Below are 57671 nucleotides of genomic sequence, written 5' to 3'. Positions count from 1 at the left end.
GGGACCAGGAGGTACGCGGCGGGCAGGCCGCCCAGATGAAGCAGCTCAACGCCGCGTTCGAGGCGAAGTACCCCAACATCAAGCTCAAGCGGGTGTCGCGCTCCTTCGACGACCTCAACACCACCCTGCGCCTGGCGCTGAGCGGCAACGAACCGCCGGACGTGGTGGAGGCCAACAACGGCCGGTCCTCGATGGGCGCGTTCGTGAAGGCCGGCCAGCTCCGCCCGCTGAACGTCTACGCCGAGGCGTACGGCTGGAAGAAGCGCTATCCGGACTCGGTGCTGCGCTACTCCAGTTACAGCGCGGACGGCAAGCTGTTCGGCGAGGGCAACCTGTACGGCCTGCCCCAGGTCGGCGAGGTCGTCGGCATCTACTACAACGCCGCCAAGCTGACCGGCCTCGGCCTGCAACCGCCGAAGACCTGGGCGGAGTTCCAGGCCGCGCTGGCCAAGGCCAAGGGCGCCGGCGAGGTGCCGATGCAGCTCGGCAACCTCGACAAGTGGCCGGCCATCCACGTGTTCGGCACCGTGCAGGGCCGGAACGTCCCCGCCGCGCAGATCAGCACACTGGCCTTCGGCCGCAAGGGCGCCTCGTGGAACACGCCCGAGAACACCCAGGCCGCCCAGCAGCTCGTCGACTGGGTCGACAAGGGCTACTTCAACAAGGGCTTCAACGGGCAGGGCTATGACCCGGCGTGGCAGGCGTTCAGCAAGGGCCAGGGCGTCTTCATGATCGCCGGCACCTGGCTGATGGCCGACATGGAGAAGGTCCTGGGCAAGAACCTGGGCTTCATGCTGCCGCCCGGCGTCACGGCCGACGCGCCGCCCGTCGCGACCGGTGGCACGGGCCTGCCGTTCGCCATCACCGCCAAGAGCCCCAACCCCGACGCGGCGGCGGCGTACATCGACTTCATCACGAACGCCGACGCCATGAAGGTGCTCACCACCACCGGCAACCTGCCGGTCGCCGACACCGACCAGCAGAGCGTGAAGGCCGGCGCGCAGCAGGACGTCTTCAAGGCGTTCGGCACCGCGACCAAGAACGACGGCCTGGTGCCCTACCTCGACTACGCGACCCCGACCTTCGCCGACACGCTGGGCGCGGCGCTGCAGGACCTGCTGGCCGAGAAGGCGAGCCCGCAGGAGTTCCTGGCCACGCTGGAGAAGGACTACAAGACCTTCGCGGAGACGAACGGGTGAGCGTGGCCCGACCTCCCGGGGAGCCCAGACGGGTCGCCTACCTCTACTTACTGCCGGCGTTCGTCGTCTACGCGGCGTTCCTGCTCTATCCGATCGGCCGCGCGGTGCAGCTCTCGCTGTACGACTGGGACGGGCTGTCCGTCGGCCGGTGGGCGGGGCTGTCCAACTACGCGGCGATCGTCGCGGACGAGGGGCTGCGTGACGCCTTCGTCCACGCGCTGGTGCTCGTCGGGTTCTACGCGCTGGCGCCGCTGGCCATCGGGCTGATGCTGGCCGCGATACTCAACCACGCCAAGGTGCGAGGGCTCGGGTTCTTCCGGACGGTGGTGTTCCTGCCGCAGGTGGTCGCCATGGTCGTGGTGGCCGTCGCCTGGCGGCGCGTGTACGCCCCGGACGGCACGCTCAACGGCCTGCTCGACGCGCTCGGGCTCGACTCGCTCACCAGGGGCTGGCTGGGCGACTACACGTTCGCGCTGCCGGCCGTCGGCGTGGTCGGCACCTGGTTCGAGACCGGCCTGGTGACCGTGCTGCTGCTGGCCGGGATGAGCCGCATCCCGCCGGAGCTGTACGAGGCGGCGCGGCTCGACGGGGCGGGGGCGGTCAAGGAGTTCTTCGCGGTCACGCTGCCCTCGGTGCGCGGGGAGATCGCGGTCGCGCTGACGCTGACCGTCATCGCCGCGCTGCGGACGTTCGACCTGGTGTACATCACCACGCGCGGCGGTCCCGGCAACTCGACGTCGGTGCCGTCGTACGAGGTCTACCACCGGGCCTTCGGGCTCAGCCAGATCGGTTCGGCGGCGGCGATCGGGGTAACCCTGACGGTGATCATCTTCGCGATCTCGTTCGCGATCAACCGCTTCGCGGACAGGGGGGCCTCGTGATCTCGCGTGGGGAGCGGCTGGCCAACTACGTCATCCTGTCGGCGTTCGCCGCGTTCGCGCTCTTCCCGATCCTGTCGATCCTGTTCGCCGCGCTCGGCCCCGACGACAGCACCGACGCCACCGGGCAGGGGCTCAGCGTGGCGGGGCTGCATTTGGGCAACTTCGCGGCGGCGTGGGAGATCGGGCATTTCGGCACCTACCTGCGCACCAGCCTGGCGGTGTCGGCGTTCGTCGTGGTGGTCAGCGTGGTGCTGTCGATCATGAGCGGGTACGCGTTCGGCACCATGCGCTTCCGCGGCCAGTCGGTGCTGTTCTACCTGTTCATGCTCGGGATCATGATGCCGAGCGAGGCCATCGCGGTGCCGCTCTACTTCGACCTGCGCTCCCTCGGCCTGATCGACACGTTCTGGTCGGTCGCGCTGCCGCAGGTCGCGCTGTCGGTGGCGTTCGGCACGTTCTGGATGCGGGCCTACTTCCGGGCCAGCAGCCGGGCGATCGTCGAGGCCGCCCGCATCGACGGCGCCTCGACCTGGCGCATCCTGTGGCAGGTGCTGGTGCCCCCGGCCCGGCCCGCCGTGGTCACCCTGACCGTCCTGGTCTTCATGTGGACGTGGAACGAGTTCCTCATCCCACTGATCATGGTGACCAGCGAGTCGCTGCGGACCGCGCCGCTGGGTCTGGCCTTCTTCCAGGGCCAGTACACCTCCGGCTTCACCCTGCTCGCCGCCGGATCGGTCATCGTCGCGACCCCGGTGGTGATCTTCTACCTGTTCCTCCAGCGTCACTTCGTCCGCGGGCTGCTCCAGGGAGCCGTCCGCGAATAACCCTCCGGAGGTTCCCTTGAAGATAGTGGCGCTGGTCGCCGCGGCTCTGCTCGCCTTTTCGCCGGCCACCCCGGCGCTGGCCGAGCAGGCCCCCGCTCCCCCCGTCGACCTCGACGCGCTGTTCGTCGGCGCCCATCCCGACGACGAGGCGTTCAGCCTGTCCACGCTCGGCCAGTGGAACGAGGACCACGACGTCCGCACCGGCGTCGTCACCGTCACCCGGGGCGAGGGCGGCGGCAACGCCGTCGGGCCGGAGGAAGGCCCGGCGCTCGGCCTGCTGCGGGAGGCCGAGGAGCGTACCGCGGTCGGCAAGGCCGGGGTGCGGGAGGTGTTCAACCTCGACGACGTCGACTTCTACTACACGGTCAGCGCCCCGCTGACCGACCAGATCTGGGGGGCGGACACCCTGGAGAAGGTCGTGCGGATCGTCCGCCAGACCCGCCCCGAGGTCCTGCTCACCATGGACCCGGCCCCCTCCCCCGGCAACCACGGCAACCACCAGCAGGCCGCGCGCCTGGCCGTCGAGGCGTTCTACGCGGCGGCCGACCCGAAGGCGTTCCCCGAGCAGATCACCCGTGAGGGGCTGCGGCCCTTCGCGCCCGCCCGCCTGTTCCTCGGCGGGGGCCGTGGCACCTCCCAGGTCGGCCCCACCTGCGCCGCGACGTTCCGCCCCGCGAACGCGGCGCAGAACGTGTACGGCGTGTGGAGCGGACGCGCCTCCCAGAGCCAGGGCAAGACGTGGGCCGCCATCGAGCGCGAGGCCCAGCGCTCGTACGCCTCCCAGGGCTGGGCCGTCTTCCCCGACGTGCCGTCCGACCCGGCCCAGCTCGGCTGCGACTTCTTCACCCAGGTGGACTCGCGGGTGCCCTTCCCCGAGCCGGGCACCGCGGCGGCGGCCGCGCCCACGGCGATCCTCGACGGCGCGCTGACCCGCCCGACCGGTACCGTCCCGCTCGGCACCCTGCTCGACCTGCGTCCCAGTACGTTCGACGTCCGCCCGGGTACGGCGTTCACCGTCAAGGTCACCGCGACCGCCCCGTCCCGCGAATCGCTGGGCCGCTCGGCCGTGGCGCTGAAGGCCCCCGAGGGCTGGCAGGTCAGCGGCTCCGGCGAGCTCGGCAGGATCGCCCAGGGGCGTACGGGATCCGCGACGTTCACGGTGACACCACCTCAGGGCGCCAGTGGCCGGGCTCGCCTCGCAGCCACGCTGACCACCGAACACGGACGCGGCTACACCGACCGGCAGGTCGAGATCAGCCCCGCCGTACGAGGGGGGCAGCAGTCGCTCCCCCAGGTCGCCCAGTACGAGAAGTGGACCGCCGAACTCGGTGTGCCGCAGCTCCGCGGCCTGGTCACGCCGGTGCTCACCCTCCCGTCCGGCGGCTCTCGTCCGGTGGGCGTCGTGGTCACCAACGTGAGCGGCACCACCCAGTCCGGCACCGTACGCCTGGACCTGCCCGCCGGCTTCACCGCCGACCGCGCCGAGGCGCCCTACAGCGGCCTGGCGGCCGGGGCTTCGACGACGGTGACGTTCACCGTCACCAACTCAGACCCCTCGCTGAAGACCTCGAACCAGGGCGGCGACTACGCCTACACCATCACCACTACCAGCGCGGACGGCTCCAGCGTGAGCAAGCCCGCGCTCGAACTGGTCCCGGCGGCGACCATCCCGCAGGCCGCGGCGGCGCCCGCGATCGACGGTGTGGAGGGCGACGGCGAGTACTCCGGCCCCGCCCTGGACATCTCCCGTCTGTGGGAGGGCACCGCGTGCTCGTCGGCGGCGGACTGCTCCGGCACGGCCAAGGTCACCTGGCGGGACGACACGCTGTTCCTGGTGGTCCACGTGAAGGACGACGTGGTCGGCACCCGCCTGCCCGCCTCCGACTGCAAGCGGCACTGGCGTACGGACTCGGTGGAGGTGACCCTCGACCCGCGCGGCACGTCGGAGAACACCTCCACCACGTTCAAGGCCGCGGTGCTGCCGGTGACGGCCGAGGGGCCGCCCTGCGCGCTGCGTGACGCCGACAACCACCAGGGTCCCGCCACCGGTGTGCGGGTGGCGTCGAAGGTCTCCGCCGGCGGGTATGACGTCGAGCTGGCCATCCCGATGGAGACCCTGCCGGGCGCGGTCGATCCCGCGCACCTCGGGCTCGACATCCTGGTGTACGACTCCGACACCCAGGACAAGACCGGCCAGACCCGGATCGGCTGGTCGACATGGGGTGGCGTACAGGGTGACCCGTACCGGTGGGGCGTCGCGACGCTGCCGGGCTACCAGCCTCCGGCGGGACGGCCGACCACCCCGCCCGACCCGGTGATCCCCGACAACGCGCTGTCCAGCCTGGACTCGCCGCAGTCGCTGGAGCAGGCGGTCCGTGTCCACCTCCCGCTGGCCGGCGGTCCCGCGGCGAAGGAGTCCGAGAGCGGCTGGGTGACCTCCGCGGCCAGCGGCCAGAACGCGGTGAAGGTGACGTTGCGTGCCAACGCCGCCGGCAAGGCGCACCTGTTCGTCCGCGACGACCAGGGCACGGCCGGCAACCGCGTCGTCACCGTCTCCGGCCGGGGCACCACGACGGTGACCGTCCCCCTGACCCGTGCCGCGGGCGCCCACCCGACGGTGGTCGCCGGATGGCAGGCGACCGGCGGAGGCACGCTGGCCACCCAGGCCCGCGTGCGCTGACGAACGCACCGCGTCTCGATGGAGGTGGCGGCCATAGCCGGCCGTCACCTCCTGGGGTCGCGTCCTCAGATGTCGTCGGCCTTCCAGCGGGTCAGGTCGTAGGTCTCCGCGAGGGGGCGCCACGCCTCGACGAATCGGGCTTTCGCCGCCTGCGCGGTCCCGGATCTGTCCAGGCCGCGCTGGTAGTCGGGATCCTGCGCGATGGCCGCGGTGCAGCCCTTGCCCAGGTGGCGCCGGGCCCAGGAGAGGAAGGCGGCGTCGGCCTCGTATGAGGCGTCGAGCGCTTCGACGAGTGCCTCCTTGAGGGCGGGCCCTCCCGGCAGTGCGGTCACGTCGAGTGCTCGGGCCAGGCTGAGCTGGTCGCGGCGGTTCGTGGTGATGCTCTGGATGGTGTCCCTGCCGTCCGACTCGCACTTGCTCGCGCGGGCGATCGCCTCGGAGAGGCTGGAACGGGCCGAGTGGCTGTTGGTCAGCAGATCATCGAGCTTCGCGGCCTGCCGGGCGGCCTCGCCGGTGGACGGGTCCTCCTCCGGCACCGGCGTCAGCTCTTCGACCTCGGCGAGGATGGGGGTCTCGTCCTGCCGTACCTGAGCGTCTCCGTCGGCGAAGGGCCACGGGCGACCGGCGAGGATCCACCAGGCCAGAGCGAGACCCGACAGGGCCAGGCCGACGAAGATCAGCGGCGTCCGGCGGCGCGGCCCGAGGGAGCCCCAGTCGTCATGGCCCGCCGGCGGCCGCGGCTCCACGAGCGCCGCTCCGCATCTCGGGCATCGGGTGAGGTTTCCGGCGTCGGCCCCACATCGCCCACACAGCTGACCGGACCCCGATTCATCCACCAATGCACCTCTCCCGGAATAATCCGAAAAAATAGGACAAATGATTAATTCGCGTTATTCTCCGGCCGCCGGAATCCCGAAAGAGACTATTTGATAACGAGGCGTTCCACAGACATTCGCCCACTATAGGCTCGCCCCCTCGCACGAATAACGGGAGGCGGCCACGATGCTCGACAGCCCCGGAGCGGATTCCCTGCATGCGCGAACCCGGAATATGAATTCTTCTCGCATGAGTAATGTGACGCGTTACCTCTGTGCCGCCGCCTACCTGGACAGCGGTTTCCGGGACAAAGTGCTGGCCGAGCTGCTGTTCGACCAGTTCCGGGCGGTCCCTCCCTCGTACGGGGGGTTCGACCTCATGCCGGTGATCTACCACTGCCGGCGCTCTCGTACGATGCTCGTGGTCCGCGACGCCCTGATTACCGGATTTTTCGCCATCGGTTGTTTCATGGCGCCTTTGAGCACTTTCGGATGGTTGTGGACCCTTGTCCCCTTCGCCCTTCTCACGGTGGACGGGATCCGGCGCGGGCCGCTGCTCGTGCGGGCACTGATCTGGTTCTGGGCCTGCTATTCGGCCTTCTCGCTGATCCTTCTGGCGATCCTCACCGCGCTCATCCCGGCGGCGGCGTACCTGTTCGCATCAGGACTGCCCCTTTCCGGCCTGTACGGAAGCGGGAGCACCGGCTCTCTCCTGCAGCAGTTCCTCGTTCCGGTCGTCACGCTCGGCATCGCGCTGGTGTACCGGATCGCGATCTACCTGACGCTCGTCGGCGGCCTCAAGCCGGGCGCGCCCGACCCGATCATCGGGACCACGCACCCCAGGCTGGCCCGCCGCCTCGACTACATCCGCAGAGCCCAGTGGGGCAACGTCACCATGTACGCGAACGAGGACGCCTTCATGGGCGCCGGCCGGATCCAGCGGAGCTGGTCCATCGCCGTCGAACTCGACCGCGTACGCGAGAACCACAAGCCGTCGCGGCGGGCGGACCCCGTCGACATCGACCCGGTAGAGCTGCACGCCTTCGTCCGCAACCGCCTCATCGAGATGCGCGACCGCGTACTCCGGCCCAACGAGGGCATCCAGCGGCTCGACATCGGAGACCACGTGGTGACGCGCGGGATCTTCACGGTGGCCGACGGGCAGCGCGACCGGGCGGCCGGGGCGCACCCGATGATCGACCGGAACGGCCTGCCCCGATTCCAGGCCACCCCCGAGGAGATCGCGGCGATCGCCCGCCATCCGCAGGGCGGCGTCCGTTACTACCAGCGCGTGACGATCAACAACGCCGGCCAGGAGATCCGCGACCTCGACGGCAACCTGGTCGCGCCCGCCGAGGACCAGGAGGCGCTGACCTCCGCGTTCATCTACCTGGCCGTCGAAGGCCGGATGCTCTACACGCAGTTCGTGGTCACCGTGCTCCCTCCGGCCCACGACCACTATCACGTGGTCGACAGCCTCCCCACCATGACCAGCGGGCGGATCACCTGGGAAGCGCTCAAGGTGCTGAAGCTCCAGTTGCTGCGTGACGTGCTGGCCGCTCCCGTACGGGTCGTCCGCACGGCCGTGGAGTCCGTACGCCAGAGCGCGATGACGCCGAACCCGCGCGACCACATCGTCTATCCGTACGGCGCCCGCGTCAGCGTCCGCGAACTGGGCGCGAGCGAGAGCCTCCAGACCCACATCCAGGTGCTCGACGTCGCGAAGTACATCAAGATGATCGAGCAGCGGCTCACCGAGGCGGTCCTCGACTTCCTGGAGGAACGGAAGGTGGAGACCGGCGCCTACCGGCTGCAGGCGGCCGGCGTGACCATGAACACGGTGTCGGTCGGCGCCGGCGGCACGGTGAACGGCCCGATCGCCTTCGGGGAGCACGCGTCGGCGACGGTCAACGGCTTCCGGCCCGGCACCTGACAAGCAGGGAGATCCCCCATGGGCACCGAATACGGCGTGCACATCACCGGCGGCCAGGTCAACGGCCCCATCGCGATGGGCGCACACGCCCGCGCCACGGTGAACAACCTCGGCTCCCCGGCGACGGAGCAGCTCCTGGACCAGTTGGACAGGCTGCTCGGCGAGCACGGGACGACCGTGGCCGAGCCGGCGAAGGCACGCAGGGACGCGGCCGACATCCGGCGGGAGCTGGCGGAGCCCGAGCCGGACAAGTCCCGCATCCTCGACGCCCTGAAACGCCTCTCGCTGAGGGCGGCCGAGGTCACGGCCATCGTCGAGGTCATCGGCAAGATCCGCGACCTCTGGACGTAGCTGCTTTGAGTACGGGGCTACTCAAGCCAGGAACCCCTTTTCCCGGTCACCATCAAGGACATCTAACTCAGAACGGGAGGCCTCGATGAGCGCCATTTTCGGAGAGACCCTGAGTTTCGCGCAGGCGGACGGCGACGAGGTGCGGCTCGTCGTCTTCGGGGACGAGCACTACGCCCGCTACGAGACCGTCGACGGCTACACGGCCGTCTACGACACCTCGGCCGGCGTCTATTGCTACGCGAACGTCGAGGACGGGCGGTTCCGGTCCACCGGGATCCGGGTCGACTCCAACGACGCGCCCGACGGGGTGCCCCGGCACCTGCGCGAGCGGGGCACGGTCATGGCGGCGGCGCGGGACATCGCGATGACGCAGGGACCGGCGGGCGGGCTGCTGGAGGGCCGCCGGCTCAGCGTGGGGGCGGTACGCGGGCTCACCATCCTCGTGGACTTCCCCGACCAGCCGACCACGGTCACCAAAGCGCAGGTGGACGCGCTGCTGAACGCGCCCGGCTACCGGGAGAACGGCAACGCGTGCTCGGTCAACGAGTACTTCGCGACCATGTCGAACGGGCTCCTGCAGTACACCAACGACGTCGTCGGCCCGTTCCGGATGACCCGCGACATCACGGTGTACGCCGACCCGCGCAACCACGACCTGCTCGTCCCCGAAGCGCTCCAGGCGGCCGTGGACTCGGGCATCGACCTCAGCCGCTACGACTCGCTCGGCCAGAGCATCGTCGACGCGGTGATCATCATGTACGCCGGGAAGACCCAGTACATCCGCGACAGCATCCTGTGGCCGCACAACAGCGTCCACGAGCAGGTCTTCGGCGAGATGCGCACCCATTTCTACATGGTGACGAGCATGGGGGAAGGGCCGGAGCAGCTCACCATCGGCACGTTCTGCCACGAATCCGGGCACATGCTGTGCCGCTTCCCCGACCTGTACGACTACGGCCGCCGCGACGGCGACGACTTCACCAGCGCGGGCCTGGGCCGCTACTGCCTGATGAGCTCCGGCAACCATCTGAACGGCGGCAAGACCCCCGCCGCGGTCAACGCCTACCTGCGCGAGCTGGCCGGCTGGTGTCCGGACAAGATCGACCTCAACGCGGGCGGCGCCTTCGAGGCCAGGCACGCGGACTACGCCAAAGTGCTCCGCTACTCCACACCGCAGCCGGAGGAGTACTTCCTGGTGGAGAACCGGTCCAAGCTCGGCCTGGACCTGCACCTGCCGGCGAGCGGACTGGCCGTGTACCACTGCGACACCCGGGGCTCCAACGAGTTGCAGGACGGCACCCCGCTGCGTCACTTCCAGATCGGGCTGCTCCAGGCCGACGGCCACCTCGACCTGGAGAACAACCTCAACGCGGGCGACAGCCGCGACCTGTACAGCGCGGTCGACGGCACGGCCCTGTCACACTCCACGGTCCCCGCGAGCCTGCTGTGGAGCGGCGCGGAGTCGGGGCTGACAATCTCGGCGATCGGCGACCCCGGCCCGGCCATCCGCTTCAAGGCCGGGCCGGTGGGGATCAACGGCGCGACCGTCAGCGGGATCTCCAAGCCGGGCCTGCGCATCCCCGACAGCGACCCGCACGGCGTCGCCGACACGATCACGGTCGAGGCCGAGGGCACCGTGCGCACTCTGAAAGTCCTCATCGACCTCGACCACACCCACCCCGAGGACCTGCGGCTCGTCCTGCACTCCCCGACCGGGCGGCGGGTCGTCCTGTCGCACCGGGCGGAACTGGACACCTCGAAGCTGCTGGAGTACAAGACCGAACCACCGTCCGTGGTCACGCCCCTCGTGGGGCAGCCCGCGGGAGGCGGCTGGACCCTGCGGGTCAGCGACCTCTCTCCCTCGCACGCCACGGCCGGCATCCTCAGCGCGTGGCGGCTGGACATCGTCACCGGGACCTGAGACAGGCATGAGGTCTGGTACGGCGAGCCGTACCAGACCTCGAAAGCCGGTCAGAAGTCGTCGGCGGTGCGGACTCTGTCGCGGACCCAGACGCCGGCCGCCTTGAGGCGGGACGTGCCGGTGAAGGGGCCGTTCGGGCAGGTGCCTTCGGTGAAGACGGCGCCGGAGCGCTCGTCGTCGGAGTAGTTCCAGTTCGTCCAGCTGATCTTCTTCTGGGCCATCAGGTCGAGGTACTGCTGCGACCTGGTGAAGTTGTTCGACCCGTCACCGGAGGAGGTCTGGGTGCCGAACTCGGTGACGAACATCGGGATCTTGTCGGCGGCCCTCGACAGCGTGTTGAGGTACTCGGTGCCGTGGGAGGCCGCGTAGAAGTGGAACGTGTACATGATGTTGGTCGCGTTGACCGGGTTGTTGACGACCTCGGTCTCGCTCGCGCCGTCGGAGACGCCGAGGGAGGACCACGCGCGGGTGCCGACCAGGATCGGGGTCTCGGGGTCGTACTGCCTGATGACCGGGATTAGCTGGTGGGCGTAGTTCCTGATGGTGGACCAGGAGACGCCGCTGGGCTCGTTGGCGATCTCGTACAGCAGGTTGTTCTTGCCGTTGTGCCGCTGGGCGATCTCGGTGAAGAACGTCTTGGCCCTGGCCAGGTTGTAGGTGGGGTCGCCGGGGGTGAGCATGTGCCAGTCGACGATCGCGTACATTCCTCTGGCGGTGGCCTGCTCGATCAGGTTGTGCACCCGGTCGGTGAACAGCCGGGGGTTGGTCTCGTAGCCGTCCTCCTGGATGTACATGGAGATGCGGAGCACGTCGGCCTTCCAGTCGTCGGCCAGCGCGTTCAGTGACGCGGTGTTGAGGCACTGGTAGTACCACTGCAGGCCGTGCGTGCTCATGCCGCGGAGCTGGATCTCCTTGCCGTGCTCGTTGCAGAGCCGGACGCCGCAGACGTGCAGTTGGCCGTTGGCCGCGACGGGGGTGCCGGTGCCGGCCGGCTGGGTGGTGGCCGTGACGGTGGCGCTGCGGTCCGACTCGTTGTCCGACGGGTCGCGGGCGGTGACCGTGTAGGTGTGCGTGCTGCTGGCCGCCAGGCCGGTGATCTGGGCGGTGGCGCCCGTCACGGTGGCCACGACGGTGTCGCCCTCGCGTACCCGGTAGTCCTTGATGGTGCCGCTGTTGTCCGTGGCGGCGTCCCAGGCCAGGGCGATGGAGCCGGACGTGGTGCCCGTGGCGCGCGGGTTGCCCGGCACGGACGGCTTCTCGGTGTCAGGTGGTCCGATGACTGAGGCGCTCAGCCTGTCGAGGTTGGGTCCGCCGTTCGCCGTGGCAGAGGTGGCGCGGACGGTGTTGGCGCCCGCGTTAAGCGCCGCCGGGACCGTGACCTCCTGCCAGGTCGTCCAGGCTCCGGTGCCCGGGAAGTCGCGGTTCACGGTCGTTCCGTTGACCGCGATGGCCATCGGGCGGTTGACGGTGGTGCCGTTGGCGAAGCGGACGGCGAGCGTGGCGTTGCCCGCCGTGGCCGCGTTCACGGTGAACTCGACGTACGAGCCGACGACGTTGTCGAGGTTGACGAAGCCCGTGCCGGTGAACCCGGCGTGGTTCGACTCGACCACGCCCTGCGAGATCGTGGCGTCCTCCGCCTGGTAGTCGTTCGACGGCGCGGCGACGTCGGCCTCGATGTAGTCGAGGTTGGGCCCGCCGTTGGCGGTCGTCGCCGTGGCCCGGACCGTGTTGGCGCCCGCGTTGACCGGCGCGGTGATCGTGACGTCCTGCCAGGTCGTCCAGGCGCCGGTGCCCGGGAAGTCGCGGTTGACCGTGGTGCCATTGACCGCGATGGCCATCGGGCGGTTGACGGTGGTGCCGTTGGCGAAGCGCAGCGTGATCGAGGCGGTGCCCGCGCTCGCGGCGTTGATCGTGGTCTCGACGTAGCTGCCGGTCAGATTGTCGTAGTTGACGAATCCGGTGCCGCTGTATCCGGCGTGGTTGGACTCGACCACACCCTGGGAGATCGTGGCGCTCTCGGCCTCATACCTGGTGGGGGCGGCCTGGGCGGGAGCGGCGGGTAAGAAGGCGACGACGATCGCGGCCAGTGCGACGAGCCGTAGGGATCGGTGCATCGGGGGGTGCTCCTACTCGTTTATTAGGAAAGTTAACTAACGAGTATGTTCGAGCATAGATAGGATGTCTGCCCGCGAGCAAGACCCAAATCTGACCGGCCTGGTCAATAGGCGATGCCGTCCGATGACACGCGCCCTGGCCGGTGTCATGGGTGACCGAATTAAGGATGGCCATGAAGCTGCCCTCCGGGCGGGATGTATTTCCATACCCGCGGAAACGGTCCTCCTTTGTTGCAGGGTGGAGAGTGCGAACGGGGTGATCGCGTCATTGGGGATGGCGCGTCATGCCGCCGGGAGATCGCGGAGAGGTCCACGGATGGAAACGGGTACGGGGATCCGGTTCAGTGTGCTGGGACCATTGGAGCTGACACGGGCCGGCCGGCCGGTGCGGCTCTCCGCGGCCAAGCAGCGCATCGCGCTGGCGACGTTGCTGATGAACGCCAACCACCACGTATCGCTGGACAAGCTCATCGAGTACATGTGGAGCGACAAGGCGCCCAAGCAGGCGCGCGGAGCGCTGCACACCCACATGACCAGGCTGCGCCGGGTGCTGGAGGACGGCGCCGACGGCCGGGCGCTGATCGAGACCGTGGGGGCGGGCTACGTGCTGCGGGCCGGCGCCGACATTCTCGACATGGAGCGGTTCCGCGAGCTCGCCGTACAGGCGGCGCGGGCGGCCGACGCGGGCGACCGGCCCGGAGAGTCCGGCCTGCTGCGCGAGGCGCTCGGGCTGTGGCGGGGCTCGGCGCTGGTCGACGTCCTGTCCGAATCGCTGCACCGCGACGAGGTGTCCAGGCTGGGGCAGGAGCGGATGCGGCTGCTGGAGCGCTGGTTCGATCTCGGGCTGCGCACGGGCCGCCACGAGGAGATCATCGCGGACCTCAAGGCCGCCACGGCCGAGCACCCGCTGCGCGAGCGGCTGTGGGAGCAGCTCATGCTGGCCCTGCATCTCGCCGAACGCCGGGCCGAAGCGCTCGAGGTCTACCGCCACGTCGCCGACCTGCTGCGCCACGAGCTCGGTATCGACCCCGGCCACGAGCTGCGCCGTCTCCACCAGGCCGTGCTGAACGGCGAGCCCACGCGGGCGACGACGGAGCCGCCCGCGCCCGAGGTTCCTCCCCCGCCGTCGGTGCCGCGCCAGTTGCCGTCCGACATCGCCCGGTTCACCGGCCGCTGCACGGACCTGGCGAAGTTGTCCGACCTGCTTCCGGAAGAGGGACAGAACCGGCCCATCGTCATCGCGGCGATCGGTGGCACCGGCGGCGTGGGCAAGACCGCGCTGGCCGTGCACTGGGCCCACCGGGTGCGGGACCGGTTCCCCGACGGGCAGCTCCATATCGACCTGCGCGGGTTCGGGCCCGGCGAGCCGATGGCGCCCGCCACCGCCCTGGAGATGATGCTGCGGTCCCTGCACGTACCCGCCGACCAGATCCCCGCGGAGGTCGAGGCCCGCTCGGCGCTGCTGCGCAGCACGCTGGCCGGGCGGCGCGTGCTGGTGCTGCTGGACAACGCCCGGGACACCGCCCAGGTGCGACCGCTGCTTCCCGGCTCGGACTGTCTGGTGCTGGTGACCAGCCGTACCCGCCTGGCCGGGCTGGCCGTACACGATGACGCGCGGCATGTGTTCCTGCGCAGGCTGCGCGAGGCGGAGTCGCACACGCTCCTGGGCAAGATCCTCGGTGCCGGGCGCGTGTCCGCCGAGGCCGAGGCCGCGGCCGAGCTGGCCCGGCTGTGCGCCCACCTCCCGCTGGCGCTGGCGATCAGCGCCGAGCACGTCACCCGGCGGCCCGGCGCGCAGCTGGCGGACCTGGTCGCCCAGTTGCGGGACGAGCGGTCCCGGCTCGACCTGCTCGGGGTGGACGAGGATCCGCAGCTGAGCCTGCGGGCCGTCTTCTCGTGGTCGTACCAGGCGCTCGACCCGCGGGCGGCGCGGGCGTTCCGGCTGCTCGGCCTGCACCGCGGGCTCGCGTTCGGGGTGGGCGCCGCCGCCGCGCTGATCGGGGTGCCGCCCGCCGAGGCTCAGCGGCTGCTCGAGATCCTGACCGATCGGTGCCTGCTGGAGACCGGCGGCCGCGACCGGTATCGCATGCACGACCTGATGCGGGTCTACGCCGGCGAACGGGTCGAGGCCGAGGAGTCCGACGCCGACCGGCTGGCCGCGGCCCAGCGCCTGCTGTCCTGGTACCTGCACACCGTCGACCGGGCCGATCAGGTGCTCAACCCGCAGCATCAGCAACTCCCGCTGCCCTCGCTCGCACCGTCGTGCGAGCCGTACACCTTCTCCGGCCACGAGGACGCGCTGCTCTGGCTCGAGACCGAGCACGCCAATCTCATGGCCGCCGTACGGCAGGCGTTCACGCTCGGCCAGTACACCGTGGCCTGGCGGCTGCCGTGCGCGCTGTGGAGCTTCTTCAACCTGCGCAAGCACTGGGACTCGTGGGTGTCCAGCCACGAGATAGCGCTGGAGGCCGCGCTGCTGCTGGGCGACGGGCACGCCGAGGCCCCGGTCCGCACCAGCCTGGCGCTGGCCTATTGGGACCGGCGGCAGTTCAAGAACGCGCTCCCGCACGCCGAGAGCGCGCTGGCGCTCCAGCGCGAGCTCGGCGACCGCTGGGGCGAGGGCAACGCGCTGAACACCCTCGGCCTGGTGCATCGCGACCTGGACGCTCCGGAGCAGGCCGTCGCGTGCCACCGGCAGGCGCTGGCCATCTTCACCGACCTCGGCTACCCCTGGGGGCAGGGCATCGCCTCGGCCGGCATCGGCCGGGCCCTGCTCGCTCTCCACCAGCCGCGGACGGCTCTCCAACACCATCTATCGGCACTCGCCGCCTTCCGCGCGATCGGCAACCTCTGGGGCGAGGGCATCGCGCTGACCGACATGTGCATCACGTACGCCGCGCTGGGCGACCACGAGGAGACGATCCGCTGGTGCAACCGCTCGCTCGACCGCTGCCGTGAGATCGGCGACCGCAACACCGAGGCCCGCACCCTGCACATCCTCGGCCAGGCGCTGGCGGCGACCGGCTGCCCGGTGTCGGCGATCGAGACCTGGCAGCAGGCCCTGACCATCTTCGACCACCTGGCCGACAGCCAGGCGGCGCAGGTACGCGCCGGCATCGCCGAACTGGAGGCGGGCCTCATACTCGGCGCGGACACCGCCCCCTCAGCCTGTTGACCGCCGCCCAGGTCAGGTGGCCGGGCGGAAGGAGCTGTCGGCGCGGAACAGGGTCGTGTCCTCCGCCTTGTCCAGGCGCAGGACGTTGTCACGATGACGGATGAACCGTCCCGGGTAGTTGGCCGACTCCAGCCGTACCGACCCGTCCGCCGTGCCCTGGCGGGCGTGGAAGGTCGCGTCCCGCTTGAACAGCGCGGTGCCGTCGTTGGCGTCGAACCGGACCAGGAAGTCCTTGTGCCGCAGGTAGCGGCCCTCGGAGTCGACGAAGGAGTAGCCCTTGGCGTCGGACAGGCCGGGCACGATCCGCAGGGTGAGCGCGGTCGCCCCGATGCGGCCCGCGGCTTGGATGTACGTCTTCGGGTAGTTGACCGACTCGAAGGTCCGCGAAACGCCCGTCGGTAGCAGCCCGCCCCCGCCTGCGGCCGTGGCCCGGGTGAAGGTCAGCGTGCCGAAGCCGAGGTGGTCGTACTTGGCGCCGCCGTAGTCGCCGCCTCCCCCTTCGGGGGCGAGCCGCTTGCTGTACGCCTCGAGGTAGGGAACCGCCAGCCCGCGACGGACCCCGTAGTGGTTGTGGAGCACCGCCCAGATCGGGTCGTTCGCGCCGCGCCCCGCCGCGGCGACCTCGGTCTGCTCGCGGGGTGCGCAGTTCTGCCCGGTCCCCCACTTGTACGTGGTGAACGGCACGGTCTCGCCAAGGTTGTACTTGGCGACGTACTGGGCGCCCTTCATGAACCGGTTGTCGGCGTAGCCGTACAGGTCGATGCCCTGGTTCCAGGCCATCTCGCACAGCACGCCCATCAGCCCGATGCCAAGACTGGCGTGGCCCTGGTCGCGGCCGCTCTCCTGCCACTGGCCGAGGCCGCCGGGGTGCAGGAACGGCACCGCGTTCATGATGGCGCCGTTGCCCTTGCCCTGCTTGAAGTACACCACGGCCTGGTCGACCTTGGCCTGGTCGTCGCAGAGGATGCCGATGGCCAGGATGGAGGCCATGGCGCACAGGTCCCAGTTGGCCCAGTAGTTGGTGATGCAGGCGTCGTTGTGCCCCTTCAGGAACTGGTCGTTGAGCGGGTAGAAGACCGTGAGCATCATCTTCTTGAAGCGGTCGAGGTCGAATCCGGGGTAGCCGCGCATGATCTCGCCGACGTTGGCCAGTTGCCAGCCCTGGATTCCGGCCGCGAGGAAGCGGTCGGCGTTGCCCGTCACCGCCTTCAGCGCGGCCGACCAGGCGTTGAGGATGTCGCGGGCGGCGTCGCCGTGGGCCTTCTCGCCGCTGACCTTCCAGCGCAGCGCGTTCTGGTAGGCGGCGGCCACATCGATGGCGAGCTGCACATGGTTCGCGCCCGTACCGCCTCTGACGACCGTCTCGAGCGGGCGCGGCTTCCAGGTGCTCTTGGAGCGGCCGTTGGCCACCAGCTTGTCCCAGCCCGCCTTCCACGGCTGGGCTCCGGCGTTCACCTGGGCCCGCATCCGGTCGAAGTCCGCCTGCGTGTGCAGCAGACCGGGGTGCTTGAGCGCCGCGGCCGAGGAGGCGGCGGCGGGCAGCGCGGGCAGTACGGCGGCGCCCGCGCCCACGGTCACGGCCGCCTTCAGCAGGCTCCGGCGGGAGGGCTGCGTGGTCATGGAGGTCCTTTCTCAGGGGTCACTCTTGTCACAGGAGACGCACGCGGCCGCCGGAGATAACAGAAATCCTCAGACCCGGCTGCGCTGGGGCACCTTGGCGGGGTCGGCGGGCCGCGCTCTGGTGACGTACTGCGGGACGGGGGCGCGGTCGTCGCCGGTGTCGCGGGTCAGGCCGTAGCGGACGATCCCCTTGGCGGGGTCGACGCCGGTGGAGATGTCCTTCCAGACCTCGTCCCAGGTCCTGGGCGCCACGCTGAGGTCGAGGTCCGTGCCGCTCTCGTTGTTGTGGATGGTGACCCGGCCGTCCAGGTAGTAGAACTCGTTCTGCCACATCTGCTGCTGACCGCGGGGCAGCCGGACGAAGCCGACCTCCGGAGCGCCCATCCAGGTGACGCCCGGCGCCTGTTCGTCGTCCATCCGCCGCCCGCCGCCGGAGGCGACGTGGAACAGCTTGCCCTTCAGCCCGGTCCAGGTGGCGGGCCGGAAGTCGCCGATCCGGCTGCGGTAGAGGATGCCCCACCGGACTTCGAGGTAGCCCTTGCCGGTGATGGTGATGTAGTCGCCCCGGTGCGTCATCTGCGGGGCGCCGCCGTACCTGGAGTAGCCGTGCTTCCCGCCGATGGCCAGCGTGCCCGCGGCGCGCCGGGGCAGCGGGGCGGGGCGCCGGTTCCTGGGTGGCGCCTGGTCCGCCGTGTCGATGGTGCGGCCGTACAGGCTGACCGGACGGCGCTTCGTCGGTGTCGGTGTCGGTGTCGGCGTCGGCTTCGGTTTCGGCGACGGGCGGGTCGGGCGCGGGGAGGACGCGGGCGCGGAGGTGGCGATCAACGGCGCGGCCCGCGTGGGAGGTGGCTCGGGCCGCAGGTTCTGGACGACCACCGCGCCACCGGCGATCAGCGCGGTGCTGACGGCGGCGATCGCGATGGGCTTGACGGCCAGCGAGGAACCCGCCGCACCGGCCGCCACCTTGCCCTTGGCGATCAGGCCGCCCTTCAGCGCCGGTACGGCGGCCGTCCGCGCCAGCTCCAGCAGCCCCGCCGCGACACCCGCCGGAATGGCCACCAGGCCCAGGCCCGCCAGCAGCCGGTCGGCCGGGATCAGGTCCGAGAGCTGATCCGTGCAGGTCTGGCACTCCCGTACGTGCCGCGACAGCCGCTTGCGCCAGAGGGGCGACGGCGTACCGTTCCAGCCGTCGGCCACGTACGCCAGGCCGGCGCAGCGGGACTGGGCCGAGAGCGCGCGCACCACCGCGCGGGCCGACTCCAGCCGCTGCTTGACCCGCTGCACGCGGACGGCGGCGTGTTTCTCGTTCAGGTCCAGCCCGGCGGCCAGCTCCGGCCGGGTGAGCTCGTCCGCGACCTCCAGCCACCACAGCGCGAGCACCTCGCGGTCGTCGTCGTCGAGCCAGCGACCGGCCTCCGCGGTCTCCTTGCGCTGCCCGGACAGGCCGAGCCGGGTCACGGTGAGACCCGCGAAGTCGGCACCGGCGTCGGCCATGCCCAGCGCCTCGTCGAGGGCGGCGGGAGTGGTGGCGGTCGCCCGCCGCCAGTCCCGCACCTGGTTCATGGTGATGGCGACCAGCCAGGATCGGAAGCTCCTGGGGTCGCGCAGCCCGGACACCCCGGTCACGACCCTGGCCATCGTCTCCTGCACGACGTCGTCCACGTCCGGGTGACCGTTCATGGCCCGCCCGGCGATGTTGTACACGAGCTGCAGATGGCTCCTGACCAGCTCGTCGACCGCTCCGTGATCGCCCGCCCCGGCCGCCAGCACCGTTTCGACCTCGTACGTCGACCGCGCGTACATCCATCACCCCGATCCGGAGCCTCCGATGCTCCGACCAGGAGACGGGAACATCACCACTGAAATAACACAAAACAGTGATTGTTCCAGTTTGTCGCTTATGTGGCGCTGAAGACCGTCACATACCTTCCGGATGTGGGCCCCACACGGGTACGGCCTGCGCCAGGATCGCGTCGATCGTGCGCAGGTCGGCCTCGGAGAGCCGGATGCCGGCCGCCGGGGTGGTGCCGTCCAGTTGGGCGGGCCGGCGCGCGCCCACGATGGCGACGTGGACGGCCGGATCGGCCAGCGTCCAGGCGACCGAGAGCTGCGGCAGGCCGATGCCCCACTCCCGCGCCGCCTGCTCCAGCCGCCGCACCACGGCGAGGTTCTTGCCGAAGGCCTCGCCGGTGAAGTCGGGGCTCTTGCTGCGCCAGTCGTCGGCGTCGAAGGTGGTGAACTCGGTCAACCGGCCGGAAAGCAGTCCGTGGGCCAGCGGCCCGTACACCAGCACGCCGATGTCGTGCGCGGCGGCATAGGGCAGGACGGTTTCCTCGATGTCTCTGCGGAACAGGTGGTACGGCGGCTGCAACGCCTCCACCCGCCCGAACCGCGCCAGCGCCGCCAGCTGCTCGGCGTCGTGGTTCGACACCCCGATGTGGCGGATCTTGCCTTCCCCGACCAGTTCCTCCAGCACCCCGGCGGTCTCCTCCGGTGGGGTGTGCGGGTCGGGCCAGTGCACCTGGTAGAGGTCGATGTAGTCGGTCCCGAGGTTGCGCAGGCTCTCCTCGACACCCTCGCGCAGCCTCTGTCCGCCGGCGTCGCGCAGCAGGCGGTCGCCCTCCAGGCGGAGCCCGCCCTTGGTGGCGATGACCACGTCCTCGCGGCGTGAGCGCTCCCGCAGGGCCTTGCCCAGCAGGCGCTCGGCGAGGCCGAAGCCGTACCCATGCGCGGTGTCGAAGAGGTTGATGCCCAGGTCCAGGGCGTGATGGATGGCGTGTTCGCTTTCCCGCAGGTCGACGGCGCCCCAGTCGCCGCCGAAGGCCCAGGTCCCGAACCCGATCACGGAGACCCGCAGATCGGTCTGTCCCAGTCGAACCTGTCGCATGCTGCTGCCCTTTCTGTCGTCTGTTCGGCGAGCTCGCCGTCGGCGGTCAGGAAAGAGAGGTCCGGTCCTTCACCGCCGTGGAGCGGTCATACCGTCAAGCCTCGCGCTCAGACGGCCGCCGGGCATTGCGGGTGGCGCCCGGATCGGCTTCCAGGTGGCTGCAATCGCGGGCTACCTGCTGGCCGCAGGGTGCCGGCCCGTGTTCGTACGCGTAGCGCAAGACGGGACAGAACCCGCTACCCTGCTGCCGCGTGTCATCAGGACCAAGCGTTGGAGCAGGGAGGGCGATGACACACCGAACCCCGCTGGATTGGCCCGGGACAGAGGATCAGCTACCACCGGACACGTGGGGGCGCAAGCCCGGCCGCGAGTCGTGGCTGCCGTGGTCGTTCGTCTTCCTGATCGCGCTCCTCGTGGCCGGCCGAGTTCTGCTCGCGCCATATCTGACGGCGCCGGCGCTGCAGACGTGGGCCACCATCTTCGTGGCGGTGTGCGTGCAGGCCCTGCCGTTCCTGGTGTTCGGGGTGGCGTTGTCGGCGGCGATCACCGCTTTCGTGCCCGCCTCGTTCTGGGTCAAGGCCCTGCCGCGCAAGACCTACGCGGCGGTGCCGGTGGCCGGGGTGGCGGGCGCGGTGCTGCCCGGGTGTGAGTGCGCCTCGGTGCCGGTGGCCTCCGGGTTGATGGCGCGGGGTGTGGAGCCGGCCGCGGCGCTGGCGTTTCTGCTCGCCTCGCCGGCGATCAATCCGGTCGTGCTGGTGGCCACCGCGGTGGCCTTCCCTGGTGATCCCGCGATGGTGGTCGCGCGGTTCGGCGCCTCGCTGGCTGTGGCGGTGCTGGCCGGTTGGATCTGGGCGCGGTGCGGGCGCAGCGAGTGGCTGCCGGTGCCTCGCCGTACGGCGGCGCCCGGGCAGGGCAAGGGGGGCGCCTTTCTGGACGCGATGTGCCATGACCTGCTGCATACCGGCGGGTTCCTGGTCATCGGCGGGCTGACCGCGGCGACGCTGAACGTGGTGGTCCCCCGCTCATGGCTCACCTCCGTGGCCGGCGTTCCGGTGGTGTCGGTGCTGGTGCTGGCGCTGCTGGCGGTGCTGCTGTCGATCTGCTCGGAGGCCGACGCGTTCGTGGCCGCCTCGCTGACCGCCTTCTCCCCCACGGCCAAGCTCGCCTTCCTGGTGGTGGGGCCGATGGTCGACCTGAAACTGATCGCGTTGCAGGCGGGGACGTTCGGGCGGGCCTTCGCCTGGCGCTTCGTGCCGCTGACGCTGACGCTGGCGATCGGCGTCAGCTTCGTCACGGGATGGGTGCTGCTGTGAAACGCCAGACGCAGAGCCTGATGCTGCTGATCCTCGGCGGCGCGCTGCTGAACATCTCCGTCTTCTCCGGAACGTACGTCAACTACGTCAAACCGGGCTTCCGGCCCTTGCTCATCGGAGCCGGCGCGGTGCTGGTGGGCCTCGCCCTGGTGACTCTCGTCCTCCAGTGGCGCAATCACAACGAGCACGCGCAGGACCAGGGACACGGCCACGACCACGGGCATGGGCCGCGAGTGGCGTGGCTGCTGGCCGTGCCCGTGTTCGCCATCGTGCTGGTCGCGCCGCCCGCGCTGGGCTCGTTCGCGGCAGGGAGCGAGGACGACGCGCCCGCGCCGCGCCCGCCCACCCCGGTGGCCTACCGGCAGCTCTCCGTCGGCGTGCCCGAGCTGACGCTCGGTGAGTTCATCGGGCGGGCCTACGATCCGGCCGGTACGTCGCTCGCGGGGCGGCAGGTCAAGCTGACCGGCTTCGTGGTGCCGTCGAAGAAGAAGAACCGCTGGTACGTCACCAGGATGCAGATCAGTTGCTGCGCCGCCGACGCACTCGCCCTGAAGGTCGCGGTTCAGGGCGTGCCCACGCCAAGGGAGAACTCCTGGGTCCAGGTCACCGGCACCTGGATCCCTTGGAAGGGCAAGATCCCCAACGGCTACGTGATCCCTGACATGTCCGCCACCGACGTCACGAAAATCGACCAGCCCGCGGAGCCGTACGAGTAGTACATCGTGAAATGTGCTGGATTGTCGGCAGGATTCTGGCAACTCGATAGGGTTCTCGGCCGCGTGATCGCTGGTTACACTCCGGTCGGAAACCGAGCCGCCCCACAAGGGCGGCCCGTCAGCTCGTCACCCACCGGGGAGGGTTCAGTGATCTCTCCGGTGTGCCTCGACGCAGGGTGACCTGATGCCTCCTGGGCGGCGTGGTGAGTCCGTGCAGCCCCTCGACGAGGAGGATCTTGTGTTATCCAGTCCCCGCTTATCCCGCGCGCGGCGGCTCGCCTCGGTGGCCATTGGATTGAGCATGGTGGTGGTCATGAGCCCTGCCGCAGCGCGGGCCACGCCCACGCCGGCTCCCTCGAGCACGAAGTGGCAGGCCACTCCCGTCACCGGCGCCCAGCTCGTCGAGGGCGCCAAGTCCCCGACGGGCAAGCTGGCCAAGAGCGACCAGGCGCTGCTGCGGGTCACCTCGCCCGCGCTGATCAACATCATGGTCAAACTGGACTACGACTCGCTCGCCGCCTACCGGGGCGGACTGCCCGGCCTGCCGGGCACCAGTCCCGCCGTCACCGGCAAGGCTCTTGACACCAGAAGCGCCGAGGCCAAGAAGTACGGCCAGCACATCGAGAGCGTTGAGAAGGAGTTCCTGGGCGAGCTGGCGAGCAAGGTCCCCGGAGCCGTCGTGGGCCAGCGGGTCCGGACGGTCTATGGCGGCATCGCGCTCAGGATTCCGGGCAACAAGGCGGCCGAGGTGTTGAAGCTGCCCGGCGTGGTCGCCGTACAGGAGGACAAGCCGCAGCAACTCCTCACCGACTCCAGCCCTCAGTTCATCGGCGCCAACACCATCTACAACCAGCTCGGCGGCAGCAACTCCTCCGGCAAGGGTGTGATCGTGGGCGTGCTGGACTCCGGCGCCTGGCCCGAGCACCCCTCCTTCGCCTCCCCCAGCGGCCTGCCGGCCCCCGCTCCGACCAAGGACGGCACGGCCCGGGTCTGCAACTTCGGCGACAACCCGCTGACCCCGGCCAGCGATCCCTTCACCTGCAACAACAAGCTGATCGGCGGCCAGCCGTTCCTGGAGACCTACAACGCGGTCTTCGGTGGCGAGGTCTATCCCGACAGCGCTCGTGACTCCAACGGCCACGGCACCCACACCGCCACCACGTCGGCCGGCGGCCCGGTGGCCGACGCGAACCCGCTGGGGATCAGCCGCGGCCCGATCCACGGCATAGCGCCCGCCGCCGAGGTCTCGGTCTACAAGGTGTGCGGCGCGGAGGGCTGCTTCCCCTCCGACGCGGCACAGGCAGTGGCACGTGCCATCCTGGACGGCGTCCGCGTCGTCAACTTCTCGATCTCCGGTGGCAGCGACCCGTACAGCGACCCGGTCGAGCTGGCCTTCCTCGACGCCTACGCGGCGGGTGTGCTGGTCTCGGCGTCGGCGGGCAACTCGGGGCCGGGTGCCAACACCACCGACCACCGCAGCCCGTGGGTGACCACGGTGGCCGCGTCCACGCAGACCAGAACGTTCCAGTCCACGGTCACGCTGTCCGGTGGCGGCGCGACGGCGACGATCAAGGGCTCGTCCGTCACCTCGGGGGTCGCCTCGCCGCTGCCCGTGGTGCTGGCGTCCGCTCCCCCGTACTCCAACGCGCTGTGCGACACCCCGGCACCGCCCGGCATCTTCACCGGGAAGATCGTCGCCTGTGAGCGCGGCCCGAACCGGGTGTTGAAGAGCTTCAACATCAGGCAGGGCGGCGCCGCCGGGATGATCCTCTACAACGCCTTCCCGTTCGACGTCTTCACCGACGCGCACTGGATCCCGTCGGTGCACGTCGACAAGCCCGACACCGACATCCTGATGAGCTTCCTGACCGCGCATCCGGGCGCGACCGCGTCGTTCACCCAGGGGGTCAAGGCGAGCTGGCAGGGCGACGTGATGACGTACTTCTCCTCGCGCGGCCCCGGCGGCGACTTCCTCAAGCCGGACGTCACCGCGCCCGGCCTGCACATCCTGGCGGGCATGACCCCGACTCCCGAGGGGCCGCTCGAAGGGCCGCCCGGCAACCTCTACCAGGTCATCCAGGGCACCTCCATGTCGGCGCCGCACGTGACCGGCGCGGCCGCGCTGGTGTTCGCCCTGCACCCGACCTGGACCCCGGGACAGGTGAAGTCGGCTCTGGAGACCACGGCCAAGACCGGGGTCACCAAGCCGGACCGCACCACCGCCGCCGACGCGTTCGACATGGGCGGCGGACGGATCGACCTGACCAAGGCCGGTGACCCCGGACTGACCCTGGACGAGAGCGCGGCCAACTTCGTCGCCTCGGCCGCCGACCCGCTCAACCGGATCGACCTCAACCTGCCCTCGGTGAACGCGCCGACCATGCCCGGCATCATCAACGCCAAGCGCACGGTCACGAACACCACCAACAAGACGCTCACGTTCACCGCCTCGGGCACGACAGTCAACGGCGCCAACATCACGGTGCTGCCGGCACGCTTCACCGTCGCGCCGGGCAAGAGCGCCAAGCTGAACGTGATCATCACCGCGCCGGATCTGCCCGACGGGCAGTACTTCGGCCAGGTGGACCTCAGGCAGGTCGGCGGCTCGCGTGCGCTGCACCTGCCGGTGGCGTTCTTCCGCCAGGAAGGCATCGTGCCGGTCGACCAGACCTGCGCGCCGTCCACCATCCCGAAGAACACCGGCGAGTCCACCTGTACGGTCACTGTGCAGAACAACAGCCTGGCCAGTGCCGAGGTGACCGCGCTCAGCACGCTCGACGCCCGTCTGCGGCTGAACAGCGTGACCGGGGCCACCAAGATCGGCACCCAGATCGCGACGACCAAGGTGACGCTGGCCGGCCAGCAACCCGCCAAGCCGACCATCGCGCCGGGCGTGGGGCCGGCCGGATATCTGCCGCTGGACATCTTCGGCATCGCACCGTTGCCGATCGGTGACGAGCAGGCACTGAACTTCACGGTGCCCGCCTTCACCTTCGCCGGCAAGTCCTACACCAGGATCGGCGTGGTCTCCAACGGCTACAGCGTCGCCGGCGGCAGCAACGGATCCGACGACATCGCGTTCCTCCCGCAGACGCTGCCCGACCCCGCGCGGCCGAACGCCGTACTCGCCTCCTACTGGACCGACCTCGACGGCACCGGCGCCCCCGGCGTCTTCGCCGGGATACTGACCGACGGCGTCAGCCGCTGGCTGGTGCTGGAGTGGCGGGTGAACACCTTCGGTACGACCAGCACCAAGGTGTTCCAGCAGTGGATCGGACTCAACGGAGTGGAGGACATCAGCTACGCCTACGACCCGGCCAACCTGCCGGGTGACGCCCCCGCCGGCTCCGGCCTGACCGTGGGCGCGGAGAACGACGAGGGTACGGCGGGCGCCCAGATCAGCGGTCCGCCCACCGAGGACCTGGTCGTCACGAGCACCCCCGGCGCGCCCGGTGGCACTCTGACCTACTCGATGAAGATCAAGGGGGTCAGCCGCGGCGTCGGCAACGTGACGACGGGCACCTCGACCCCGCAGGTCAAGGGGATCACCGTCGAAGTGGACAAGATCACCGTCCAGTGACCCGCCAGTGATCCGACAGAGCCGCGGGCGGTCCGACCGCCCGCGGCTCGCGGATATTCGGTCGCTGAAATCGCGCTGACTGTTCACACTGGCGGAATGAGTCGGACGGTCAGTGCATGGGTGACCTCGGGTGCGGACTACCTCGGCGTCATCGGGCCGTTCGCGGTGGACGTGCCGTGGTGGGCGGAGGTCGAGCCGGTCGTCACGTACCTACAGCAGGCGCTGGAAGCCGAGGTACTGGTCCTGCGCCTCCTGCACGTCTACGGCGGGGAGGGCGCCCGTGACGGTCACGTCACCTACCATGTCGAGGCCCTCCAGCGCCCCGTGGCCGGACTGCTGACGCGACACCGCATCGATGAGGCCGCACTGACCAGGCCGGAAAGGCTGCGTTCGCCGTGGGCCCGCGTGGAGGGTCTGAGGGAGGTGTTCGGATGGGCGGCGGATCTGCTGGCCGCCGCGGGGCGTCCGGTGACCGGGCCGATCCGGCAACGCAAGACCTGGAACCTGGCTGGGCTGTTTCTCCTGCCCACCGATCAGGGCCCGGTCTGGCTGAAGACCACGCCGCACTTCGCCGCCGACGAGGGCGCCGTCATCGGCGCGTTCGCGAACCTGGACCCCGGCCTGGTGCCCACGGTCAAAGCGGCCGGACCGGGCCGGGTGCTGCTCGAACACCTGCCCGGCCAGGACTGCTGGGACGCCTCCCCCCAGGCCATCACCAGCGCGGTGACCCGCATGGTCGCCGCGCAGGCCGCGCTCGCCGGTCAGCTCGGGCTCGGGCTGCGGGACCTGCGCGGGCCCGTCATCGCCGACCAGGTCCGCGACCTCCTCGCCGGCCAGGTCGGCCGCGAGCTGACCGCCGAGGAGCTGGCCGGGGCCCACCGGCTGGTCGACCGGTGGCCCATGCTGGATGACTGCGGCCTGCCCGACACGATCGTGCACGGCGACTTCCACTCGGGCAACTGGCGCGGCGACGGCGGCCCGCCGGTCGTGGTGGACTTCGCCGACGCGCACCTCGGCAACCCGGTGCTGGACGGGCTCCGGGTCTGCGACTTCCTGCCCGAGGCCAAACGGCCGACCGCGGCCCGGGCCTGGATCGACGCCTGGACCTCCCAGGTGCCGGGCTGCGATCCGGCCCGAGCGCTGTCCGTCGCCGAACCGCTGGCACACCTGGCCTACGCCGTGCGCTACCAGGAGTTCCTGGACGGCATCGAACCGTCGGAGCGGATCTACCACCTCGGCGATCCCGCCGCCTCCATCCGTGCCGCCTTACGCGTCAGACAGCTCTGGCCTCAAGCAGGCTCGCTCCCGCGTCCAGCTCGATGACCTCCGCCAGCTCCAGGTCGGCCTGCTGGAACAGGCTCGCGTACTCCTCCCGGCTCCGCTCGAGGCCGCCGTTGAAGATGGCCAGCATGCGCATGTCGAGGTCCTTGCCCGCATGCGGAGCATCATCGTCGGGCAGTGCCGACTCCAGGAGCAGCACGCGGCCGCCGGGGTTCATCGCGCGGCGGACATTGCGCAGAATCCGTACGGCGTCGCCGTCGTCCCAGTTGTGCAGGATGTGGGCCAGCAGGTAGGCGTCCGCGCCCGCCGGCACCGAGGCGAAGAAGTCGCCGGCCACGACCTCGCACCGATCGGCCAGGCCCTCCACGGCCAGCAGTTCCCTGGCCAGGTCCGTCACCCGGTCGAGATCGAAGAGGATGCCGCGCATGTCCAGATTGGCGTGCAGGACCGCGGCCAGGATGTGGCCCCTCCCCCCGGCGACGTCCACCAGGGAATCGACACCCGCGAAGTCGTACCGCTTGATCAGGCCTTCCGTGAACGGGATGGCCCTGGTGGCCATATGGGTGTCGAACATGCGGCCCATTTCAGTATTTGCCGCCAGACGCTCGTACAAGTTGCCGTATTTCGTGACGAATGCCGAGCTGCCGTCCCGCACCGTGTCCGGCAGGTTGCCCATCGCGTACCAGAAGCTCTCTTCGCCGAGCGTGCGGATCGAGGTCCGGATCGAGCCGGGGACGTCGGAGCGGAGCGCGGTGCCCATTTCGGTCAGGTCGTAGCCGTTGGCGCCGGCACTGCGGACGACCCCGATGCCCGCCGCCTCACGCAGGACCCGGCGCAGTGAGGGGGCGTGCGCCCCGCATCTCCTGGCCAGTTCATCGGTGTCGAGCGGCCCGTCCGCCAAGTGGTCGGCGACGCCCAGCTCCGCCATGGTCAGGAGAGCCGCGAAACGCGAAAGGTCGGCAATCGCTCCCCAGAGGAGGCCGTCGGAGTGCGGCATGTGTTGTCCCTTCCAAGATGAGGTCATGGCGTCCGGGTGGCCTGCCTGTGCCAGACAAGCAACCGGCGCTCTGCGAGCACGAAAAGCGAGTTCACGATGAAGCCGAGCGTCCCCAGCAGGGCGATCGTCGCCCACACTCCGGATGCGTCGAAGCTGCGCTGCGCGATCAGCATCTGGTAGCCGATGCCGTCCGTACCGCCGAACAGCTCGGAGATCACCATGAGAATGAGCGCGAGCGACAGGCTCAGCCGCAGGCCCGCGAAGATCTTTGGTGAGGCGGCGGGGATGACGACCCGGCGCAGGCGCTGCGCCCTCGACAGCCCGAAGACGGTGGCGGTCTCGGTGTAGGTCCGGTCCACCGTCCTGGCCCCGTCCATCGAGTTGAGCAGCACCGGCCAGATGACGCCGGACACGATCGCGGTGAGCTGCGTCTGCAGGCCGGCGTGGAACAACACGAGGAACAACGGCAGCAGCAGTGGTGGCGGGATGGCGCGGCCGAACTCGATCAGCGCGTTCACGTAGTCGGCCGCCACCTGCGAGCGCCCCAGGAACACTCCCAGGAGCACTCCGATGAGCGCGGCCAGGATCCAGCCGGAGAACATGCGCCCCAGGCTGGGCAGGATGTTGGCGATCGCGTCGTCCGTGAGGAACAGTCGTGCTGCCGGCCCGGAGAACCACAGCTCGTACATCCGGGCGACGATCGTCGTGGGCGGCGGGTAGTCCTTGTTCCCGAGCTGCCGCGAGACGAGCTCCCAGAAGACGATGACGGCAAGGATCACCCAGGACCTGGCGAGCCACTTCACGACACCGCCCCCGTCCGCACCCGGCGCCAGTGGAACAGTCGGCGCTCCGCCGCCTGCAACGCCAGGTTGGCCAGCAGGCCGAATGCGCCGGCCCAGAAGGTGGCCGCCATGGTGAGGTCGGTCCTGTTCCCGCTCCCCGCCTGGATCACGAAGACCCCCAGGCCCGCGGCGCCTCCGGCGAGCAGCTCGGCGCTGACGGCGATGATCAGCGCGATCCCGGCGGCGACCCGGATGCCGGTCGCGACGAAGGGCGCGGCACTCGGCAGGCTCACCCTGCCGAGCACGGCCAGCCGCCCGAATCCGAAGCTGCGCAGGGAGTCCTTGGCCAGCGGATCCACGTCGTGCATGCCGTACAACGTGTTGATCAGGATCGGCCAGACGGACGCGTACACGATGACGGAGACCTTCATCAGCTCATCCACCGGGATCAGCAGGATCGCCAGCGGGATGATCGCGACCGAGGGGATGGGCCGCAGGAACTCGAGCAGGGGCCGGACGGCGCGCTCCATCGGAGTCAACGCGCCGAGCAGGACTCCCGCCGAGACGCCCACCAGCACCGCGATGAGCAGTCCGAGCGCCCAGTTCGTGAGCGTGGTGAGCGCTCCCAGCAGGAACTCTCCGTCGGCCAAGAGGCGCACCGCCTCGTACAGGACGACCGAGGGCGCCGGGAAGTCCACGTCGTCGCTCAGCCCGAACCGGATGACCAGCTCTCCGACGACAAGAAAGCCCGCGGCGCCGATGACGCCGCGGAGCAGTCGTGCACGGGTCATCCGGCCGGCGGTGCCACGATGATCGAATTCACGTCGATCGGGCTCTTGAGGTATTGGTACTCGACCATGAGGTCGACCACTTTTTGCAGCCGGTTGGCGCTCAGCGCGCTCGGGTAGGTGCCCAGCGTGATGACCGAAGCGGTCTTCGCGTCGATCTTCGTGTACGTGGGCAGCATCGCTTCGATCTCCTTGCGGTTACTCGATGCGAGGGCCTGCGCCTTGGCGACCGCACGTTGGAAGGCGGCCATCGTCTTCGGGTTCTTCTTCACCCACTCGTCCGTGGTCATCCAGCCCGCCATCGGCAGGTCTTCGGCCTCGCCCGTCATGGTGTCGGCCAGCGTGCGGAAGCCCAGCTTGCTCTCGTTGGCGGTGATGAACGGCTCGGGAGTCCAGCAGGCGTCACCCTGGCCGGTCGCCAGCGCGTTGCCCATCTCGGGGAACGGCTTCTCGGCGAACTTGACGTCCTTCTCGGTGAGGCCCGCCACCTTCAGCTGCGTCGTCACGGCCAGCGTGCCGACGTTCCGAAGATTGTTGATCAGGACGGTCTTTCCCTTGAGGTCGGCGACCTTTTTGATCGGCGAATCCTTCGGAACCATGATGGCGAAGGCGTTCGGACCAGCCTGGTACATGTCCGCCACCACCTTGAGCTTCTCACCCTGGCTGACGGCCCCAAAAATCGAGACGTAGTTGTTCTGCATGATGTCCAGCTGGCCGTTCTTGACCTGCGGGAGGGACGACGCGCCGCCGGCGATGATCTGGGGCTTGACCGTCAGGCCCTCTTCCTTGAAGAAGCCCTTGGCGTTGGCGATATAGATCGCTACAGAGTCGGGAATCGGCAGCGCGCCGACCGTGATGACGGTCTTCTCTAAGCCCTTGCTATTAGCCGACGATTCAGGAGAGTCGCTGTTCCCACCACAGGCGGTAAGAGTGAGAGCGACTGCTGCGCCGAGAGTGAGCGCGCGACAGCGCAGTGTGCGGGTCATCGGGGGGTTCTCCTACAGGGGAGGCGTCTCAAGATCCGGCATCAGCGACACCGAGCGTGAAGCGTACAGGAGGGTAGATCAAAGCTGAAGCGCAATGCCACGCATATCCGAGTTTTTCAATGAAAAGCAATATATGGGGTTGATGTATGGCGAATGCCCTTAGCGCGCCGTTGATGATCTTGTGTCCGGATTGCCCCGATTCTAGCGTTCCACCCGCCCAAAATTAATATGCTTGAAGAATCAACGACAAAATGGACCGATTGAAATCTGTGAGGCGTTGGCTAACGCGTGAGGTTCATGCTCAAATTGGGCCCAAACTTGCCTGTGGTCATTCATCGGTGTGACCAAGTCCCCTGAAGCAGGCCACGCGAGAGGTTGCCACTAGTGAGGACATCGACGACCAAACATGGTCGTGTCGGGGCCCCCGCTCTGCCGGGTCAGTCCGTGGCTGACGAGAAGTCCGCCGAGCCGGTACCCACCCCCGGTAGCGTGATGGCCCTCCGCAATTGGCGGGTACGAACTCGCCTCATTTCCCTCATCGCCATTCCCACCCTGGTGGCCGTGGTGCTGGGCGGGCTACGCGTCACCACCTCGGTCAGCAGCGCACAGCAGTATGAGCACATCAGCAACGTGAGCTCCCTCGTCGCGCAGCTCGGTGAGCTGTCCCGCGAGATGGCGCTCGAACGTGACCTCTCGGCGCAGTTCGTCGCCTCCAACAGGGCATCGGCCGAGAAGGAGCAGCTGTCGGCCCAGCAGGACATCGTGAACGCCAGCGTGAAGCGCACGGGCGCGGCGGCCGCGGCAGCCGAGGACTCATTGTCCGATCTCGGCCGCAAGAAGCTGACCACCCTGCGCACCAGGTTGACCCAGCTCACCTCGCTGCGAGCCACCGTGTCCGGCACGCAACTGCCGCCGCTCCCGACGATGGCGAAGTATTCCGAGGCCATCGCCGAGATGCTGCAACTCTACGACGAGGTCACGCAGGGCTCGACAGACGAGCAGCTCATCTCCACGACCGCGGCCCTGCGAGCCATGGCCCGCTATGAGGAGGAGACCTCCAAACTGCGGGGCCTGCTGATGATCGCGCTGGTCAGGGGGTCGTTCGAAGAACCCGAGTACAAGGCGTTCCTCGATGCCCGCTCAAGGCGCGAGAGCGAACGCACCTCGTTCCGCACCGTGGCCACCCTCGCCCAGCGGCAGTTCTTCGACAACACGGTCGCCAGCGTGAAGGTCGGGCGGGGCGAGTTCTACATGAGCAGGGCCGTGTTCCTGACCAACTCGGGCCTGTCCCTGCGGCGGCTCGACACCTCGACCAACGACGACGTCGCCCGCTGGTTCGAGTCCATCAGCGACGCCGTCGACAGCGCGCACACCGTGCAGAAGGCGCTGTCGGAGCAGGTCACCACCATCACCACCGACGTCCAGAGCAATGACCAGTACGTGGCCGTGCTCAACATCGCCCTCGTCATCACCCTGATCATCCTGGTCCTCGGCATCACCGCCGTCATGGCCCGCTCGCTCGTCCGGCCGCTCAGGCGGCTGCGCGGAGACGCGCTCAAGGTCGCCGGCCAGACGTTGCCCGAGCTCGTGCGGCAGCTCCGCGCCAGCGAGGTCAGCGCGGACGAGTTACAGGTGCCGCCGATCGGCGTCTCGTCGAAAGACGAGATCGGGGAGGTGGCGCGGGCGTTCGACGAGGTACACCGCGAAGCCGTACGGCTGGCGGGCGAGGAGTCCAAGCTCCGGACCAACGTCAACGCGATGTTCGTCAACCTCTCCCGCCGAAGCCAGACGCTGGTCGAGCGGCAGATCACCCTCATCGACGGTCTGGAGCAGGGCGAGCAGGACGAGAACCGGCTGGCGAACCTGTTCAAGCTGGACCACCTCGCCACCCGCATGCGCCGCAACAGCGAGAACCTCCTGGTCCTGGCCGGTCAGGACCCGCCGCGCCGCTGGAGCCAGCCGGTCAAGCTGATCGACGTGGCCCGCGCCTCCCTCTCGGAGGTCGAGAACTACGAGCGGGTCGTCCTCCAGGTCCCCGACGGCGTGTCCGTCGCCGGTCAGGCCGTCAACGACGTCATCCACCTGATCGCCGAGCTGGTGGAGAACGCGCTGTCGTTCTCGCCGCGCGAGACCCGCGTGACGGTTTCGGGCAGCCGGATCGACGGCGGCGGCGTCATACTGTCGATCACCGACTCCGGCATCGGCATGACCGTGGAGGAGCTGGGCCAGGCCAACAACCGCCTCGTCGACGCGCCCATCGTGGACGTCTCGGTGTCGCGCCGTATGGGCCTGTTCGTGGTCGCCAGGCTGGCGCACCGGCACGGCATCCGGGTGCAACTGCGCCCGCACGGCTCCGGCGGCCTGACCGCCATGGTGCTGATGCCGGAGACGCTGGTGGGCGCGCAGTCACCGGTGCCCGCCTACGCCGGTGTGCCCAGCGGCGCCAGCGAGGAGCCCTACGCCGCGCCGCAGTGGCAGGGGGGCGGCTACCAGATGAGCTCGGGACACCCGTCGTATTCCTCCATCCCGCCTGCCTCGGGCGGTGGCTGGCCCTCGACGCCCCCACGGCCTGTCGACACCGGCCGGACCCCCGAGCCGCGCGCGGACTACGGCACCTACGACTCCGCCGACGTATGGGCCCCGACGAGAAGCCCGAGCAGCCTGAGCAGCCCGAGCAGCTGGTCCGGCGACGGCGGCCTGCCGAAATGGCCCACCGGCGACCAGCCGCAGAGCTGGAGCCGCGGCGACCGCGCGGACGGCCCGTCGCGGCAGAGATATGACTTCCCCGAGAGCGGATCGCTCGCCACCGGCCCGATCCCGACCGTGAAGCCGGCCACCTCGGGTGACGAGTACCTGCCGATCTTCGCGGCGGTGGAGTCGGCCTGGTTCGAGCACGGGAGCGAGTCCAGTGCCAGTTGGGGATCGTCCAACGCCGACGCCGGCTGGAGCGCCGCCGAGACCGTGGTGAAGCCGGTACGAGACGGCGCGACCTCGGCGGGGCTCCCCAAGCGGGTGCCCAAGGCCAACCTGGTGCCGGGCTCGGCCAACACGGACACCGCGCCCAAGAGCGTGGCACCGATGCCGGCGCCCTCGCCGGAGCAGGTGCGCAACCGCCTGTCCAGCTTCCAGCAGGGTTTCCGGGCGGCCCGAAATGACATCAGCTCGGGCAAGGCGCCTGCTGCGGACCCCACGAACAGTGGACAGGGCGCATGACCGACCTGACGTACGTGGCACATGGCCTCGACTGGCTGATCACTGAATTCGTCAGCACCGTCCCAGGCGTCGCCCACGCGGTGGTCGTCTCATCCGACGGCCTGCCGCTCGCGTTCTCGTCGGCCTTCCCCGCCGACCGGGCCGACCAGCTCGCCGCGATCGCCTCGGGACTGGTCAGCCTGACGCAGGGCGCGGCCCGCATGTTCGAGTCCGGCCCTCTCACCCAGGCCGTGGTGGAGATGCAACGTGGGCTGATGCTGACGATGTCGATCAGCGACGGCTCGTGCCTGGCCGTACTCCTCGCGCCCGACTGCGACATGGCGCTCGTGGCGTACCACATGACGCTCATGGTGGAGCGGACCGGCCAGGTGCTGACCCCGGCCGTGCACGCCCACCTGCGGGCCGGCCAGAACAGGTGATGCGGCGGTCAGCCGGGCTGCCGGGTGGGCGCCTGCTCGGCCAGGAATTCTTCCCAGGTCCGGCGGCCGACGGCCCGTTCGGGAGCGAGGTTGGCACCGGCCCGGTACGCGCGGGCGGCCCGGCCCGGGCTGTTGACCGACATGACCAACCGGCGCTTGCCAGTGGCCTTCAGATAGCCGCGGGCAAGCTCCTTCATCGTGTACACGCGCGGCCCCGCCAGGTCGGGCACGAGCCCGGCCGGCCGGCCGAGGGCGAGCTCGACGAGCCGGGCCGCCACCTCGCCGGAGTCGACCGGCTGGAACCGGACACCGCCCCAGAGCGGCATCACCGGCGACTTGGCCATCAGCCCCAGCGTCATGAGGATCCACTCGTGGAACTGGGTGGCGCGCAGCGTGGTCCACGGGATCCCGGACTCGGCGATGACGCCTTCCGCGGCGTGCTTGGCGGCGAAGTAGCCGAACATGGCGCGGTCGACGCCGCTGACGACCGGTACCCGATCGACACCGACGACCGAGATGTACACCAGGTGCCCGACACCCGCGGGAGCGGCCGCCCGCACCAGGTTCCGGGCCTTGTCCTCATCGCCCTTGGCGCTCCCGGCGCAGTGCACGACGGTCCCGACCCCCTTCACCGCGGCGTCGAGCCCCTCACCGGTGCTCACATCGCCGGTCACGAACTCGACGCCGTTCCCGGGCTCGCGGCCGGTCCGGCTGAGCACCCGCACCTCGCGGCCGGTGTTCCGCAGGAGTGGTACGACCAGACGCCCCAGCGTGCCCGTACCGCCGGTGACCAGGATGGGAGATGTCATAGCTGCTCCAAGCTCGTTTCGGACTCCCGGTTTTCGTGGGTCCGCTTGTCCGACACCGCGCGTGGAAGGAATGTGACATCCCCCGAAATAATCAGAGCGTCGACAGGAGTACTAGCGATGCTAGAGTTGGCAGCATGTCGATTCAGGAGCGCCGGGAGCGCGAGCGTGCGGAGCGGGAAAAGCTGATCGTCACAGCCGCCCGCGCGCTGGCCGAGGCCGAGGGCTGGGAGGCGGTGACGACCAGGCGCCTGGCCGAACGCGTCGAATACAGCCAGCCGGTGCTCTACAGCCACTTCAAGGGCAAGGACGCCATCATGGCCGCGGTGGCCCTGGAGGGCTTCGTCGATCTGGCCGCCGACCTGTGCGCGGCCCGCACGTCGGCGAGCGACCCTCGGCACGCCCTCGCCCACGTCAGCGCCGCGTACGCGGACTTCGCCGAACGGCGGCCCGCGCTGTACGACGCCATGTTCAGCCAGACCGTCGACCTGCCCTTCGCCACCCCCCAAGCACCGCCCGCCCTGCACGCCTGCTTCGGCGAACTGAGCCAGGCGCTGTGGCCACATACCGGCGACGACGAACTGGGCACGCTCACCGAGACCCTCTGGGCCGGCCTGCACGGACTGGTGACGCTGATGCGCGGCGGCAGGCTCCCGCCCGAGTACCACGAGCGGCGACTGGCCCTCCTGGTCAACCGTTTCTCACAGCCACCCGGCGATCGCACCTGACCACCCTCATGCCTCGGCGAGCAGCCGTCCCACCCCCGCCTGGCTGAAGACCTCCCGGCAGGCCAGGGCGATCGCGCCGATGATCCCCGCGTCGGCGCCGAGCTGGCTCGGGGTGATGATGAGCTTGCGCGTCGCCAGCGGCAACGCCTGTTCGTAGACCGCCGCGCGGACCCCGGACAGGATCTCGTCCTGCAGCTCGCTCAAGGGGCCGCCGAGCACCAGCATGCGCGGATTCAGCGTGTGGATCAGCATCGCCACGACCTCGCCGATGTCGGCGGCCGCCTGGCGGATTCTGTGCAGCGCGCTGGTGTCGCTGTCGGCCACCAGCCGGGCCAGCTCGCGCGAGGCGTACAGCCGGTCGTCGAACGAGGGCGATGCGATGCCGAGGTCGGCGAGCACCGCGCGATGGCTCGCGACGGCCTCCAGGCAGCCGAACTTGCCGCACCTGCAGACGATGTCGCGCCGCGCGGACGCCCGGATGTGCCCGATGTCGCCGGCCGCGCCGTCGGCGCCGCGATGCACCGAGCCGTCCGCCGTGACGATGCCGGCGCCGATGCCCGATCCGACCTTGATGACCAGCAGCGGCGTGTCGGCCGTCTCCTGGGTCGCCTCGCCCAGGGCCATCAGGTTCACGTCGTTGTCGACCGTGACGGGGGCGCCGAACTGCCCGCGCAGATAGTCCCCGACCGGGTAGCCGTCCCAGCCGGGCATGATCGGCGGGCGCACCGCGCAGCCGCGCTGGAAGTCGACGGGGGCCGGAAGGCCGGCGACGACGTGACGTACCCGGGCCGGATCATGGCCGTGCTCGGCGAGCATCGAACGCAGCCGCCCGGACACCTCGGCCAGCAGCTCCTCGGGACCGCGGTCGACGGGCAGGTTGACGATGTCGCGGCCGATGATGGTGCCGCCGAGGTCGGCGATCGCGAGCTGGGTCGCGGCCACGTCCACGTCGGCCACGGCGATCGTGCCGGCGCGCGGGCTGATGGTGAGCGCCCGGGGCGGCCGACCGCGTACCGACTGGCTCGACTCGGTCTCCTCGACGATGCCGGCGTCGATCAGGCTGTCCACCTGCTGACTGACGGTCGACCGAGCGAGGCCGGTGAGCCGCGCGATCGCCGCGCGGCTGGTCGCCTCGCCGCCGGCGATCATTCCCAGCACCCGGTGCAGCGCGATGGCCACAGGCGCCGGCACGGCGTCGCCGCCGGACTTCCCGTCTTTTTGCATGCGATGAAACTAAAGATGGCATCTTGTGCCTGTCAATAGCCTCAATCATCCTCGGATGTGGCCAAACAGTCTTTTGGAGGTCTGAACGTGGCGCATCCGCGCACTCAAGCCGTCATTATCGGCGCCGGCATGATCGGTACGGTACATGCGGCGGCCATCCGGGGCGTCGGCGCGACCGTGCGGGGCGTCGTCGGTTCCAGCCCGAGCCGTTCCGCCGTCCTCGCCGACGAGTGGGACGTCCCGGTTCGCTATCCGGACCTCGCGGCCGTGCTCGCCGATGACGCGGTGGACGTCGTGCACATCTGCACGCCGAACGCGCTGCACGCCGACCAGGCGGTGGCGGCGTTGCGGGCCGGCAAGCACGTGATCTGCGAGAAGCCGATCGCGACGTCGCTCGCCGACGCCCAGCGGCTCGCCTCGGTGGCCGCCGAGACGGGCCGCACGCTCGCCGTCCCGTACGTGTACCGCTATCACCCGCTGGTCCGTGAGATCCGGGCACGCCGGATGAACGGAGACTTCGGCGCCTGGCAACTGCTGCACGGCAGCTACCTGCAGGACTGGATGCTCGACGCCGGCACCGCGAACTGGCGCGTCGACGCCGCGTTGGGCGGGCCCTCCCGCGCTTTCGCCGACATCGGCTCCCACTGGTGCGACCTCGTCGAATGGGTGGCCGGAGTGCGGTTCCACGAGGTGACGGCACGGCTCGGCATCACCAGGCCCGAGCGCCCCGCGGGCAGCGGCTCGACCTTCGGTCCGGCCAGCGGAACGGCATCGGACCATCTGCGGCCGGTCACGACCGAGGATGTGGCCACCGTCCTGCTGCGGACGGCGGAGGGCGTCCTCGGCTCGCTGACGGTGTCGCAGGTCTCCGCCGGACGCAAGAACCGGCTCTGGTTCGAGCTCGACGGCGCGGCCGGCAGTGCCGTGTTCGACCAGGAGAACCCGGAGGCTGTGTGGCTCGGCGACGCGGAGGGCGCCCGGATCGTCGTACGAGACCCGAGTCAGGGATCGGCCGAGCAGCGCCGGCTGGCCACCCTTCCCGCAGGACACGCGCAGGGCTACGGCGACTGCTTCCGCGCGTTCGTCGACGACGCCTACTCGGCCATGGCCGGCCTGCCGGTCGTGGGGCTGCCGACCGCCGCGGACGGTGTCCGCTCGGCACGGCTGGTCGATGCGGTACTGCGGGCCGACGAGAGCCTCACCTGGACCGTGGTCGAGTGATCACGACGCCAGGATCCATCTAAGGAAGGAACGACAAAACGTGGCAACTCAGCCGCAGCACCACCGCATCGGCATCCTCGGTAGCGGCAACATCTTCAGCCGGTACGTCACCGGCATGGCCCGGTATCCCGAGCTTGAGATCGTCCGCGTCGGCGACATCGACGTCGACCGGGCCAAGCGGGCGGCCGGCGAGCACGGCATCCCGGGCTGGGGGGACGCCGACGAGCTCTACGCCGACGACTCGATCGACATCGTGGTCAACCTGACCCCGCCGGTGCACCACGCGAGCACGATCATGCGGGCGCTCGACGCCGGCAAGCACGTCTACGTCGAGAAGCCGCTGGCCACGACCGTCGCCGACGCGAAGACGGTGCTGGCGGCGGCCGCGGCCAGCGGGCGTGTTCTCGGCTCCGCTCCGGACACCTTCCTCGGCAGCGCCAGCCAGACCGCGCGCAAGGCGCTCGACGACGGGCTGATCGGCGAACCCATCGGCGCGTCGGCGTTCGTCCGGCACAGCAAGGCCGAGACCTGGCATCCGGATCCGCGCTTCCTGTTCCAGGCCGGCGGCGGCCCCGTCCTGGACATGGGGCCGTACTATCTCGCGGTCCTGGTGAACCTGCTCGGCCCCGTCAGGTCCGTGGCGGCAGCCGCCCGCATCGGGGCGCCGGTGCGCACGGTGACCGCGCCGGACCGGGCCGTGGACTCCATCGACGTCGAGGTGCCGACCCACGCCTCGGCCGTCCTTGTCTTCGATTCCGGGGTCATCGGCACGACGCTGATGAGCTTCGACGTCTGGGACAGCGATCTGCCCGCCATCGAGATCTACGGCACCGAGGGGACGCTCACGGTGCCCAATCCCAACCACTTCGACGGTGACGTCCGGGTGCGGCGGCACGGCGAGGCGGACTGGACCGTTCTGCCACCCGTGGTCGAGTTGTTCGGCGCGGTCGGCACCAAGGAGCAGGCCCGTCGCGGGCTCGGCGTACGGGATCTGGCCGACGCGATCGAGGGCGGACCGCACCGCGCCAACGCCGCGTTCGCCTTCCACGTGCTCGAGGCGCTGTCCGCGATCGACGGGCCCGGGCAGGTCACCCGCCTGGAGAGCACGTGCGACCGCCCGGCCGGCCGCTTCGAGAAGTGACCCCACGGGTCGGCCGGGGTCACGGCTCCGCAGGCCGTGACCCCGGCCGGCAGCCGCGCGACGGGGTGAGACTCAGCGCTGGGCGGTGACGTCGATGACGACCTTGCCGGCCGCGTGACCTGCCTCCACCAGCGCGAGCGCGTCGGCCGCCGCGGACAGCGGGAAGACCCGGTGGACGCGGGGATCCAGCTTCCCGGCGGCCACCAGTTCGGCCACGGCCGACAGCGTCGCCGGGTCACCGGTGCGCATCAGCGGGCGCGCGCCGAAGCGGGCGACGGTCTCCTCGTCGGCCACGCTGGTCACCCGCGTCCGGGCGGTGATGACACCGGCGACGCCATCGAGCGCGTCACCACCGGCCAGATCGAGAACCATGTCGGCGCCGGCCGGAAGCAGTTCCTGGAGCCGGCGCGCGACGTCGTCGCGATCGTAGGCGACCGCCGTGGCGCCGAGGGACTCGATGAACGCCCGCTTCGCCGCGCTCCCGGTGCCCACGACGGCGACGCCGCCCAGGACCGCGAGCTGGGCCGCGACCGTGCCGACTCCCCCGCCGGCGCCCAGGACCAGCAGCGTCTGCCCCGGAGCCGGGCCGAGGGCGGCGAGCCCCTCATAGGCTGTCCCGGCCGCGATCGGCAGCGCCGCCGCATCGATGAACGACAGTCCGTCCGGCATCCGCGCCGCCCGTGCCACCGGCAGCAGCGCCAGTTCGGCGTACCCACCGCAGCCGCCGACCGTACTGCCGAGGACCTTGTCCCCGACGGCGAGCTCGACGACTCCTGGCCCGGTCCGCACAACGGTCCCCGCGACCTCACGGCCCAGGGTCGCGGGCAGCGTCAGCGGCAGGAAGGCGCGGTGCATGCCGGCCCGGACCTTCCAGTCCACCGGGTTGACGCCTGCCGCACGCACCTCGACGAGCACTTCGCCCGGTCCCGGCTCGGGCGCGGGAACGTCGAGGAAGCGCTGGAGGTCAGGACCGCCGTAGTCGAGGAAGGCGTATGTGAGAGGCATGGTCCCGGACGCTATCCGCCGCATGCCGGTCGGCGGGACGCGCCGTTTCGGTCAGCGAACCGGCAGGCGGACGGTGATCCAGGTCCACGCGCGGCAGCGCAGGCAGGCGGGCTGTTCCGGTCAGCGAACCGGTGCGGGGGCCTGCCGGAATCCTCCGTCCTAGGGTGTGAGGCCACCACCTGAAAGAACGGTGACGACGGTGCGAATGCCTGGCGATCCCGCGGCCGAACCCGTTCGGCGCTCGGTGAGCATCTCGGCCGTCTTCGGCTACGGACGCGGCGGCCGAGCCGCTCGCTTTATGCCGGAAACAAAACTAAAAGCGGCGGGTTGCGCCTGTCTGAGTCACAAACCATGCTCCTCGCCAGAGGACAAATCGGGCTGACTGTACAATTCCCGACACCTTGGTACACCCCCCGCCCCCAGAATGTCTCGAGGAGTATCGATGTCACTCACGAAGTCCGCCTGGCGACGCCGGCTCGCTGCAGGCGCCACCGGCGCGGCGATGCTCGCGTCCGCCGCCTGCAGTGCCGCCACCCAAGGTGCCATCGGTAGCTCCGCGCCCGCCGGCGCGGCGAGCAAGGGCGGAACCCTCGTGGTCGGGCAGACGACCGAAGCCGAACCGGGCTCCTTCCTCAAGACCTCGTTCGGCAACATCCTGTGGGAGTACGCCGTCTTCGAGACGCTGACCCTCATCGACACCAAGACCGGGGAGCCCAAGGGCGTTCTGGCCAAGTCCTGGACGCTGGCGCCGGACGGCAAGAGCATGGACATCAAGCTCCGCGACGACGTGACCTTCCACAGCGGCCGCAAGCTGACCGTGGCCGACGTCATCTTCGCCATCGAGCAGGTCCAGGACCCGAAGGTGGGGGCGGCGAACCAGTCGATCGCCGCCCAGATCTCCGACATGAAGGCGACGGGCGACTACGAGCTGGCGCTGACCTTCAAGCAGCCGCTGCCGAACGTCTTCGACCTCTTCGAGACCATGCCGATCCCGAACAAGGACGCCTACGCCGACTACGCGGCCGGCACGAAGGTGGACGGCACCGGACGCTTCGAGTGGAAGTCGTGGACTCCGGGCGGCAAGCTCCAGCTCGCCAAGTACGCGAAATACCGCGATGCCCAGAACACCCACCTCGACAACATCGAGATCAACCTCATCAAGGACCCGACGGCGATGGTCGCGGCCATCCGCAGCGGCCGGGTCCAGTACGGCGTCGGCCTGGCCGGGCTGGACGCGAGAAGCCTGAGCCAGCAGCCGGGCTTCGCCCTCGTGTCGTCCGGCGGCGCGGCGATCCCGCTCGGGTTCGACGTGACCAAGCCCCCGTTCGACAACAAGGCCGTGCGCCAGGCGATCCATTACGCGATCGACCGCGACCGCATCGTGCAGCAGGTCGAGGGCGGCCAGGCCCAGGCGACCAACCTGCCGTGGCGGGCCTCCACCATCGGCTACGACGTCACGCAGACCAAGCAGTACACCTACCAGCCGGACAAGGCCAAGCAGATGCTCGTCGCGGCGGGCGTGAAGGCGGGCACGTCGTTCGACGTGACCATGCTGAACACGCCCGAGGCCACCGGAGTCTTCCAGATCGTCAAGAACAACCTGGCGGCCGTCGGGCTGGACGCCAAGCCGGTCATCGCCACGGCCGACTACGACGCCAAGGTCTCGAGCAAGAACATGGGGACGCCCGCCTTCCTGATGATGAACAGCAACGGCCTCTCGCCGGCCAGCGCCGTCGTGAGCCGCCCGGAACTCCAGGCGGACGAGAACATCTCCCACTTCAAGAGCCCCGAGTACACCCGGCTCGTGAAGGCGGTCACCAGCGCCAGCACCACGGCTGACCAGCAGAAGGCGCTGCACGACTACAGCGCCTACTTCGCCGATGAGGCGTTCGTGCTCCCGCTGATCACCCGCCCCACCCTCACGGTGCGGTCGAACGCCCTGAACGACCTCGCACCGACGCAGATGGGATTCCTCGACATCAGCCGGGCGTGGCTGTCCAAGTAATCGACCTTTAGAGCGAGTGGCGGTATCGAGACGATGGTCCGGTTCCTGATACGCAAGATCCCATCAGTGGTGTTCGTGCTCTTCGCGAGCTCGATCGTCGCTTTCGCCCTGCCCCGCCTGGCTCCGGGTGATGTCGCCGTCACCCTCGCCGGCACGGATTCGACCGCGGCCGCCATCGCCGCGATCCGGCAGGAGCTGGGCCTGAACCGGCCCCTGGTGGTTCAGTACTGGGACTGGATCGTCGGGCTCTTCCAGGGAAACCTGGGCGAGTCCTACCTCCTGCGCCGCAGCGTCGCGAGCCTCATAGGCGACCGGCTCGAAAGCACCCTTGAGCTCGCCGCGCTGGCGACGCTCCTGGTCATCCTGATAGGGACGACCCTGGGCGTCGCGGTCGGCTCGACCCGGCGCCGCTGGGCGCGGGCCGGCCTCGACCTGGTCAACAGCTTCTTCATCGCCATTCCGTCGTTCCTCACCGGCTTGGCGCTGATCCTGGTCTTCGGCGTGCTGAACCGCTGGCTGCCGGTCAGCGGCGAGGTCAGCTTCATGGAGGACCCGACGATCGGCTTCCAGTTCCTGATCCTGCCGGCGTTCGCGCTGGCGCTGCCCTCGGCCGCGGTCGTCGCCCGGCTGCTCCAGGCGGAGATGCTCGCCGTCAAGAACGAGGACTACGTCGACCTCGCGCTGAGCAAGGGGGCATCGGCCACCCGGATCACCCTCCGGCACGTGCTGAGGAACAGCGTGGGAACCGCGATCGTGGCCGTGGGGCTCCAGATCGGCAACCTGCTCGCCGGCGCGGTCATCATCGAGGCGATCTTCAACCGCAACGGACTCGGCCAGCTCGCCGTGTCCAGCGTGCAGACCCGCGACTTCACCGTGTTGCAGGTGCTGATCCTCGCTGTCGTCTTCGTGGCGGTGCTCTGTCAGATCCTCACCGAGGTCGTCCTGGCAGGACTTGACCCGCGCATCAAATTGGGAGAGTAGGTATGGCAGACCTTCCGCTGGCACCCTCCGACGCGGCTCTCCCAGAGGCGCGCCGGCGACTGAACCCGACCCTGGTCCGCTACCTGTCGGCACTCCGCACCCCGAAGGGGGTGGTCGGGCTGTCGGTCCTCGTCCTCATGGCACTCGCCGCCCTGCTCGCGCCCGTGCTGTTCCCCGGCGGCTACGATCAGCAGGGGCCTCAGGCGCTGACCGGGATGTCGGGCAAGCACATCTTCGGCGTCGACGAGTTCGGCCGCGACATCTTCGTCCGCAGCCTCTACGGCCTCCGCATCGACCTGAGCCTCATCCTCACCGCGGTCCCCCTCAGCATGGCGGTGGGCACGCTGCTCGGCCTGAGCGGCGTGATCTCCGAACGCCTGGGCGCCGCGGTGCAGCGGCTGCTCGACGTGGTCATCGGCTTCCCGGGCCTGATCCTGGGGATCTGCCTGGTCGCCATCCTCCAGCCGGGCTGGCCGGCGCTCTTCCTCACGATCCTGATCAGCGGCCTCCCCACCGCCGGACGCCTCGCCCGCGGCGCCTGGCTGGCCCAGCAGAGCAGGGAGTACGTCCTCGCCGCCCGGGTGCTCGGCGTCTCACGATGGCAGTTGCTCGTACGCCACGTGCTGCCGAACGCGATGGACGCCATCGTCGTCAACGGCGCCGTCTGGATGGTCGTCGGCGTCTACATCGAGGCCGGACTGAGCATCGTCGGCCTCGGCGTGCAGCCGCCGACGCCCTCGCTCGGTGTGCTGCTGAACAACGGCCTGCGGTTCGTCACCCAGTCCCCCACCTACATCGTCGGCCCGGCCCTGCTGCTCCTGCTGGTCTCGGTCGCCTTCAGCCTTCTGTCGGACGCACTCAACGAGGCGGTGAACCGCCGATGACCTCCACCGAATCGCTGGCACCGGTGACAGCCAAGGACGCGCCGCTCCTGCGCGTCGAGGGCCTGCGCACGGAGTTCCGCTCGAAGAAGGGCGGCATCAAGGCCGTCAACGACGTCAGCTTCGACATCTACCCGGGCGACGTGCTGGGCATCGTCGGCGAGTCCGGTTCGGGCAAGTCGGTGACGGCGCGCTCCATCATGCGCATGCTGCGGCCGCCGGGCGAGGTCGTCGCCGGCTCCGTACGCTTCGGCGGCGAAGACCTGCTCACGCTGCCCGAACGGGAGATGAGGCGCCGCCGCGGCAGCAAGGTGGCCCTGGTCTTCCAGGACCCGCAGTCCGCGCTCAACCCGGTCATGAAGGTCGGCGACCAGATCGTCGAGGCCATGACGGTCCATGGCGTCGGCAAGCAGGCCGCGCGAGCGCGCGCGATCGACCTGCTCGAGCAGGTCGGCATCCCCGACGTCCAGACGAAGATCGACCACTACCCGCACCAGTTCTCCGGAGGCATGCGCCAGCGCGTCGTCATCGCGATCGCCCTGGCGAACGACCCCGCGCTGCTGATCGCCGACGAGCCGACCACCGCTCTCGACGTCACCATCCAGGCCCAGATCCTGCGCCTGCTCGCCAGGCTGCGCACCGAGCTCGGCATCGCCATCGCGATCATCACCCACGACATGGGCGTGGTGGCCGAACTCTGCACGGACGTCGTCGTCATGTACGGCGGCCGCACCGTCGAGAAGGGGACCGTCGAGCAGGTCTTCGAGCAGCCACGCCATCCCTACACCGCGGCGCTGCTGGCGGCCATGCCCCGTCTGGACGACGATCGGACCGGCCGGTCGCTGCCCGCGATCCCGGGAGCGCCGCCCGACCCGGCCGCACCGCCCCCCGGCTGCCCCTTCGCCCCTCGGTGCCGGTTCACCGAGGAGGTCTGCGAGCAGGAACCGCCGGCGTTGCTGCAGATCGGCGGCGCCGGGCAGGCCACGGCCTGCTTCGTCGCCCACCGGGCCGCCGACGTCTCGGCCATCGGCCTCGACCTTTCCGCCCCGGTGCGCGACTCCACTCCGGTGCGGGACGAACCGGCCGCTCCCCCGGCGGCCGAGGCCGTCCTGGAGGTCCGCGACCTGAGAGTCGACGTCGGATCCCGGCGGCGCGGGCTGTTCCACCGTGAACCACCCGTGTACGCGGTCGACTCGGTGAGCCTGTCGGTGCACGCCGGCCGCACGCTCGGGCTCGTGGGCGAGAGCGGCTGCGGCAAGTCGACGCTGTCACGCAGCATCGTGGGCATCAATCGGGTCGCGGGCGGGTCGATCCTCGTCGACGGCGCCGACGTGAGCGCGATGGGCGAGGAGGATCTGACGCGGGTCCGGTCCTCGGTGCAGTACCTGTTCCAAGATCCGTACGCGTCGCTGAACCCGCGCCGCACCATCCGGCAGTCGCTGGCCGAGGCACTCGCGTTCAGAGGCATCGGCGGGCGGGCCCGCGAGGAGGCGGCGCGATCCCTGATGACGCAGGTCGGGCTCCGGGCCGAGCATCTCGACCGCTACCCCCACGCGTTCTCGGGCGGCCAGCGCCAGCGGATCGGCATCGCTCGCGCACTGGCCCGCCAGCCGCGCACGCTCATCCTCGACGAGCCGGTCTCCGCGCTGGACATGTCGATCCAGGCGCAGATCATCAACCTGCTGGAGAAGCTGCAGAACGAACTCGGGCTCGGCTACCTGTTCATCGCCCACGACCTGTCGGTCGTACGTCACCTCAGCGACACCGTCGCGGTGATGTATCTCGGCCGGATCGTGGAGTACGGCGACGCCGCCGAGGTCTACGGCAACCCGCAGCATCCCTACACCGCCGCGCTGCTGTCGTCCTCGCCCATCCCGGCGGTCTCGGCGCGCTCCCGCGAACGGATCATCCTGCCGGGTGACCTGCCCAGCCCCGCGAACCCGCCGACCGGCTGCCGCTTCCGCACCAGGTGCCCGATCGGCCCGCTGACGCAGCCGGATCGGACGATCTGTACCGAGGTCGACCCGCAGCTCACCCTCACCGCCACCGGCCAGCGTGCCGCCTGCCACTTCGCCGGCGAACTCGCGCTCCAAGCCTGACACCGAATACCGGAAGGAACCGTATGCCCGGCACACCCAAGATCGCCCTCAACCCCATCCAGTGGATGGCCAGCGCCGACGGATGGCTGGACCCGTCCTTGGCGCCCGAGCCGAAGGAGCGGCTGTCACTGATCAAGCAGGCCGGATTCGACGCCGTCATGGCCGAGGTCCCGGCCGGCTGGAGCGTGGAGCAGTACCTGGCGCTCCTGGAGGAGACCGGTCTGACGCTCGCGCCCGGCTACTTCGTCTGCCGGTCGGACGGCCGGGACGGCAACGAGGGTGACGTCGTGGCCGGTGCCGCCGAGGTCGCGCGCCAGCACGCCCAGCTCGGCATGACCGAGATCGGTCTGGGGCTCGGCATGGCCAAGGACCGGCCGCGCGTGCTGAACCCCGCCCAGGGCTACGACGCGGACGACTCCCGCGTCGAGGCGGTGACGGCGCTGATCGGGCAGATCTCCGACGCCATGCTCGCCGAGGGGGTCCGGCCGTCGCTGCACCCGCACGTCGGCACGTGGATCGAGACCGAGGAGGAGGGCCGGGCGGTGCTCGACGCCCTCCCGTCGTCGCGGCTCGGCTTCCTCCCCGACACCGGGCACCTGGCGTGGGCGGGCGCTGACGTCGCCCGGTTCGTCAAGGACTACGCCGAGCGGATCCCGTTCGTGCACGTGAAGGACTGCCGGCTCAGCGTCGCCGCCGAAGGCCGCGAGAAGGGGTGGGGCTACCAGCAGACCGTCCTGGGCGGGCTGTGGGTCGAGCCCGGCCGAGGTGAGCTCGACCTCGCCGGCATCATCGGCAACCTGCCCAGCGGGTTCGACGGGTGGCTGATGGTGGAGGTGGACCGTCCCGACATCACCGACCCCTACGAGAGCGCGCAGGTATCGGCCCGCTGGATGCACGGCACGTTCCCGTCGGAGAGCCAGAACTGACGCACTTCGCCGGCGCGGCCCTTTCGGCCGCGCCGGCGATCGGTCACCGGGCGGGCTACATCTTGACGCCGTAGCGTCTCAGCACTCGCCCGGCCACGATCCGCAGGATCCGGTCGTAGACGAAGCCGAGGAGGCCGAGCGTCACGATCCCGACGAAGACCCAGTCGATGCGGCCGTAGTTCCGCGAGGTCCAGATCAGCGCGCCGAGGCCGACCTGGGAGGCGACGATCTCGGCCGAGACGATGGTCAGGAAGCTGTTGCCCATGGCCAGCCGCGCCGCGGTCACGATGTGCGGCACGACCGCCGGGAACACGACGAAACGCAGCACCTGGAGCCGTCCCGCGCCGAGACTCGCGGCGGCACGCAGCTTCGCCTCGTCGATGGCCAGCACCCCGGCGATCGTGTTGAGCGCGACGATGAACACCGAGGTGTAGAAGATGAGCACGACCTTCGACGCCTCGCCGATCCCCAGCCAGACGATCGCCAGCGTGACGAACGCGATCGGCGGTACGAACCGGAAGAACTCGATGTAGGGCTCCAGCAGCACCCGGACGACCCGCAGCCGGCCCATCAGGAGCCCGACCACGACGCCGACGAGCAGGCCCAGCGCCCAGCCGATGAGGATCCGCCGGGATGAGGCGATCACCGAGTTGAGCAGGGTGCCGTCGGCGGCCAGTTCGCCGAAGGCGCGCGCGGTGTCAACCGGTGACGCCAGCAGCGCCGGCCCGTAGATCCACGCGAGCAGTTGCCAGATCGCCAGCCCGGCCAGCAAGGACGCCGCGTAGAGGGCGGCCGTGCGCGGCGCCGTCCGGGACTGGGCTCGGGATGGCCGCAGCGGGGTCAGGGTCGTCACGGCAGGCTCCCGTTCTCGTCGGAGACCTCGTCGAGCCCCTGGTCGCGTAGCGTCTTCCTGACCTCTTCGCGAATGTCCGCACGGAGCCGCGCGGCCAGGTCCAGTGCCTCGGGCGAGGTCGGGTCGCGCGGGCGGTCGAGCTCCACGGTGTAGACGGCCTTGATCGACGCGGCCGGACCGGCGGTCATGACCGCGACCCGATCGGCGAGCAGTATCGCCTCGCCGATGTCGTGGGTCACGAACACCACGGTGCACCCCGAAGTGCGCCAGATCCGATCGGTCTCGCGTTGCAGGACCTCGCGGGTCTGGGAGTCGAGTGCCCCGAACGGCTCGTCCATCAGGATGAGCCGGGGCCGGTTGGCCAGCACGCGGGCGATCTGCACGCGCTGGCGCATGCCGCCGGACAGCTGGCCCGGGAATCGGTCGTGGCAGTGCCCCAGGCCCACCAGCTTGAGGTACTCATCCGCGATCCGGTCGCGTTCGGCCTTCGGCACTCCGCGCATCCGCGGGCCGAAGGTGACGTTCTGCGCCACCGTGAGCCAGTCGAACAGCGCCTCAGTGCCCTGGAAGACCATGCCCCGGTCCGGGCCCGGGCCCTCGACCGGCACGCCGTCGACCGTGACCGACCCCTCGGCCGGCACGTGAAACCCGGCCAGTGCCGACAGCAACGTCGACTTCCCGCACCCGCTGGGCCCGAGCAGGCACAGGAACTCGCCGTCGGCGATGTCCAGCGAGATGCCCTGGACCGCATCGAAGGCGCCGAACCGGATCCCGACCTCATCGAGGCGGACGCCCACGCCCCTGGCCGCGTCGGCCGGCGAGCGGACGACGGGTGCGGCCGCCATCATGCGGCTCCGTGCTTGGCGTACCACCCGGTGAGTACGGCCTTCTTCACGTCCGGCTTGGTCTTCACTTTCCCGCGATCGAGGTAGAACTTCGCGATCGAGTCGTAGACCAGCAGGTCGGCGTCGGTGAGGTCGCGTACCTGGAACTCGATCTCCTTGACCGCCCGCAACGTCTGATCAAGCGGGATCTTGGCTTCCTGCTGGGTGTCCGCGGCCGCCACGTCCGGCTTCGACCGCACCAGGTCGGCGCCGCGGGCGAGCGCGCGGGCGACCTTCGCCGCGACGTCGGTGTGGGCGCCGAGCCAGGTCTCGGTGGTCATCAGCCAGTGCGAGTACTTCCAGCCGTACGCTCCGGTCGTCGAGACGATCGTGTTGCCCTGCTCGACGCCCTTGGTCGGCCAGGGCTCCCACAGGACGTAGGCATCGGCGTCGCCGCGTCGCACCAGCGTGGGGATCTCCGGCGGGCCCGCGGTCACGAACTTCACCGAGGCCGGGTCGATGCCCTTGGCCTGCAGATACTTCACGGCCGAGACCTCGGAGAGCCCGGGCACCACGGCGAACGTCTTGATCTGCTCGGGGGCGGTGATGCCGGATCGGGTGACCACCTTGACGTAGTCGCCGGACTGCTCGTACACCAGCAGGGCCCGGATCGCCGGAATCTGCCCGAGCTTGCCGATCGAGGTGACGTCCGAGCTCGCGGCGAACTGGACCTGATCGGTGGCGAGCGCGTCGACCCCGTCGCCACCGACGGCGAACTGCACCAGTTCGACGTCCACGCCTTCGGCCTTGAACAGCCCTTGGCGCTTGGCCACGAAGAAGGGGGCGAACGACTGATCGATGCCGATCGCTATGCGCACGTGGGGGGTGGAGCCCGATTCGGCAGCGGAGTCGGTCGATCCCGCCGTACAGCCGGTCAGTAGTGCCGTGGCCGCGAACAGCAGCGTGATCGCGCTCGTTCGTACGGTTCTGCGAGGGGACATCGGAGACACCTCGTGATCGTCAGGGGGGTAACGACCCGACGAACGTATGTTCGCGGCGCTGCGCGATCTCCTCGCACGGTTCGCTCAACGGACCCGAAACTCAACTTTAACGGCGGCACACTTCGTCAGTCAGTTGGTCAGGGCGCGGGAGACGGCCGCCGCGCTCGATCGCAGTTCAGGCAGCAGCCTCGTCACCAGGCGGGCCGTCGGCGCGGTGGCCGACACCGACGCGACGACCGTTCCCTCCGCTCCCAGGATGGGCACGGCGATGCTGCCGAAGCCCAGCAAGATCTCCTCCATCTCGACGGCGTAGCCGTGCTCCTGGACAACCGCGAGCTGTTGTCGCAGATCTTCGACGGAGGCGACCGATCGCGGTGTCAGGCGCGGCAAGCCGGTCAGTGCGAGGAGGTGGAGGCGTTCCTCCCTGTCGGGGCACGTCGCGAGCAGGACCTTCCCCGTCGCCGTGCACGATGCGGGCAGCCGTCCGCCCACGCGGGAGTGCGTGTGAATATTCGCCTCTCCCACGACCTTCTCGACATACAGGACGTGGCCGCCGTCGAGGACAGCCAGGTGGATGGCCGCCCTGGTAGCGGCGAACAGGTCGGTGAGGAGGGGGCGCGCCACACGGCGCAGCACCGCTGACACCGGCACCCGCTGCCCCAGCTCGAACATGCGCATGCCGAGCTGGTAGGAATCTCCGCTGCGCTCAAGCAGTCCCCATTGCACCAGCTCTTGCGCGAGCCGGTACGCCGACGCCTTCGGCACCCCTGAGCGCCGGCTGAGTTCGGCGAGCCGGAGGTGGACGGCCCCCGACTCGAATGCCCGCAGGAGTAGCTGGGCCTTGCCGAGGACCGAGTTGGGATATGCCCCGTCATCGCCGGAGCCGGCGAACGCCGCCATGGACATCGCAACTCCTTCACGCCGGTCCGGTCACCGGTCCCCTCCCGTAGCGATCACGGATGGGCCCGGCGAAACTCCGGAGGGGAAAGCCACCTTACCTCCGACACCTCCGACCTGCAGAAGAGGATCTTTTGCGCATCACGCCGCCACTCCGATTCGGGTACGCCGACTCGCCGTTCGGCCAGCTTCACTACGCCGAGCAGGGCACGGGCCGCCCCTTACTGCTCCTGCACCAGACCCCCAGATCCTGGGAGGAGTTCCGGGAGCTGATCCCCCTCCTGGCCCCGCACCGGCGGGTCATCGCCATGGACATGCTCGGTTTCGGAGCCAGCGCGAAAGCCCCGGCGCCCCACACGGTCGAACTGTTCGCGACCGGTGCTCTGGCTCTGCTGGACGCCCTGGGCATCGAGCGCGCCGACCTCCTGGGCCACCACACCGGCGGCGCGGTGGCCGTCGAGCTGGCGGCGTCCGCGTCCGAGCGGATCGGCCGGCTCGTCCTGTCGTCGGCGCCGTGGATCGACGCCCGATACCGCGAGTCCCATGCGAACGGCCCGGGAGTGGACGAGGCCGTGCCCTCACCCGACGGCGACCACCTGCGCAGGCTGTGGCGGCTCCGGCAGCCCTACTATCCCGAACCGGCCACGGACCTCCTCGACCGGTTCGTCCACGACGCCCTCACCCCCGGCGTCGATCCCGCGGAGGGGCATCGGGCCTGCGCGCGTTACTACATGGAGGACAAGATCGGCTTGGTCAAGACGTCCGTGCTGCTGCTGGGCGCCGCCGAGGACCCGTTCGCGCTGCCGTCCATGGCCCCCCTCCGGGAGAACCTCACCGGAGCGGAGAACGTGACGTCGGTCGTCATCGAGGGCGGCACGATCCCCCTCATGGAGCACAAAGCCCGGGATGTGGCCAAGGCCGTGACGGCCTTTCTGACGGGCTGAGCGGCATCAGCTTCTGCCGCCGTCGGCGGCCATGATGGACTTCGTGATGCGCCTGCTCACCATGGTCAGCAGGCCCACATACTTGTTGACGTCGGCTCGGAAGGTCGGTGCCGTCACCGACAGCGCCGCGACCATCGTTCCGGTGGCACCGGTGAGCGGGATGGCCACGCTGAGATAGCCGGTGCGGGTCTGCTCCTGCTCGATCGCGTACCCGACCTTGCGCGCCTGCTGTATCTCCTGGGCGAGCAGTTTGGGCACGGTGATCGTCCGCGGCGTCACGCGGGCCAGCGGTTCGGCGACGACGTCGCCGAACAGGGCCCCCGGACCGAAGGCGAGCAGGGCCTTGCCGGTCGCCGTGCAGTGCAGCGGCATGCGTCCGGCGACGCGCGACGGCCTGGACACCTGGCCGTGACCGGACACCTTCTCCAGGTAGATCACTTCCAGCCCGTCCAGCACCGCCAGATGGATGGTCTCGCCTGTCGCCTGGTAGAGATCCTCCATGAAGGGCCGCGCCGCCTCGCGCAGGATCCGCTGGCGCGGCACGCGCTGCCCGATCTCGAACAGGCGCATGCCCAGCCAGTATTCGGATCCGCGCCGCTCCAGCAGCCCCCACTGCAGCAGTTCCTGAGCCAGCCGGTGGACCGACGCCTTGGCCACGCCCGTGCGGCGGACGATCTCGGACAGGCCGAGGCTCTCGTCGTCCGGGCCGAACGCCTCGAGGATCAGCCGTACCTTGCCCAGCACGCTGTTGGCCGCGCCGTCGGGCTCGGGCGGAAAGGCGATCGTAGGGCCTGGCAACGGGGAGGAGATAAGCGGCATTGACCGATAATCGGGCTTATGTCCGGTTCGATCAACGGGCCTGTTCCGGTGAGCGAGACAGCCCTCAGTGATTCTTTCCCGGATGGACGACCGCGCGTCCGCGCACTCTGCCGTCGCGCAGCCGTTCGAGGGCTTCGGCGATCTCGGACAGGTCGAACCGCTCGACCTCCAGGGTGAGCTCACCCGTGGCCAGGCGGTCGATCAGTGCCGGGGCCACCTCGCGAGCCCGCCGCTCCTGCCGGACCATGTTCACCGGAAGCAGCGCCACGTCGTCGAGCAGCCAGGACGGCAGATCGACGGTGACGGACGTCCCCAGCACGTAGCCGATCACCACGGCCCGGCCGCCGGGACGGACCCACCGCGAGCGTTCGACCAGCGCGTTCCCGCCGAGCGTGTCGACCAGCAGGGACGCCGAACGGGCCGAGGCCAGCTCGGCGACCGCCTCGGCGTCGTCGGCCACCACCCCGCGGATCCCCTCGGGCACCTGACCGAGCTGATCGGCCCGGCCCACCACCCCGGTCACCGTGGCTCCGGCCAGCCGTGCCTGCTGGGCCACCATCGCGCCGACCGCGCCGGCGGCACCGGTCACGATGACCTCCTCGCCCGGCTCCAGGCGGGCGACGTCGTGCAGGGCCACGTACGCCGTGGTCGTCGGCAGGAAGAACGACGCCGCGACCTCCGGGGGGAGCGGCGACGCCAGCGGGGTGACGGCCTTGGGGCTGACGCTGACGCGTTCGCGCCAGCAACCGTCACGCAGCAGGCCGAGCCCGCCACCGCGAAGCAGAACCTGCGTGCCCGGCGCCAAGGTGTCGGAGGCGAGGACCACGCCGCTGCCCTCGACACCGCCGACGTAGGGAAGCGGGGGTTTCAGGGCGAAAGACCCGCCGGCGACGGTCAGGTCCAGGTGCCCCAGCGCCGCCGCCTGCACCTCGACGAGCACCTCGCCGGGCTTGTGCTCGGGCTCGGGCAGCTCCTCCACGATCGGCGGGGCACCCCAGTCATGGAAGCGTGCCGCGCGCATCAGCTCCGCCCCTTGCCGGAGAAGCCCGCCGCCGAGCTCTTGGCCAGGAAGGCCAGGCTGAGCGGGTTGTATCGGGCGGCCTGCTCGTGCTGAGGCCAGTGGCCGCATTCCTCGAACAGTTCGAGCTGCGAGCCCGCGATGGCCTCGTGCATGGCGGTCGCCTCCGGCACGTCGCCGAACGGGTTCTTGCGGCCCCAGACGACCAGCGTGGGCTGGGAGATCCTGGCCAGATCGGCAGGCTGAAGGATGTTACGCAGACGGGTCTCCATGTCCTGCAGGCATAGCAGATTGTCGACGTTGGCCACGAACTCGGGCTGGTGGTAGATGGCGTGGCGCACCTCCACCAGCTCTTCGGTGGCGTCGGCCGGATCGGCCATCAGCAGCCGCAGCCGCTTGCGGGTGAGCTCCACATCATCGCTGAGCACCGCCTCGCGCGTGCTCGTCCGGATGCGCTTCATGACCTCGGGATTGGCCACGGTCCCGCCCGCGCAGAGCAACTGCAGGCTGGCCACCCGGTCGGGGTGGTCGATCGCGACGCGCCCACCGACCCAGCCGCCCAGCGACTCCCCTACGATGTGGGCCCGCTCGATGCCCACCGCGTCGAAGTAGGCCAGCAGGTGGTCGGCATAGCGCGGGATCTCGTAGGGGTAGTCGGGCTTGCCCGTGTAGCCGTGGCCCAGCATGTCGATGGCGTGGCACTCGTAATGCGCCGCGTGCGCGGACAGGTTCCGGGTGAACGCTTCAAGGTGGCCGCTGGTCCCGTGCAGGAACACCACGGGCTCTCCCGACCCGGCCCGCAGGCTGCGGGTCGTCACTCCCGCCGCGTCCACGTACGAGACGCTCATCCCCAGCGGGCTCACTTCGGTCCAGATACTCATCGTCACGTCGCCTTCAGCGGTCGAGAGCGGGCTTGTCTTGGTTGATGCGGTGCACCTGGGTGTTGCTGCGGGCCGCGAGCAGGCGGCCGAGGATCACGGCCAGCGCGATGACGGGCACGGCGATCAGCAGCTTCCTGGTCCTGGACATGCTCATCTCTCCATTCCGGCGCCGACCGAGTTCAGGAATCCGGTGACCACGGCGTGGTAGGCCTCGGGCCGTTCCTCCTGGAGGTGGTGCGAGGCGTGGTCCATGACGTGCAGGTTCCCGCGGGGCACCATGCGCGCGAGCATCAGCGGATAGTCAGGGGTGAGGAAGGCGTCCTGCATGCCCCACATGAAGAGCGCGGGCGCCTGGATCTCGGCCAGTTCGGCGGTGAGGTCCTGCCATTCGCCACGAGGCGAGTCCGACATGGCGGCCAGCTCCCGCTCCCCGGGGTCCAGGCTCTGCTCGTAGCGCAGGTCAAGGGTGGATTCGGGCAACCGGTCCCCGTCGTACCACTCCAGCCGGGTGATGAGGTCGCGCATCTTCTGCCGGGTGGGCCCCTCGCCGCCGTAGTAGGCGTCCCGGGCGGCGCGACCGCGGCGACCGCCTTCGGGCAAGGGCGCGAGCGGGCCGTGGAACACTGGCATGCTGCCGGTGATGACCAGCGAACGGACCCGGTCCGGGTAGCGTGCGGCCAGGCACAGCGCGATGGTGCCGCCCCAGGAGTTGCAGATGAAGTCGGCCTGCTCCACACCCAGCGTGTCCATGAGCGCCACGGTCTTGGCCGCGTGGAAGTCCCACATCGGGCCGGTGATGAGGCACTTCTCCGACTTGCCGTACTGCAGGATGTCGACGATCAGGCAGCGCCGGTCGGCGGCGAAGAGCGGCGCCACCGGGCCGAAGTCGCTCCAACCGGTGCAGCCGGGGCCGCCGCCGTGCAGGAAGATCGTGTCCGTCCCCGAGCCCAGGTCGAGGTAGTGGTATTTGACGCCGTCGGCGTCGGCGTACGAACCGGTGGGGGGTTCCATAGCGCCTCCTTTAGTCGTTGATCTCGGCGCGAGTCCGTGTGGTGGTGTCGACGGCCACCCGTACGAGCAGCTCGCACAGGCGGCGCATGGCTCTGACGTCGACGGTGTTCATCCCGCGGGCGAAGTCGACGTCGAACTCGGTGGCGACGACCTTCGGCATGCCCACCCGGGCGGTCGGGATCCCCCGCGCCCGCAGGATGTTGGCGTCGGTGGCGCCGCTGTTGCCGTCGATGGGCTCGTGCGGGCGTCCGGACACGCTCTCCCAGGCCCGGACGGTCCTGCGCACGACCCAGTCCTCCGGCGGCGTGCGCGTGCCCGGAACGGCCAGCACCAGCTCGACCGCCAGATCCACGCCCAGCTCCGCCGACAGCCCCCGGAGGTAGGCCGCCAGCTCGCGCTTGGCCGCCGGCGGCGTCGTGCCGGGCGCGATCCGCAGGTCGAGGCGGATGCGGCAGGCCGCGGACGTGACGGACGGCATGCGCTCCCAGCCGCCGGCGACCGAGCCGATGATCCCCTGAGGCGCGGCCGTCGCGGTGCGGTGCCGCTCGGGGTAGTCCGCCAGCCACCGTTCCAGCCGCGTCACCACCTCGGCGGCCGTCACGATCGGGTTCTGGTACGGCAGCCGGTGCCGGCTGCCGGAGTAGGTGTGGATGCCGGGGACGACGATCTCGAACCAGCACAGACCGACTTCTTCGTGCGCGACGAAGTCCCCCGGCTTGGCGATCACGGCGTAGTCGGGGTGCCAGCCGCGTTCGAGCAGGAACGAGCAGCCGACGCCGTGCCCGGTGTTCAGCCGGCCGGTGCCGTCGATGGCGTTGGTCGGCATGCCGCCCGCCCCGAAGGCGACCAGCAGGTCTCCGGCGAGCCGCGCCCGCACCCCGGCCAGGGCCTCGCCCACGACGAGGACGCAGGCCGCGTGGCCCTTGGGGTTGCTCGCGCCGAGGCCGCTGACGTAAGGGCCGTCGCAACGCGCCTCGGCCCGCATGTCGGGGCGCAGCCCGGGGCCGATCCACGGCACGTCCAGGTCCGGGTCACCGGTGGTCAGGGTGTCGATCGGGGCGTACAGCATGAGGTCGGCGCCCGTACCGTCGCCTCTGAGCCGGCCGACCGCGTTGGCCTGGCCGTCGTCGATGCGCTGCTGGTGCGCGTCCAGGCCCGCGGCGGCGAGCCGGCCGGCCAGCCATCGGGCCAGCGGCGCCTCCCCGCCGGTGGGACTGGCGATGGAGGTGACCCCCACCGCCGCCTCGCGCAGGCGGTCCTCGGTGATCGTGGCGAGCGCCTCCGTCACGATCCGCTCGCGCTCGGCCTCCGTCATGTCGATCGTGCTCATGCCGACGGGGTTCCTGCCAACGGCGTTCCTGTTGACGGCGGCGCGGGCTCGATGACGGCGACCCCCATGCCGGTCAGCCATTCCGGCATCGGCGCGTAAGCCAGCGTCCGCCCAGGGGCGAAGCCCAGCGCCGCCGCCATGGTCAGCCAGGTCCGCAGTTCCTGGCCGCCGTTACCGGCCAGGACCTCGATCTCCGCGGTGGACAGGTTCGCGTAGCGCGACAGCTCGCCCTTCTCCAGCGCGGCGAGGAACTCCTCGTCGAACTCGGGGAAGATGGTGGGCCGCGCGGCGGTGATGATCTGCCGCCGGCGCGCGTCGTAGCGCTGCCAGTCGCCCCGCCCTTCGCGCCAGGCCTCCACCAGGAACTCCTCGTCCTCCCCATCGGGGTCCTGCCAGCGGCTCGGCCACGGGAGCCGGTGCGAGAGGCCGCCTGAGGCGATGACGGCCACCCGCAGCTCGTCCGGCAGCGCTTCCACCGCGGCGGCGATGTTGCGCCCCAGCTCCACGCAGCGCCGCATGAGGGGCAGCGGCGTGGCGAACACGTTCACCACCAGCGGGATCACGGGCACGTCGAGGTCGCGCAGGAGGTACTGGATCGCGT

General features: G+C 70.0%; 46 protein-coding genes and 1 pseudogene (2 of these 47 only partly in view). 23 read left to right on the top strand and 24 right to left on the bottom strand.

What is annotated here, in order from left to right:
• The 4 genes in view from AB0F17_RS20730 to AB0F17_RS20715 are tightly spaced (at most 25 nt apart) and all read left to right on the top strand, a layout consistent with a single transcriptional unit that may run on beyond the window.
• On the top strand, positions 1-1199 hold the 3' portion of the coding sequence (locus AB0F17_RS20730) for an extracellular solute-binding protein (protein WP_358025171.1). Its footprint begins 172 nt before the window's first position; 1199 of the gene's 1371 nt are visible here — the last part of the coding sequence; its start codon lies off the left edge, out of view; the stop codon is at positions 1197-1199.
• A gap of 2 nt (positions 1200-1201) precedes the next feature.
• On the top strand, positions 1202-2080 hold the full coding sequence (locus AB0F17_RS20725; protein WP_358025169.1) for a sugar ABC transporter permease: 879 nt from the start codon (positions 1202-1204) through the stop codon (positions 2078-2080).
• A complete protein-coding gene (locus AB0F17_RS20720) occupies positions 2077-2904 on the top strand; it encodes a carbohydrate ABC transporter permease (RefSeq protein WP_358025167.1) in 828 nt (275 codons plus the stop codon). Before AB0F17_RS20725 ends, AB0F17_RS20720 begins: the two co-directional genes overlap by 4 nt.
• Positions 2905-2929: 25 nt before the next feature.
• Positions 2930-5584, top strand: a complete 2655-nt coding sequence (locus AB0F17_RS20715) for a sugar-binding protein (RefSeq protein WP_358025624.1) — start codon at positions 2930-2932, stop codon at positions 5582-5584.
• A 65-nt stretch (positions 5585-5649) separates the two neighbouring features.
• Here the strand turns inward: AB0F17_RS20715 and AB0F17_RS20710 are convergent, their stop codons facing one another.
• Entirely contained in the window at positions 5650-6330 is a 681-nt protein-coding gene (locus tag AB0F17_RS20710; RefSeq protein WP_358025165.1) for a hypothetical protein, read from the bottom strand.
• A 319-nt stretch (positions 6331-6649) separates the two neighbouring features.
• On the opposite strand from AB0F17_RS20710, the gene AB0F17_RS20705 reads away from it, so the two are divergent.
• From AB0F17_RS20705 to AB0F17_RS20695, 3 genes are all read left to right on the top strand, one after another.
• Positions 6650-8332, top strand: a complete 1683-nt coding sequence (locus AB0F17_RS20705; protein WP_358025163.1) for a hypothetical protein — start codon at positions 6650-6652, stop codon at positions 8330-8332.
• Between the two features lie 18 nt (positions 8333-8350).
• Complete coding sequence (locus AB0F17_RS20700; RefSeq protein ID WP_358025161.1) at positions 8351-8683, top strand: hypothetical protein; 333 nt, start codon at positions 8351-8353, stop codon at positions 8681-8683.
• Between the two features lie 85 nt (positions 8684-8768).
• A complete protein-coding gene (locus tag AB0F17_RS20695) occupies positions 8769-10604 on the top strand; it encodes a M6 family metalloprotease domain-containing protein (protein WP_358025159.1) in 1836 nt (611 codons plus the stop codon).
• A 50-nt stretch (positions 10605-10654) separates the two neighbouring features.
• Here the strand turns inward: AB0F17_RS20695 and AB0F17_RS20690 are convergent, their stop codons facing one another.
• Complete coding sequence (locus AB0F17_RS20690) at positions 10655-11767, bottom strand: cellulase family glycosylhydrolase (RefSeq protein WP_358025622.1); 1113 nt, start codon at positions 11765-11767, stop codon at positions 10655-10657.
• Between the two features lie 159 nt (positions 11768-11926).
• Positions 11927-12718, bottom strand: a pseudogene (locus tag AB0F17_RS20685) (CBM35 domain-containing protein); the annotation flags it as partial.
• A 316-nt stretch (positions 12719-13034) separates the two neighbouring features.
• On the opposite strand from AB0F17_RS20685, the gene AB0F17_RS20680 reads away from it, so the two are divergent.
• Positions 13035-15893 (top strand): BTAD domain-containing putative transcriptional regulator, encoded by a 2859-nt coding sequence (locus AB0F17_RS20680; protein ID WP_358025157.1) that lies wholly within the window; start codon positions 13035-13037, stop codon positions 15891-15893.
• Positions 15894-15905: 12 nt separating this feature from the next.
• On the opposite strand, the gene AB0F17_RS20675 is transcribed toward AB0F17_RS20680, so the two are convergent.
• From AB0F17_RS20675 to AB0F17_RS20665, 3 genes are all read right to left on the bottom strand, one after another.
• Complete coding sequence (locus tag AB0F17_RS20675; RefSeq protein WP_358025155.1) at positions 15906-17513, bottom strand: AbfB domain-containing protein; 1608 nt, start codon at positions 17511-17513, stop codon at positions 15906-15908.
• Positions 17514-17582: 69 nt separating this feature from the next.
• Complete coding sequence (locus AB0F17_RS20670; RefSeq protein WP_358025153.1) at positions 17583-19316, bottom strand: sigma-70 family RNA polymerase sigma factor; 1734 nt, start codon at positions 19314-19316, stop codon at positions 17583-17585.
• Positions 19317-19431: 115 nt separating this feature from the next.
• Positions 19432-20400 carry an aldo/keto reductase gene (locus tag AB0F17_RS20665; RefSeq protein WP_358025151.1) on the bottom strand — a complete coding sequence of 323 codons (969 nt, stop codon included), beginning with the start codon at positions 20398-20400 and terminating at the stop codon, positions 19432-19434.
• Positions 20401-20687: 287 nt separating this feature from the next.
• Between AB0F17_RS20665 and AB0F17_RS20660 the strand changes: the two genes are divergently transcribed.
• The 4 genes from AB0F17_RS20660 to AB0F17_RS20645 all read left to right on the top strand — a co-directional run bounded on the left by AB0F17_RS20660 (position 20688) and on the right by AB0F17_RS20645 (position 27332).
• Complete coding sequence (locus AB0F17_RS20660; RefSeq protein ID WP_358025149.1) at positions 20688-21713, top strand: permease; 1026 nt, start codon at positions 20688-20690, stop codon at positions 21711-21713.
• Positions 21710-22429 (top strand): TIGR03943 family protein, encoded by a 720-nt coding sequence (locus tag AB0F17_RS20655; RefSeq protein ID WP_358025147.1) that lies wholly within the window; start codon positions 21710-21712, stop codon positions 22427-22429. The genes AB0F17_RS20660 and AB0F17_RS20655 overlap by 4 nt, the downstream gene beginning before the upstream one ends.
• 313 nt (positions 22430-22742) lie before the next feature.
• Positions 22743-26009, top strand: coding sequence for a S8 family serine peptidase (locus tag AB0F17_RS20650; protein ID WP_358025145.1), 3267 nt, complete (start codon positions 22743-22745; stop codon positions 26007-26009).
• Positions 26010-26105: 96 nt separating this feature from the next.
• Complete coding sequence (locus AB0F17_RS20645; protein ID WP_358025143.1) at positions 26106-27332, top strand: aminoglycoside phosphotransferase family protein; 1227 nt, start codon at positions 26106-26108, stop codon at positions 27330-27332.
• Here AB0F17_RS20645 and AB0F17_RS20640 read toward each other — a convergent pair.
• From AB0F17_RS20640 to AB0F17_RS20625, 4 genes are read right to left on the bottom strand one after another with little or no spacing between them, the layout of a single operon-like run.
• Entirely contained in the window at positions 27283-28287 is a 1005-nt protein-coding gene (locus AB0F17_RS20640) for a methyltransferase (protein ID WP_358025141.1), read from the bottom strand. The two genes, AB0F17_RS20645 and AB0F17_RS20640, sit on opposite strands and share 50 nt — an antisense overlap.
• Positions 28288-28310: 23 nt before the next feature.
• Positions 28311-29090: an ABC transporter permease gene (locus AB0F17_RS20635; RefSeq protein ID WP_358025139.1), complete on the bottom strand. Its 780-nt coding sequence runs from the start codon at positions 29088-29090 to the stop codon at positions 28311-28313.
• Entirely contained in the window at positions 29087-29860 is a 774-nt protein-coding gene (locus AB0F17_RS20630) for an ABC transporter permease subunit (RefSeq protein ID WP_358025137.1), read from the bottom strand. Before AB0F17_RS20630 ends, AB0F17_RS20635 begins: the two co-directional genes overlap by 4 nt.
• Complete coding sequence (locus AB0F17_RS20625; RefSeq protein ID WP_358025135.1) at positions 29857-30843, bottom strand: ABC transporter substrate-binding protein; 987 nt, start codon at positions 30841-30843, stop codon at positions 29857-29859. The genes AB0F17_RS20630 and AB0F17_RS20625 overlap by 4 nt, the downstream gene beginning before the upstream one ends.
• 444 nt (positions 30844-31287) lie before the next feature.
• On the opposite strand from AB0F17_RS20625, the gene AB0F17_RS20620 reads away from it, so the two are divergent.
• Both AB0F17_RS20620 and AB0F17_RS20615 read left to right on the top strand, forming a co-directional pair.
• The gene (locus tag AB0F17_RS20620) at positions 31288-34056 is read left to right on the top strand and encodes a nitrate- and nitrite sensing domain-containing protein (protein WP_358025133.1); all 2769 of its coding nucleotides are present in this window, start codon (positions 31288-31290) and stop codon (positions 34054-34056) included.
• A complete protein-coding gene (locus AB0F17_RS20615) occupies positions 34053-34475 on the top strand; it encodes a roadblock/LC7 domain-containing protein (RefSeq protein WP_358025131.1) in 423 nt (140 codons plus the stop codon). The genes AB0F17_RS20620 and AB0F17_RS20615 overlap by 4 nt, the downstream gene beginning before the upstream one ends.
• An 8-nt stretch (positions 34476-34483) precedes the next feature.
• On the opposite strand, the gene AB0F17_RS20610 is transcribed toward AB0F17_RS20615, so the two are convergent.
• The gene (locus AB0F17_RS20610) at positions 34484-35284 is read right to left on the bottom strand and encodes an NAD(P)H-binding protein (protein ID WP_358025129.1); all 801 of its coding nucleotides are present in this window, start codon (positions 35282-35284) and stop codon (positions 34484-34486) included.
• Between the two features lie 134 nt (positions 35285-35418).
• Between AB0F17_RS20610 and AB0F17_RS20605 the strand changes: the two genes are divergently transcribed.
• A complete protein-coding gene (locus AB0F17_RS20605; RefSeq protein WP_358025127.1) occupies positions 35419-36009 on the top strand; it encodes a TetR/AcrR family transcriptional regulator in 591 nt (196 codons plus the stop codon).
• Positions 36010-36015: 6 nt separating this feature from the next.
• Here the strand turns inward: AB0F17_RS20605 and AB0F17_RS20600 are convergent, their stop codons facing one another.
• Positions 36016-37233 carry an ROK family transcriptional regulator gene (locus AB0F17_RS20600; protein ID WP_358025125.1) on the bottom strand — a complete coding sequence of 406 codons (1218 nt, stop codon included), beginning with the start codon at positions 37231-37233 and terminating at the stop codon, positions 36016-36018.
• A 57-nt stretch (positions 37234-37290) separates the two neighbouring features.
• Between AB0F17_RS20600 and AB0F17_RS20595 the strand changes: the two genes are divergently transcribed.
• Complete coding sequence (locus AB0F17_RS20595; RefSeq protein ID WP_358025123.1) at positions 37291-38454, top strand: Gfo/Idh/MocA family oxidoreductase; 1164 nt, start codon at positions 37291-37293, stop codon at positions 38452-38454.
• Between the two features lie 40 nt (positions 38455-38494).
• The gene (locus tag AB0F17_RS20590; protein ID WP_358025121.1) at positions 38495-39595 is read left to right on the top strand and encodes a Gfo/Idh/MocA family oxidoreductase; all 1101 of its coding nucleotides are present in this window, start codon (positions 38495-38497) and stop codon (positions 39593-39595) included.
• Positions 39596-39667: 72 nt separating this feature from the next.
• Here the strand turns inward: AB0F17_RS20590 and AB0F17_RS20585 are convergent, their stop codons facing one another.
• A complete protein-coding gene (locus tag AB0F17_RS20585; RefSeq protein ID WP_358025119.1) occupies positions 39668-40600 on the bottom strand; it encodes an NADP-dependent oxidoreductase in 933 nt (310 codons plus the stop codon).
• Between the two features lie 442 nt (positions 40601-41042).
• Between AB0F17_RS20585 and AB0F17_RS20580 the strand changes: the two genes are divergently transcribed.
• From AB0F17_RS20580 to AB0F17_RS20560, 5 genes are read left to right on the top strand one after another with little or no spacing between them, the layout of a single operon-like run.
• Complete coding sequence (locus AB0F17_RS20580; RefSeq protein WP_358025117.1) at positions 41043-42605, top strand: ABC transporter substrate-binding protein; 1563 nt, start codon at positions 41043-41045, stop codon at positions 42603-42605.
• Positions 42606-42638: 33 nt separating this feature from the next.
• Positions 42639-43586, top strand: a complete 948-nt coding sequence (locus tag AB0F17_RS20575; protein ID WP_358025115.1) for an ABC transporter permease — start codon at positions 42639-42641, stop codon at positions 43584-43586.
• A gap of 2 nt (positions 43587-43588) precedes the next feature.
• Entirely contained in the window at positions 43589-44470 is an 882-nt protein-coding gene (locus AB0F17_RS20570; protein WP_358025113.1) for an ABC transporter permease, read from the top strand.
• A complete protein-coding gene (locus tag AB0F17_RS20565; protein WP_358025111.1) occupies positions 44467-46566 on the top strand; it encodes an ABC transporter ATP-binding protein in 2100 nt (699 codons plus the stop codon). The genes AB0F17_RS20570 and AB0F17_RS20565 overlap by 4 nt, the downstream gene beginning before the upstream one ends.
• A 23-nt stretch (positions 46567-46589) precedes the next feature.
• Positions 46590-47492 carry a sugar phosphate isomerase/epimerase gene (locus AB0F17_RS20560; RefSeq protein ID WP_358025109.1) on the top strand — a complete coding sequence of 301 codons (903 nt, stop codon included), beginning with the start codon at positions 46590-46592 and terminating at the stop codon, positions 47490-47492.
• 55 nt (positions 47493-47547) lie between these two features.
• Here the strand turns inward: AB0F17_RS20560 and AB0F17_RS20555 are convergent, their stop codons facing one another.
• From AB0F17_RS20555 to AB0F17_RS20540, 4 genes are all read right to left on the bottom strand, one after another.
• Complete coding sequence (locus tag AB0F17_RS20555; RefSeq protein ID WP_358025108.1) at positions 47548-48345, bottom strand: ABC transporter permease; 798 nt, start codon at positions 48343-48345, stop codon at positions 47548-47550.
• On the bottom strand, positions 48342-49190 hold the full coding sequence (locus AB0F17_RS20550) for an ABC transporter ATP-binding protein (protein ID WP_358025106.1): 849 nt from the start codon (positions 49188-49190) through the stop codon (positions 48342-48344). The genes AB0F17_RS20555 and AB0F17_RS20550 overlap by 4 nt, the downstream gene beginning before the upstream one ends.
• Complete coding sequence (locus AB0F17_RS20545) at positions 49190-50170, bottom strand: ABC transporter substrate-binding protein (RefSeq protein ID WP_358025104.1); 981 nt, start codon at positions 50168-50170, stop codon at positions 49190-49192. Before AB0F17_RS20545 ends, AB0F17_RS20550 begins: the two co-directional genes overlap by 1 nt.
• Positions 50171-50299: 129 nt before the next feature.
• Entirely contained in the window at positions 50300-51076 is a 777-nt protein-coding gene (locus AB0F17_RS20540; protein WP_358025102.1) for an IclR family transcriptional regulator, read from the bottom strand.
• A 125-nt stretch (positions 51077-51201) separates the two neighbouring features.
• Here AB0F17_RS20540 and AB0F17_RS20535 point away from each other — a divergent pair, with 125 nt between their 5' ends.
• Positions 51202-52011 carry an alpha/beta fold hydrolase gene (locus tag AB0F17_RS20535; RefSeq protein WP_358025100.1) on the top strand — a complete coding sequence of 270 codons (810 nt, stop codon included), beginning with the start codon at positions 51202-51204 and terminating at the stop codon, positions 52009-52011.
• A gap of 6 nt (positions 52012-52017) precedes the next feature.
• Here AB0F17_RS20535 and AB0F17_RS20530 read toward each other — a convergent pair whose 3' ends face one another.
• From AB0F17_RS20530 to AB0F17_RS20500, 7 genes are all read right to left on the bottom strand, one after another.
• The gene (locus AB0F17_RS20530; protein WP_358025098.1) at positions 52018-52809 is read right to left on the bottom strand and encodes an IclR family transcriptional regulator; all 792 of its coding nucleotides are present in this window, start codon (positions 52807-52809) and stop codon (positions 52018-52020) included.
• An 85-nt stretch (positions 52810-52894) separates the two neighbouring features.
• Entirely contained in the window at positions 52895-53851 is a 957-nt protein-coding gene (locus tag AB0F17_RS20525) for a zinc-binding dehydrogenase (protein ID WP_358025096.1), read from the bottom strand.
• Positions 53851-54729, bottom strand: coding sequence for an alpha/beta fold hydrolase (locus AB0F17_RS20520; protein WP_358025094.1), 879 nt, complete (start codon positions 54727-54729; stop codon positions 53851-53853). The genes AB0F17_RS20525 and AB0F17_RS20520 overlap by 1 nt, the downstream gene beginning before the upstream one ends.
• 13 nt (positions 54730-54742) lie before the next feature.
• The gene (locus tag AB0F17_RS20515) at positions 54743-54877 is read right to left on the bottom strand and encodes a hypothetical protein (RefSeq protein WP_358025092.1); all 135 of its coding nucleotides are present in this window, start codon (positions 54875-54877) and stop codon (positions 54743-54745) included.
• A gap of 2 nt (positions 54878-54879) precedes the next feature.
• Positions 54880-55740: an alpha/beta hydrolase gene (locus AB0F17_RS20510; protein ID WP_358025090.1), complete on the bottom strand. Its 861-nt coding sequence runs from the start codon at positions 55738-55740 to the stop codon at positions 54880-54882.
• Between the two features lie 10 nt (positions 55741-55750).
• The gene (locus AB0F17_RS20505; RefSeq protein WP_358025088.1) at positions 55751-57070 is read right to left on the bottom strand and encodes a hypothetical protein; all 1320 of its coding nucleotides are present in this window, start codon (positions 57068-57070) and stop codon (positions 55751-55753) included.
• Positions 57067-57671: the 3' portion of a hypothetical protein gene (locus AB0F17_RS20500; RefSeq protein WP_358025086.1), read on the bottom strand. It continues 373 nt past the right edge of the window; the window shows 605 of its 978 coding nt (coding positions 374-978); its start codon lies off the right edge, out of view; it ends in the stop codon at positions 57067-57069. Before AB0F17_RS20500 ends, AB0F17_RS20505 begins: the two co-directional genes overlap by 4 nt.

Source organism: Nonomuraea sp. NPDC026600 (assembly GCF_040638335.1).
GTDB lineage: Bacteria > Actinomycetota > Actinomycetes > Streptosporangiales > Streptosporangiaceae > Nonomuraea.
Note: the sequence above shows the minus strand (reverse complement) of the source record. Positions and strands in the feature narration are given on the sequence as shown.

Excerpts from the sequence above, each read along its gene's own strand:
- AB0F17_RS20515 (WP_358025092.1), bottom strand. The coding sequence starts at position 54,877 with ATGTCCAGGACCAGGAAGCTGCTGATCGCCGTGCCCGTCATCGCGCTG.
- AB0F17_RS20505 (WP_358025088.1), bottom strand. The coding sequence starts at position 57,070 with ATGAGCACGATCGACATGACGGAGGCCGAGCGCGAGCGGATCGTGACG.
- AB0F17_RS20560 (WP_358025109.1), top strand. The coding sequence starts at position 46,590 with ATGCCCGGCACACCCAAGATCGCCCTCAACCCCATCCAGTGGATGGCC.
- AB0F17_RS20630 (WP_358025137.1), bottom strand. The coding sequence starts at position 29,860 with ATGACCCGTGCACGACTGCTCCGCGGCGTCATCGGCGCCGCGGGCTTT.
- AB0F17_RS20600 (WP_358025125.1), bottom strand. The coding sequence starts at position 37,233 with ATGCAAAAAGACGGGAAGTCCGGCGGCGACGCCGTGCCGGCGCCTGTG.
- AB0F17_RS20615 (WP_358025131.1), top strand. The coding sequence starts at position 34,053 with ATGACCGACCTGACGTACGTGGCACATGGCCTCGACTGGCTGATCACT.
- AB0F17_RS20640 (WP_358025141.1), bottom strand. The coding sequence starts at position 28,287 with ATGCCGCACTCCGACGGCCTCCTCTGGGGAGCGATTGCCGACCTTTCG.
- AB0F17_RS20660 (WP_358025149.1), top strand. The coding sequence starts at position 20,688 with ATGACACACCGAACCCCGCTGGATTGGCCCGGGACAGAGGATCAGCTA.
- AB0F17_RS20675 (WP_358025155.1), bottom strand. The coding sequence starts at position 17,513 with ATGACCACGCAGCCCTCCCGCCGGAGCCTGCTGAAGGCGGCCGTGACC.
- AB0F17_RS20695 (WP_358025159.1), top strand. The coding sequence starts at position 8,769 with ATGAGCGCCATTTTCGGAGAGACCCTGAGTTTCGCGCAGGCGGACGGC.
- AB0F17_RS20670 (WP_358025153.1), bottom strand. The coding sequence starts at position 19,316 with ATGTACGCGCGGTCGACGTACGAGGTCGAAACGGTGCTGGCGGCCGGG.
- AB0F17_RS20545 (WP_358025104.1), bottom strand. The coding sequence starts at position 50,170 with ATGTCCCCTCGCAGAACCGTACGAACGAGCGCGATCACGCTGCTGTTC.
- AB0F17_RS20665 (WP_358025151.1), bottom strand. The coding sequence starts at position 20,400 with ATGCGACAGGTTCGACTGGGACAGACCGATCTGCGGGTCTCCGTGATC.
- AB0F17_RS20645 (WP_358025143.1), top strand. The coding sequence starts at position 26,106 with ATGAGTCGGACGGTCAGTGCATGGGTGACCTCGGGTGCGGACTACCTC.
- AB0F17_RS20650 (WP_358025145.1), top strand. The coding sequence starts at position 22,743 with ATGAGCCCTGCCGCAGCGCGGGCCACGCCCACGCCGGCTCCCTCGAGC.
- AB0F17_RS20580 (WP_358025117.1), top strand. The coding sequence starts at position 41,043 with ATGTCACTCACGAAGTCCGCCTGGCGACGCCGGCTCGCTGCAGGCGCC.
- AB0F17_RS20550 (WP_358025106.1), bottom strand. The coding sequence starts at position 49,190 with ATGGCGGCCGCACCCGTCGTCCGCTCGCCGGCCGACGCGGCCAGGGGC.
- AB0F17_RS20510 (WP_358025090.1), bottom strand. The coding sequence starts at position 55,740 with ATGGAACCCCCCACCGGTTCGTACGCCGACGCCGACGGCGTCAAATAC.
- AB0F17_RS20705 (WP_358025163.1), top strand. The coding sequence starts at position 6,650 with ATGAGTAATGTGACGCGTTACCTCTGTGCCGCCGCCTACCTGGACAGC.
- AB0F17_RS20610 (WP_358025129.1), bottom strand. The coding sequence starts at position 35,284 with ATGACATCTCCCATCCTGGTCACCGGCGGTACGGGCACGCTGGGGCGT.
- AB0F17_RS20570 (WP_358025113.1), top strand. The coding sequence starts at position 43,589 with ATGGCAGACCTTCCGCTGGCACCCTCCGACGCGGCTCTCCCAGAGGCG.
- AB0F17_RS20625 (WP_358025135.1), bottom strand. The coding sequence starts at position 30,843 with ATGACCCGCACACTGCGCTGTCGCGCGCTCACTCTCGGCGCAGCAGTC.
- AB0F17_RS20520 (WP_358025094.1), bottom strand. The coding sequence starts at position 54,729 with ATGAGTATCTGGACCGAAGTGAGCCCGCTGGGGATGAGCGTCTCGTAC.
- AB0F17_RS20585 (WP_358025119.1), bottom strand. The coding sequence starts at position 40,600 with ATGCCTCTCACATACGCCTTCCTCGACTACGGCGGTCCTGACCTCCAG.
- AB0F17_RS20680 (WP_358025157.1), top strand. The coding sequence starts at position 13,035 with ATGGAAACGGGTACGGGGATCCGGTTCAGTGTGCTGGGACCATTGGAG.
- AB0F17_RS20700 (WP_358025161.1), top strand. The coding sequence starts at position 8,351 with ATGGGCACCGAATACGGCGTGCACATCACCGGCGGCCAGGTCAACGGC.
- AB0F17_RS20575 (WP_358025115.1), top strand. The coding sequence starts at position 42,639 with ATGGTCCGGTTCCTGATACGCAAGATCCCATCAGTGGTGTTCGTGCTC.
- AB0F17_RS20605 (WP_358025127.1), top strand. The coding sequence starts at position 35,419 with ATGTCGATTCAGGAGCGCCGGGAGCGCGAGCGTGCGGAGCGGGAAAAG.
- AB0F17_RS20540 (WP_358025102.1), bottom strand. The coding sequence starts at position 51,076 with ATGTCCATGGCGGCGTTCGCCGGCTCCGGCGATGACGGGGCATATCCC.
- AB0F17_RS20565 (WP_358025111.1), top strand. The coding sequence starts at position 44,467 with ATGACCTCCACCGAATCGCTGGCACCGGTGACAGCCAAGGACGCGCCG.
- AB0F17_RS20525 (WP_358025096.1), bottom strand. The coding sequence starts at position 53,851 with ATGCGCGCGGCACGCTTCCATGACTGGGGTGCCCCGCCGATCGTGGAG.